Raw genomic sequence first — 55,507 nt, forward strand, 5'->3', positions numbered from 1 at the left:
GCCCTCTTCCCCTGGCTGACCGCGGGCAAGAACATCGAACTCGCCCTGCGCCTGCGCGGCGTCCCCAAGGCCGACCGCAAGCCCGAAGCCGAACGCCTGCTGGAACTGGTCCGCCTCGGCGGCGCCCACGGCAAGCGCGTCCACGAACTCTCCGGCGGCATGCGCCAGCGCGTCGCCCTGGCCCGGGCCCTCGCCCAGGACAGCCGCCTCCTGCTCATGGACGAGCCCTTCGCGGCCCTCGACGCCATCACCCGCGACGTCCTGCACGGCGAACTCACCCGCATCTGGGCCGAGACCGGACTCTCCGTCCTGTTCGTCACCCACAACGTCCGCGAGGCCGTCCGCCTCGCCCAGCGCGTGGTCCTGCTCTCCTCCCGCCCCGGCCGGGTCGCGAAGGAATGGACCGTGGACATCGCCCAGCCCCGCCGCATCGAAGACGCGGACGTCGCCGAGCTGTCCCTCGAGATCACTGAACACCTGCGTGGGGAGATCCGCCGCCATGGCCAGCACTGACACCACCACCAAGGCCAAGGCGGACGACCTCGCCGGACTCGAAGCCGGCCTGGACGCCCTCGACGCGGTCACCACCCACCGCACGCCGGTGCGCGAGGTCCTGCTCAAGAAGGTCCTGCCGCCGTTCCTCGCCGTCGGCCTGGTCCTGCTCGTATGGCAGGTCCTCGTCTCGCTGAAGATCACCGATGAGACGAAGCTCCCCGCGCTTTCGGCGGTGTGGGACAGCCTGTCCGACATGTGGCTCAAGGGCACCCTGCTGGACGTCATCTGGACCAGTGTGTCCCGGGGTCTGCTCGGCTTCCTCCTCGCGCTGGCCATCGGCACCCCCCTCGGCCTGCTCGTGGCCCGGGTCAAGCTCGTGCGCGCCGCGATCGGCCCGATCCTCCAGGGCCTGCAGTCGCTGCCCTCGGTGGCCTGGGTCCCGCCCGCCGTGCTCTGGTTCGGCCTCAACGACGCCATGATGTTCACGGTGATCCTGCTCGGCGCCGTCCCCTCCATCGCCAACGGCCTCGTCGCCGGCATCGACCAGATCCCGCCGCTCTACCTGCGCGCCGGCCGCACCCTGGGCGCCACCGGCCTGCGCGGCGCCCGGCACGTCATCATGCCCGGCGCACTCCCCGGCTACGTCGCCGGCCTCAAGCAGGGCTGGGCCTTCTCCTGGCGCTCCCTGATGGCCGCCGAGATCATCGCCTCCTCCCCCGACCTCGGCCTCGGCCTCGGCCAGCTCCTCGAAAACGGCCGCAACAACATCGACCTCCCCGGCGTGTTCCTCGCGATCATCCTGATCCTCACCGTCGGCATCGCCATCGACCTGCTCATCTTCAGCCCGGCCGAACGCTGGGTCCTGCGCAGCCGCGGCCTCCTGGTGAAGAGCTAGTCATGGCTCCGGCTCAGGCTCCCGCCCTGCTCGTCATAGCCCACGGCAGCCGCGATCCGCGGCACGCGGAGACCGTGCACGCCCTGACCCGGCGCGTCCGTTCGCTGCGGCCGGGGCTGCGGGTGGAGACGGCCTTCCTGGACTTCGACGGCCCCTCGGTGGCGCAGGTCCTGGCCTCGCTGTACCTCTCGGGCGTACGCGATGTGGTGGCGCTCCCGCTGCTGCTGACCCGCGCCTTCCACGCCAAGTCGGACGTCCCCGCGGTGCTGGCCGAGTCCTCGGACCGGCTGCCGGGGCTGTCCGTGCGGGTGGCCGACGTCCTCGGTCCGTCCCCGCTCCTCATCGAGGCCCTGGAGCGCCGGCTCACCGAGGCCGGCCTCACCCCGGCGGACCGCTCCACCACCGCGGTGGTGCTCGCGTCCGCCGGATCCACAGACCCGGAGGCGATCGCAGCGATCGCTGAAACCGCGCGGGAGTGGCGGCGTACCGGTTGGTGCGCCGTGCGGCCTGCGTTCGCCTCCGCTGCCCTTCCCCGTACGGAGGACGCCGTACGGGCGCTGCGCGCCGAGGGCTTCGCCCGTGTGGCCGTCGCCCCGTACGTCATCGCCCCGGGCCGGCTGCCGGACCGTATCGCGGCCGGCGCGGAGGCCGCGGGTGCCGATGTGCTCGCGGGGGTCCTGGGTGCGGCCCCGGAGCTGGCCCGCCTGCTGCTGCTCCGCTACGACGGGGCCGCCGCGGCCGCCCCGAGCCGCCTCCGGGCCCTGACCGCCTGAATCGGCGCCGCCACCGGCTGTAAACCGCCGTGGAGTTATGCCCAAAAGATCACTGTCCGCATCGTGGACAGTTCGGGTGCAATGGGCTCGGCGCCTGGTCAGGCCCGCCGACGGTCGGCGGCGATCCCAGTGCGCGCGAAAGGGAACCCCTCATGATCCGCACCCGATACGCCGCAGCTCTGGCCACGTTGGCCGTCACCGCCCTCGGGATCACCGCGAGCCCCGCCTCCGCGGCGCCCGGCGACACGCTCAACATGTGCTCCAGCACGCTCACCCCGGACGGCTGGGTGGACGTCCAGTGGTGGAACAGCGGCGGGTGCGGCTCCGGCTTCAACCCCAACACCAAGCAGATCAAGGACCTCCGGGGCTACCCGGTCGGCACCCAGGTCAACGCCTGCGCCTCCACGTGGCCCCCGGCCGGCTGGACCGTCGTCAGCTCGTACTACTCGAGCGGCTGCCGCTACTCGGCCGTCCCCAGCTTCAACGCCAACACCTGGACCCTCAAGCGCACCTCCTGACCCACGGCCGGGCGCCGCGGCCGGAGGTCAGCTCCGGGCCGCGGCCTCGTCCGCGAGGGCGGTCAGGTCCGCGATGGTCATCGCGCCCGGCGGGAGCGACTCGCGCGCGAAGATGTTGGCCGCGTGCCGCAGCACGTCGTTCACGGGAGTCGGGACCCCGTGCAGGCGGCCCAGCAGAGAGATCTCCCCGTTGAGGTAGTCCGCCTCCACCGACCCCGTGCCGCGCGCCAGGCTCTGCCAGGACGAACCGCCCCGGATGCCCGCCGGCTGGTCGACCTTGCCGTCGCGCGCGGCGGACTGCTCCGCCTCGGAGGCGTACGCGATCCCGGCCGCGGCGAAGGCGGCCTTCCCCTCCCGGACGGCCCGCAGCAACAGCGCGGCCTTCGCGGGCTCCGGCTCGGGTCCCGTCGTCGCCTGGATCGCGTTGCCGAGGTTCCCCAGCAGCTTCGCGTACTTCCACCGCATCACGTCCTCGACCACCGGCGCCTCGAAGCCCGCCTTGCCGAGGTCGGCCGAGACCGCCCGGGCCGTCGGGTCCGCGGGACCGCCCGCCGCCGGGCCCAGGTGCAGGATGCCGGTCAGCGGCGCGCACAGTGCCGAGACGACCCCCGGCTCCAGGAAAGTGGACGGCAGCCACACGCACACCCCGTACACGCGCGCGAAGCGCCGTAGCGCGAGGCGCTCGCTCTCCACGCCGTTCTGCGCGCACAGCACCGGCAGCCGCTGCGCGGCCGTGCCGCCGCCCGCGACCTCCGCGTCGCCCCACGCGTCGAGCGCGGCGATCGCGTCCTGGGTCTTCACGGTCAACAACAGCACGTCGTCGGGGCGCAGTTCGCCCAGCTCGGCCGGGGCGGTGACCACCGGAAGCCGGTGCACCCGCTCCCCGTCGGCGGTCGTGAGCCGCAGCCCGTCGGCCCGCAGGGCCTCGGCGTGGGCGCCGCGCGCGACGAGGACCACCTCGCCGCCCGCTTCCGCGAGCCGTCCGCCGATGGTGGCGCCCACCGCGCCCGCTCCGATGATGATGTAGCGCATGGGAGGAGCCTGGCACATCCGACCTCCTGGGTTACGGTCGGGGCATGGCGAACGAGACGTTCACACTCGGCGGTGACCTTCCGCTCCGCCGCCTGGGCTTCGGCACGGGCGGCCTGGTGGGCCCCGGCTACTGGGGTCCGCGCGCCGGCCGCGCCGAGGCCCACGCGCTGCTGCGCACGGCGGTCGAACGCGGGGTCACCCTCATCGACACCGCCGACAACTACGGCCCGGACCTGGCCGAGGAGCTGATCGCCGAGGCCCTCCACCCGTACGGGGAGCGGCTCGTGGTCGCCACGAAGGGCGGGGTGGTGCGCACCGGCCCCGATCAGTGGCACGTGGCGGGCAGCCCGGAGCAGTTGCGCCGGCAGTGCGAGGCGAGCCTGCGGCGGCTTCGGCTGGAACGCATCGACCTCTACCAACTGCACCGGTTCGATCCGGCCGTGCCGATGGCCGAACAGCTCGGTGCGCTGGCCGAGTTGCGGGCGGAGGGCAAGGTCCGGCACATCGGGCTGGACACCGTCACCGCGGAGGAGCTCCGCCTGGCGCTGGAGTCGGTACCGATCGCCTCGGTGCAGAACGCGTACAACCTGCTGAACCGTACGTCGGTGGAGGTCCTCGCGGTGTGCGAGGCGAACGGGATCGCCTTCCTCCCCTACTACCCGCTGGGCAGCGGCTCCCTGACCCGGGAGAGCGCGGCGGCCGTCACCTCGGTGGCCGCGGCCCACGGCGCGGGCCCGGGCCAGATCGCCCTGGCGTGGCTGCTGCACCACTCCCCCGTGCTGTGCCCGACGCCGGGCACCGGTTCGCCGGCACACCTGGCGGAGAACCTGGACGCGGCGACGGTCCACCTCACGGCGCAGGAGCTGGAGCTGCTGGACGGTCTGGGCTAGGCCGCCCCGTCGCCGTCGGCCCGGCCGGCCTTCAGGCCGTAGACGGTGCAGGGGCGGTCGAGGATCGTGTCCTCGCGCAGCGGCGTGAACCCGAGGCGTCGGGCGACGGCGGCGGAGGCGGTGTTCCCGGGATGGATCATCGCGGTGATCTGCTCCAGTCCCAGGGTCCCGAAGCCCCACGCGAGCACCGCCCGGGCCGCTTCGGTGGCATAGCCCCGACCCCAGTGCGCACGGGCGAAGGTCCAGCCGATCTCGGTCTCGTCGAACTGCTCCCACCAGTAGAGACCGGAGCGCCCGATCACCTCGCCGGTGCCGCGCAGTTCGACGGCGCACAGTCCGTGACCGCGCTCGGTCCACTGCTGCCGTATCGCCCGCAGGCGTGCCGCGGCCTGCTCCCGGGTGTAGCCGCCGACGAACCGGTTGACCTCCGCATCCGCGTGGAGGCTCACCCACCAGTCGGTGTCGGCGTCGGTGAGCGGGCGCAGCCGGAGGCGTTCCGTGGTGATCACTGTCGTTCGTTCCTTGCCGTCGACGGGGTCGCCGGGGTGCGGAAGGCTCAGCCGAACCAGACCACCAGGCGGACGTTCTCGTCACCGTACTGGGCCGCCAGCGTGCGCATCGAAGCCCATACGGGGGCCCAGGCTCCGTCCGGCGGGACGATGGTCCGGGCCGTGTGGACCAAGGGGCGGTACACGGCCCTATCCAGACGGACCTCGCCGCCCGGCGGCCATTCGTGCGGGTACAGGTCCTCGCCGAAGAGCTCCCGCGCCGCGTCGTCGACCTCGGCCGGTGTCCGGACCACGTGGTCGAGGACCGGCTCGCCGTCCGGCCCGGGGAGCCACACGCCCACGCTGTACGGATCGGCACGGTCGCAGACCGGCGCGTCCCAGTCGACCGCCGCGATCTCGGCCCACGTCGCGTAGGAGTGACTGTGGTTCAGTTCGCCGCACTCCTTCGGGACCTCCTCGCAGGCGTCCTCGGGCCGGCCCCTGCTGTCGAACAGCGGCCGGACCACCCCGAGGCCCCCGCCGTAGCCGAACAGGCACTCGCGGGCGTCCCGCGCCTTCCCGAGGTCGAAGTCGAGCAGGTCAACCTCCGTCTCCCAAGGCTCGCCCGCGGCACGTGTCTCGATCACTCCGTCGATGGATGTCCCCATGGGTGCGGATGCCAGTGCTCTGACCGGAAAGGTTTGCCGGTTCACGGCGTCCGGTGCGGTGGATCGCAAGGCGGAGGGCCACGGCTCGTACTGGACGTGCTCGCCTGGCCCGACAACGCGGCGAGGTGCCGTGCCGGGCGTCGTGAGGCGGTGAACCTTTCCGGTCAGAGCACTAGGGGCCGGTCAGTTCGACGAGTTTGACGACGGTGTTCCAGTTGCGGGTGGTGGCGTCCAGGCCCTTGAGCAGGGAGGGCTTGTGCAGGGCCACGCCGAGTTCGGATCGGCCCAGGCCGTCGGGGGCGTAGAGGTAGATGACGCGGTCGCCGAGCCGGTACTCCTCCGGGAGGTACGCGGCCTCGTCGATCGCGGCGAAGCGGTCCGCGCCCGGGTCGTCGGAGAGGAAGGTGGCGTGGAGCTGTCTCCCCTCCAGTTCGGCGGCCGGGAAGGGGCAGGCCTCGGCGACGGCGCGCAGGTAGTCGCCGTCGACGACCAGGCAGGCCACCGGGAAGCCGAAGCGCTCCTCGATGGCCTTCTCCAGCTCCCGGGCGAGCGCGGCCGGGTCCTTCTTCGCACTGCCGAAGACGGCGTTTCCGCTCTGCAGGTACGTCGCCACGTCCGTGTGGCCGAGCCCCTCCAGTACGGAGCGCAGTTCGGCCATCGGGACCTTCTTCTTCCCGCCGACATTGATGCCGCGCAGCAGCGCCGCGTATTTCTTCGCCTTCGCCATGGGGGCAGGGTAGGCCTCGGCTATGACAATGCGCCCTGCGACAGCTCGGCTTCGATGAGGTCGGCGGCCCGCCGGGTGCCGCCCTCGGCGGCCATCGCCGCGCGGACCGCTTCGGCGCGGGCCGCGACACCGGGGTCGGAGAGGAGTCCGAGCACCGCCTCCCGGAGCGTCGCCGCGTCCGCCCGTTCCATGGGGACGTGCCGGGCCACACCGAGGGCGGCCAGCATGTCGGCGTTGCCGAACTGGTCGACGGCCTGCGGGACGGCGACCATCGGGGTGGCGGTGGCGAGGCCTTCCTGGCTGCCGCCGGCGCCCGCGTGGGTGATGAAGGCGTCGGCCTGGCGCAGGATGTCCAGCTGCGGGACCCAGCGGTGCACCTCGACGTTGGCCGGGACCGGGCCCAGTTCGGCTTCGTCGGTGAACTTGCCGATCTGCAGGACGACGTGCCAGTCGGGCAGGTCCCCGAAGGCCTCCGCGCAAGCGCGGTAGAAGGCGGGCTGCTTGGTGAAGGCGGATCCCAGTGAGACCAGCAGCACCTTCTTGCCCTCGGCCGCGGCCGGCCTGTGCCACCTGCCCTGCGTGGCCGATCGGTCGCCCTGGCAGGCGCCGACGAAGGTGTACACGGACTCGTCCACGCGGTCCGCGTGGGGCTGGAGCGCCCTGGGGATGAGGACGAGGCTGCGGCGCGGGCGTCCCTGGAAGCGGTCGACCTGGTCGCCGAGGCCGTTCTCGGTCAGCCACGCGGCGAACCTGGCGTAGTACGCCTTTCCGCGCTCGGAGGCCTTCAGCTCGGCGAACATCGGCTCGGCCACCTCCTCCTCGTACCCCTCCCAGGCGACCAGGTTCGGGGAGAGGGACACGGCGGGGACGCCCCAGCGGTGGGCCAGGACGGGCGCCGGGTAGGAGGTGATGTCGTGGATGACCAGGTCCGGCTCGTCGCCCGCGAAGGCGTCGGCGAGGCGCGGGAGGGCTTGGACGGCGTCGTGGAGGAAGGGTTCGAGGTTGTCGATGAGTTCGGTGCCCCAGGCCTCGGGGTCGTCGTCGGTGGGGAGGGTGGAGGTGTAGATCACGGGCGTGGCCCCGGTCTCCGCGACCTTGTCGGCGAAGGAGGCGGGAATGGCGTAGCTGACGCGGTGGCCCCGGGCGACGAGTTCCCGGATCACCTCGATGCTCGGATTCACGTGCCCGTGGGCGGCGATCGAGAACATGGCGATGTGTGCGGGCTTGGCTGCTGAGGTCATGCCCCACACCGTAACGAGACGATACGTCTCGTGCAACCGATATGTGGGGGGGTCCTTGATCGGGATGGGAGACTTGGCGCATCGCCGACGAACCGGATGCGGAGAACGACATGGACGAGGCGCGGGCCAGGGACGTGCTGGCCGCCGCGGGCCTGGACGGTGGCGGCCGCGAGACGGCCGCGCTGCTCTCCTTCGGGGAGAACGCCGTCTTCGCGGTCGGCGACCTGGTCGTGAAGGTGGGCCGGGAGGCGGCCCTGCTGGAGCGCGCCGAGCGGGAGCTGGCGGTGGCCGGCTGGTTCGCGGAGAGCGGGGTCCCGGCGGTGCGCGCGGCCGAGCCGAAGCCCCGGCTGGTCGGCGGCCACCCGGTGACCGTGTGGCACCGGCTCCCGGACGCGGTCCGGCCGGCCGGCCCCGAGGACCTGGCGGCGCTGCTGCGGCGGGTCCACGCGCTGCCCGCGGCGCCGTTCGAACTGCCCGCGCGGGACCTGCTGGGCGGGGTCGAGCGGTGGCTGCGGCTGGCCGGCGGGGCCGTCGACCCGGCGGACGCGGCGTACCTGCGGGCGCGCCGCGACTCCTACGCCGACGAGGTCGCGGCCCTGACCCCGCACCTGCCCCGGGGTCCGATCCACGGGGACGCCCTGCCCCGCAACGTCCACGTGGGACCGGACGGTCCCGTCCTGGTCGACCTGGAGACGGTGTCGGCCGATCTGCGCGAGCACGACCTGGTGGTGATGGCCCTCCAGCGCGACCGGTACGGGCTGCCCGCCGGGGCGTACGAGACCTTCGTGGCGGGCTACGGCTGGGACGTCCGCGACTGGGAGGGCTGCGCGGTCCTGCGCGGCGCCCGGGAGACGGCCAGCTGCGCCTGGGTCTCCCAGCACGCCCCCGCCAACCCGAAGGCCCTGGCCGAATTCCGCCGCCGGGTGGCCTCGCTCCGGGCCGGCGACCGGGAAACCCGCTGGCACTCCTTCTGAGCGCCGCCTATCAAGGGATCATGGACTTTCCCGTCACCGTCCACCGTCCCCGGCTCGGCGCGCAGGAGCTCACGGTGATCCGCCCCGCCCGCCCGCCGGAGCGCGCCCTGCTCGTCGACCACGGCTGGTTCCTCAACGCGTACGTCGACCGGGACGCGGCACGGCTCATCGGCGGGCTGTGGACCCTTGCCGCCACCTCGCCCCGCGCCCTGATCCACCTGCCGCTGCGACGCCCCGGCGCCTCCGCCGAAGCCGGGGCGCGCCCGCTCGACCTGGTCCTGCTGCACCACTCGCTCCAGTTCGCGCCCTCGCGCTGGAAGGAACTGCGGGGGCGGCTCGGCCCGGGCAGGCGCCGCACCGTCACGGTCTCCACCACGCAGCCGGAGATCGACCACGAGGCCCTGCACCACGCGGAGAACCGCGACCTGTTCCACCAGCACGTCCACGCCGAGACGCTGTTCGTGACGGGCAGCGCGAAGGCGTTCCGGGAGACCGCCGGCCACTTCCACGACGTGGCCGCGCACGGTCCGGGCCGCACCGCCGACCGGCACTACTGCGCTCAGCTGCGCCACGGCGACGACAGCAGTCGGGACATCCACATCGAGTACAGCGACGCCTGGGCCGGGGAAGCCGCGTCACGGTAGCTCCGACCGGACGGGCCGTCCCGCCGGGCGCCCCGGCCCGGAACGCGGCCCCCTTACCGGCACCCCGCCGTGAGCGCGTCGCGGGTGACGTGTGACCATGACCCACCGGAATCGAAGGTTCCGGTGCGGGCCCGGGTCGTGGCCCGCCCCGCCCGCAGTTCCGCGAGAGGCCCGGCGCACCATGGACCACACTCCCCCACCCGGCCTCTGGGAAGGCGCGGCGTTCCTCGCCACGGCCGTCACCTCGTTGGCCCTGGGGGTGTGCGTCGTACGCCACTTCCGTGCCGTCCGCTCCCGCGATGCCCGGCGGATCCGCCGGTCGGAGCCCTCGTTCGAGCTGCCGGTGATCCTCGCCACGCTGCTCGGCTTCGCGGCCGGCGTACTGCTCACGGACCAGCGGGTGGGCCTCGATCGGGACACGGCACGGGCCCTGTTCATGCCGCTCTTCACCGGGGCGACGGCGCAGGTGCTGATGGGCGGATGGCGCCACGGCCGCCGGGCCGCCGCACTGGCGGCCCTGCTGGCCGCGACGGCACTCGCGGGCGTCGCCTGACGGGACGCGAGGTCCGCCCACCGCGAAGGCCTATGAAGCTCTCGCGCTCCTCTCGGCGGCGCGCCGCTGCCACTCGCGGCCGATGCCGCGGATCAGCGCCGGGTAGACCCCCAGGTAGCGGAAGGGCTTGATGCCCAGCATGTAGAGGGTGCCGAGGCGCCCGTTGGGCTTCACCAGGACGGCCATCTGACCGCGGTAGCCGCCGGATCCGTCCGGGACCCAGCCGATGTGCATCACCCCGTGCATGGTGCGGTTGGCCGTCTCCGCCGCCCACTCGTCGTGGGTGAGGTAGACGGAGGTGAAGGGAACCGGCTTGGCGTCCGGGCCCCGGGGGCCCTCGCGGAGGTCCGCCGGGAGCCGGTCGCGCAGTGTCGGGACCCGGGCTCCGAGGCCGTCGGAGGGCTTGTCCCAACCCAGCAGGGCGCCGAGCTTCCAACGGAGCGCGAAGAGCGCACGGCCCACGAGGGAGGGGACGGGATCCCCCTCGCCGTTCGCGAACTGGTCCACGAGCAGGGCCAGGTCGTCCGCTCCGCCCGGCGTCGGCAGTTCCCAGACGTCCTCGACGCGGAAGTCGCCCGCGATCTCGTGGATCCGCCAGGGGCGGGAGGTGTGCGCGGTTTTCGGGAGTCTCACGAGCAAGCTCCTGTCTATACGATGCCGTATAGAAGAAGGCTAGCACTGATCTATACGGTGCCGTATAGATCAGTGGACGTGAGGGGAGACACACCGTGGGCGTGACCCGCACACCACGCGGCAAGTGGATCGAGGAGGGCCTGCGGGCACTCTCCGCCGGCGGGCCCGAGGCCGTCCGGGTCGAGGCGCTCGCACAGGCCCTCGGAGTCAGCAAGGGCGGCTTCTACGGGTACTTCCCGAACCGGGGCGCACTGCTCGACGAGATGCTCGACACCTGGGAGCGCGCGGCCACCGAGGCCGTGATCGAACGGGTCGAGAGCGGCGGCGGGGACGCCAGGGCCCGGCTGGAGCGGCTGTTCGCGCTCGTCGCCGAGATCGGCGACCGCCCGGCGACGGGCGTGGCCCTCGACCTCGCGATCCGCGACTGGGCCCGGCGCGACGAGGCCGTCGCGGAGCGGCTGCGCCGCGTCGACAACCGACGCATGGACTACCTGCGTTCGCTGTACCGGGAGTTCTGCCCCGACGAGGACGACGTCGAGGTCCGCTGCATGCTGACCTTCTCCGTGCGGCTCGGCAGCTACGTCGTCGCCGCCGACCACGGCACCCACACCCGCGCCGAGGTCATGGCCCTGACCACGAAGTGGCTCCTGCGGTAGCGGGCCGCCGGTGGCTCAGACCCGGTACGGGACCACGGGCCAGGCCCGCTCCACGACCGCCTCGGGATCCGAGGTGCGCCGCAGGTAGCTCTGCAGCGAGGCCGCCTGCTCCGCCGCCGCACGGACCTGGAGGGCGTGCAGGTCCGCCAGCCCCACCGAGCCTATGGCGGCGTGCCGCGCCCCCATCCGCCGGGCCGCGCGGGCCGCGGCCAGCGCGTCCGCGACCGCGTCGTGCGCGGCGTCGAGGGTGACCCCGTAGTGCTCGCAGAGGGCCTGGAGGGTCCGGCGGCCCTTGCGGTAGCGGTCGGCGTGCTTGTCCAGGACGAGCGGGTCGATGACCGGCGCCGGCCGGCCCGCCAGCCGCGGGCCCAGCGGTACGAGCCCGTGTCGGCGGCACTCGCGGTCCAGCAGGGACAGGTCGTACCGCGCGTTCATCACGACGAGCGGGGTGCCCGCGGCCAGCTCCTGCGCGAGCGCCCCCGTTATCTCCTCGACCCCGGGCGCGGCCGGCACCCCGTTCGCCCGGGCGTGCTCAGTGGAGATCCCGTGGATCGCCGAGGCCTGCTCCGGGATGGGCACCCCCGGATCGAGCAGCCACGTCCGCTCCCGCGACACCCGCCCGTCCGGCTCCATCGTCACGACCGCGGCCGTGACGATCCGGTCGTTCTCGATGTCGGTCCCCGTGGTCTCCAGGTCGAAGGCCACCATCGGCCCGCTGACCCAGCTCATCCCCGATCCCCCCATGTCGCGCCCCTCCCCCGTACGCCTTCGTTCAACGGCTTTCAGCCTGCCACGCCCCACTGACAAGCCGTCTCCCGGGTCCCGGGGCGGTGGCCCCGACGGGGTCAAGACACCGGCCGGGAGTCCTCCCACACCGCTTCGAACTCCTCCCGGTACGTCGTGAACAACCCGTGGTCCGCGTCCTTGGGGACGCCCCGGCCGCCCCCGCGCAGCACCAGGACCGGGGCCTCCATGCCGCGCGCGCGGCGCAGGTAGGACTGGACGACCGCGATGCCCGAGGACTGGCCCTCCACCAGGTAGGCCGTGAAGCGGGGAGTCTCGTCGAAGACGTGGATCTCGAAGCGCGACGGGTCTGCCAGGCCCGCGCGGACGCGCCGGACGTGCAGGATGTTCATCTCCACCGAGCGGCTCAGCTCGCCCTTGCGCAGCCCCAGCTCCCTCTCGCGCCGCTTGATCGCGCTGCTCGCCGGGTTCAGGAACAGCAGCCGCACCCGGCAGCCCGCCTCGGTGAGCCGGACGAGTCTTCGGCCGGAGAAGTTCTGCACCAGCAGGTTGAGGCCTATGCCGATGGCGTCGAGCCGCCGCGCGCCCCCGAAGAGGTCCTCCGCGGGAAGCTGGCGCTGGAGGCGCACCCGGTCGGGGTGGACGGAGATCACGTCCGCGTACCGGTCGCCCACCAGGTCCTCGACCGCGTCGATCGGCAGCCGGTCCGCCCCCGGCGAGCCCGCACCGCCGCCCAGTACGTCGAGGAGCCGCGCCGAGGCCCGCTCCGCCTGCTCCAGCACGGCGCGCGACAGCGCCCGGTTGCGGGAGACCACGTTGCGGGTGACCTCCAGCTCGTCCAGGGCCAGCTCGATCTCGCGTCGGTCGTCGAAGTACGGTTCGAAGCAGGGCCAGTGCTGGACCATCAGCTCCCGCAGCTGCGGCAGGGTCAGGAAGCTCAGCACGTTGTCGTCGGCCGGGTCGAGGAGATAGCCCTTGCGCCGGCTGACCTCGCGCACGGCCACGGCCCGCTGCACCCACTCCTGCCCGGCGGGGCCCGCCGCGGCGACCACCCAGTCGTCCTCGCCGTGCACCGGCTCGTAGATCGGCCGCAGCACCGCCCCGACCACCGACCGCAGCCGCTGTTCGATCAGGTTCAACCAGATGTACGCACGGCCCGCGCGCTGCGCCCGCGTACGGACCTCGCTCCAGGCCTCCGCGCCCCAGTCCAGTTCGGCGCCGGCCCGCAGGCTCCCGGCCGCCTGCGGCGCCAGGGACACCGCCGCGGCCGCCGTCCCGCCGGGGGCCGCGCCCACGGCGTCCGCCGGGCCACCCTCGTGACCGCTGTCACCAGGGGGCAGCTCCAGACCTCCCGAGCTCACCCGTGCACCGCCTTCTGCGTCTGGACGCCCGTCTCCAGTGATCACGGAAGGGTACTCCGCGCGCGCGGCCCACTGCAGCCCGATGAGCCTTACACCGGTTGTCCGTTGACCCATTATCCGATGCGCAGACAGTCCGCTGACCCGCATATCAGGTCTGCGGGTCACCCGGTAGGACCCCTGCCAAGTCCCCGTGTGGGGCACCTCTTTCGGGGAAGATCTGCCAGTGACGTGGTCCACGCCGGATCAGCCGCTGAAGGACGGGAAGAGTCGTTATCCATGCAAGTCTGGCCTGGACAGGCGTATCCGCTCGGCGCCACTTACGACGGCGCCGGCACCAACTTCGCGGTCTACTCCGAGGCCGCCCGGCGCATCGAGCTGTGCCTCCTGCACGACGACGGTTCGGAGACGGCCGTGGAGCTGCGCGAGACGGACGCCTTCGTCCGCCACGCGTACCTGCCGGGCGTGATGCCGGGCCAGCGGTACGGATTCCGCGTGCACGGCCCGTACGAGCCCGAGCGCGGGCTGCGCTGCAACGCGGCGAAGCTGCTCCTCGACCCCTACGCGCGTGCGATCAGCGGCAGCGTGGACTGGGGCGAGCAGGTCTACGGCTACCACTTCGGCCGCCCCGACTCGCGCAACGACCTGGACTCCGCCCCGCACACCATGAGCTCGGTCGTGGTGAACCCCTACTTCGACTGGGCCAACGACCGGCCGCCGCGCCACGAGTACCACCACACCGTGCTGTACGAGGCCCACGTCAAAGGGCTGACCATGCGTCATCCCGATCTGCCGGAGGAGCTGCGCGGCACCTACGGGGCGCTCGCCCATCCTGCGGTCATCGGGCACCTGGCGAAGCTCGGGGTGACGGCCCTGGAGCTGATGCCGGTGCACCAGTTCGTCAACGACCACCGGCTGGTCGACGACGGACTGAGCAACTACTGGGGCTACAACACGATCGGCTTCTTCGCGCCGCACAACGGCTACGCCTCGGGTGACCGCGGCCAGCAGGTGCTGGAGTTCAAGTCCGCGGTGCGGGCCCTGCACGAGGCGGGGATCGAGGTGATCCTGGACGTGGTCTACAACCACACGGCCGAGGGCAACCACCTGGGCCCGACGCTGTCCTTCCGCGGGCTGGACAACGCCTCGTACTACCGGCTGACGGAGGACCCGCGGCACTACATGGACACCACGGGCACGGGGAACTCCCTGCTGATGCGCTCCCCGCACGTGCTCCAGCTGATCATGGACTCGCTGCGGTACTGGGTCACCGAGATGCACGTGGACGGATTCCGCTTCGACCTGGCGGCCACGCTGGCCCGGCAGTTCCACGAGGTGGACCGGCTGTCCTCGTTCTTCGACCTGGTCCAGCAGGATCCGGTGGTCAGCCAGGTGAAGCTGATCGCCGAGCCCTGGGACCTGGGCGAGGGCGGCTACCAGGTGGGCAACTTCCCGCCGCTGTGGACCGAGTGGAACGGCAAGTACCGGGACACCGTGCGGGACCTGTGGCGCGGACAGCCGCGCACCCTGGCCGAGTTCGCGGGACGGCTCACCGGCTCCTCGGACCTCTACCAGGACGACGGGCGGCGCCCGCTGGCCTCGATCAACTTCGCCACCTGCCACGACGGGTTCACCCTGCACGACCTGGTCTCGTACAACGAGAAGCACAACGAGGCCAACCGGGAGGGCAACCGGGACGGCGAGACCCACAACCGGTCCTGGAACTGCGGGGTGGAGGGCCCCACCGAGGATCCCGAGGTGCTGGAGCTGCGCGAGCGGCAGATGCGCAACTTCATCGCCACGCTGATGCTGTCGCAGGGCGTGCCGATGCTCAGCCACGGCGACGAGTTCGCCCGCACCCAGGGCGGCAACAACAACGCGTACTGCCAGGACAACGAACTGTCCTGGGTGGACTGGCCGGTGCCGGGCAAACCGGCGCCCGCGCTGCTGGAGTTCACCCGGCAGATGGTGTGGCTGCGGCGCGACCACCCGGTGTTCCGGCGGCGCCGGTTCTTCCACGGGCGGCCGGTGGAGGGGACGCACGACGAGCTGTCGGACATCGCCTGGTTCACCGCGCACGGCGAGGTGATGCGGGCCCGCGACTGGCAGGCGCAGAGCACCCGCGCGCTGACCGTGTTCCTCAACGGGGAGGCGATCTCCGAACCGGGCACGCGCGGCGAGCGGATCACCGACGACTCGTTCCTGCTGATGTTCAACTGCGGTGCCGACGCGCAGGAGTTCACCCTGCCGGCCGGGCACGGCGACCAGTGGCGCCTGGTGGTGGACACCGCCCGGGAGCAGGTGCCGCCACCCGGTACCGGGCCGCAGTACGCGGCCGGGGACCGGGTGACGCTGACCGGCCGGAGCCTGGTGGTGCTTCAGCGGCCGGCGTAGCCGGGGGCGGTGTCGGGGGTCGTCGCGTCACCGGACTCGCGCGGCCCGGGAGGCTCCGGCGCGCCGTCCTCGCGGTCCGGGACGGAGGCTGCCACCGTCTGGGTACGGCCTGCGGGCACCCTGGTGCACAGGGCGATCACCAGGGCGAGCGCGGTCGCCCCCACGGACACCGCGAAGGCGCCGGACGGTCCGTACCACTCGGCGAGCCGGCCCGACAGGGCCAGGGCGGTGGCCTGCCCGGCCACCAGGGCGCTGGTGGCGAAGGCCATCGACTCGGCGAGCCGGGACGGCTCCACGTGCCGCTCGGTGAGCGCGAACGCGGTGATCAGGTGGGGTGCGACGGCCGCGCCCAGGAGCGTCACGATCAGGTACAGCCCCCACAGGCTGCCGGTGAACAGCAGCGGCGCGGAGAGCAGCAGGGCCGCCGCGGTGGCCGCCCGCCAGCGCAGCCGGAGCCCGAACCGGGCGGGCAGCGCACCCAGGGAGAGGCCCACCGCGGCGCTGACCACGCCGTTGGCGGCGTACACGATGCCGGCCTGGCCGGGCACCCCCAACTCCTCGGTGAGCGAGGCGATCCCGGCCTGGAGGCCGCCGAACATGGCGCCCTGGAGGAAGAGCGAGCCGCGTACGGAGTACACGACCCCGGCGGGCCGGGCGCGGCGCTCCCCCTTCGGGCGGTCGGGCGCGGGGCCTCCGGCCACGGCCGCGGCGGTCGGGTGCAGTGCGAAGGCGGTGCCGAAGACCGCGACCAGCGCGGCCGCGCCCCCGAGGGCGACGGCGGGGTGCGCGACGAGGGCGGCCAGTCCGACGAGGGCGGGACCGATGACGAAGGAGACCTCGTCCATGGTCCCTTCGATGGAGTGGACGGCCCCGATGACGCTCTCGTCGGCCTTCGCGCGGTGCACGAGGGCGACGGAACGGGTCCTGGCGAGCGGTCCGACCAGCGGTACGGAGGCACCGGTGACGGCGCCGATCGCGGCCAGCGGGACGACGCCGAGCCCGCCGAGGGCTCCGACGACGAGCCCGGTGGTGGCGATGGCGTTGACGGCGGCCGCGGCGAGCACGACGGGCCGCTGTCCGTGGCGGTCGGCGAGCCGGCCCAGGACCGGCCCGAAGAGCACCTGCCCGGCGGAGAGCACGCCACCGACGATGCCCGCGGTGGCGAGGGAGCCGCTGGTCTCCGCGACCAGCAGGACGCTCCCGAACTGGGACATCGCGACGGGCAGCCGGGCGAAGAAGGAGAAGAACGGCAGGAGGGGCCCGGTCAGGCCGATGACTCTTCGATAGGTGTCGACGGTTGAAACCACCCGATGTACGCTAACCGGGCGCAGTCACCCGTATGCATTGGGCCATGGCACGGAATCCGGCTGGCTGGGTACGTACGTTCTCATGAGTCAGCCGCCGTCAGACATGCAACCGGAATTCGATGCTCCGAAAGCCGTCGTCACCACGCCTCCGACCTCGACCTACCGGCTCCAGCTGCGGCCCGAGTTCCCCTTCGCGGCGGCCGAGGAGGCCGTGCCGTACCTCTCCTCGCTCGGCGTGTCGCACCTGCACCTCTCCCCCGTGCTGGAGGCCGTGCCCGGCTCCGCGCACGGGTACGACGTCACCGACCACTCCCGGGTGCGGGCCGAGCTGGGGGGCGAGGCGGGGCTGCGCTCGCTGGGCGCGGCCGCCCGGGCGCACGGGCTGGGCCTGGTGCTCGACATCGTCCCGAACCACATGGCGGTACCGACGCCGCTGCGGCTGAACCGGCCCCTGTGGGAGGTGCTGCGGGAGGGCCCGCACTCCCCGTACGCGCGCTGGTTCGACATCGACTGGGAGGCGGGCGGCGGGCAGGTGCTGCTGCCGGTGCTCGCGGGACCGGCGGACTCCTGCGCGCTGGAGGCCGACGGGCAGGTGCTGCGCTGCGGGGAGCAGGAGTTCCCGCTGCGGGAGGGGACCGCCGGGCTGGCCCCGGCCGAGCTGCTGGCGGCGCAGTGGTACCGGCCGGCCTGGTGGCGGGAGGCCCGCACCTCGCTCAACTACCGCCGTTTCTTCACCATCTCCGAGCTGATCGGGGTCCGGGTCGAGGACCCGGAGGTGTTCACGGCGACCCACGCCAAGGTGCTGGAGCTGGTCCGGGACGGGGTCGTGGAGGGCCTGCGGATCGACCACGTGGACGGGCTCGCGGACCCCGAGGGCTACCTGCGCAGACTGCGGGCGGCGGCGGGCGGGGGGTGCTGGGTGGTGGTGGAGAAGATCCTGGCCCGCGACGAGCGGCTGCCCCCCGGCTGGCCGGTGGCGGGGACCACCGGGTACGACGCGCTGCACCGGGTGGACGGGGTGTTCACGGATCCGGCGGGCGCCGCGGAACTCGCCGGACGGTACCAGGAGTTGACCGAAGCCCCCGGCTGGGAACGGATGGCCGGTGCCTGCGCTCGGGAGGTGCTGACCGGTGACCTGGCCGCCGAACTGGCGGCGCTGGAACGCCGGGCGGGGCCGGAGCTGGCCGACGCGGTGCGGGAGCTGCTCATCGCCTACCCCGTGTACCGGCCCTACCCCGGGGATCCGGAGCCGGCCCCGGTCGCGCTGGAGCGGGCCGCCGCGGTGGCGGGTGCGGGCGCGGTGGAAGGCGTACGGGAGCTGCTGGCGCGGGACCCCGCCTTCGCGGCCCGCTTCGCCCAGACCTCGGCGGCGCTGCGCGCCAAGTCCCTGGAGGACCGCGCCTTCTACCGGTACGCGCCGCTGCTGTCGGCGACCGAGGTCGGCGGGGATCCGGGGCGGCCGGCGGTGCCGGTGGCGGAGTTCCACGCGTACTGCGCCGAACTGGAGCGGGACTGGCCGCGCTCGGGGACGGTGCTGTCCACGCACGACACGAAGCGCAGCGCGGACGTCCGTGCCCGGATCTCCGTACTGTCCCAGGCGCCGGCCGCGGCGGACCCGCCCGGCGGCGGAGCCGACGCCCAGCTGTCGTGGGTGGCCCGGCAGACCGCGCTGGGCCTCGGCCCGGTCCCCGATGCCGCGCCCCGGCTGGCCGGTGCCCTCCTCAAGGCGGTCCGCGAGGCCGCGCTGCACACCAGCTGGACCGAGCGGGACGAGGCCTACGAGGCGGGCGTCGCGGGATACGCCCCGGCCGACGCGGACCTCCCGCCGGAGCTGGCCGAGGCGGCCCGGGCCAATCTCCTGGGGATGACGCTGCTGCACCTGGCGATGCCGGGGGTCCCGGAGGTCTACCAGGGCGCGGAGACCGAGTACCGGGCGCTGGTCGACCCCGACAACCGGCGTCCGGCCGTGTTCCCGCGGGAGGCGCTGGCCCGGCTCGACGCGGGTGCCCCGACCATCGGGCCCGCCGAGGAGAAACTGGCCCTCACGTCCGCCCTGCTCCGGCTGCGTCGGGACCGCCCGGAGCTCTTCACCGGCTACACCCCCCTCTCCGCCCGGGGCCCCGCGGCGGAGCACTGCCTGGCCTTCGCCCGCTCGGCCGGACTGGTGGCGGTCGCCACCCGTCTCTCGCACCGGCTGGCCGGGGCGGGGGGCTGGCGCGGCACGGTGCTGCCGCTGCCGCCGGGCCGGTGGCTGCCGCTGACGGACGGGGCCCCGTACGACCCCTGCTCGGGAGAGGCCGACCTGTCCGTCCTCCTGGCCTCCCGCCCGGTGGCAGCCCTCGTCCGCACCGAGTAGACACCGCCGTCTCAGCCCCGCCGGCGTCCGAGGCCCGGGTCCCCCTCCAGCCTCGCCGGCGTTTGAGGCGCGGGGTCCGGGCAATTCCAGCCTCGCCGGCGATTGAGGCGCGGGGTCCGGGCAATTCCAGCCTCGCCGGCGATTGAGGCGCGGGGTCCGGGGCGGAGCCCCGGGGAACGGTGGAAGGGCGGGTAGGGGACGGCTCCGCGCAGCGGCACCCCACCCCGGGCCGCGACTAAGGGCCGCCGGGGCCGGGCGCGCGCCGGGGCACCTCCTCGGGCGTCGAACGTGACGAGGCAGCGGACATGTACGACGTGGTCGCGTTCGTCGCCCTGCGGGGGCGCCCCACCGCACACCCGACCCCGCCGGCGCGGGGATACGGTGGGGGCGGCCCGCCGAGCATCGGGGCCGACGCCCAGCGGGGACCCCGGCACGCACCCGACCCGGCAGGGACAGGGCCTTGGCCAGGGGTTTCACCCGGGGAAGTTCGGGGCTCGCGGAGCAGTAGCCGGGCGCCACGGCGGGCATGGCATCACTTATGACGCTCCTCCGCGACACGCGCTACCCCACACCGCACGAACTCGCCCTGACCGCCCGGGCCCTGGCCGACGAGCACCCCGGCGACGCCCTTCTCCGCCGGGCCGGTGCCTCCCGGGGCGGGGAGCCGCTCTGGGTGCTGTCCCTCGCGCCCACGGGGCACGGCACCGGCCGCAACGTGCTCGTCGTCGCCGGAGCACACGCCAACGAGCCCGTCGGCGGGGCCACCGCGCTGGCCCTGGCGCGCCGGCTGCTGCGCGAGCCCGCGCCCCGGGCCGGCTGCGGCTGGCACTTCCTGCTCTGCGCCGACCCCGACGGGGCAGGCCTGCACCGCACGCCCCGGCCCTACTCGCTCCTCGACTACCACCGCAGCTTCTACCGGCCTCCCGGGCCCGAACAGCCCGAGTGGGCGCCGTCTTTACTGCCCCCGGACCGGCTGCCGCCCGAGACCCTGGCCCTGACCGCCCTCATCGACGAACTCCGCCCCGTCCTCCAGGTCTCCCTGCACGCGACGGACCTCGGGGGTTCCTGGGTGCAGCTCACCCGGGACATCCCCGGCCTCGCCGAGCCCTTCGGCAAATCGGCCGCCGAGCTGCGCATCCCCGTGGAGAACGGGGCCTCGGACGCCGCCGGCTGGCCCTCCCCCGGGCCGGGGATCTTCGTGATCCCGGAGCCGGGGAGCGAGGCCGCCGGCGCCTTCCACCCGGAGGACACCCGGCTCAGCACCTGGTACCACGCCCACCGGTACGCGGGCACCACGGCCATCGTCGAAGTCCCCATGTGGGCCTCCGACCTGGTGGACGATCCGGCCCCGCACCCCGACCCGCGCGGCGCCCTGCGCCTGCTGGCCGGCCGGCTCACCACGGACGCCGAGCCCGTCGCCCGGGCGCGGGAGGGGGCCGCCGCCGGGCCCGATCCGATGGCCGGGGCCCTGCTGCGCGCCGTGGACTGGACCCTCGCGCTGATCCCCCGGATCGCCGCGGAGTGGACCGGCGCCGGTGCACCCGCGGAGGCCACCGCCGCGTACATCTCCAGCATCGACGCCTTCGGGCGGCGTCTGTCGCTGCGCGCCGCCGCGATGCTGCTGAGGGTGCTCCGCGCGCAGGGCCATCCGGCGGCGCCCGGGCTGGACCGGCTGGTGACGGGATGGTGCGAGGAGTTCTCGGCCCGCTTCGGGGCCCGCTGGGTCCCGGTGACCACCCAGGTGGAGCACCAGTCCCGCACGGTCCTGGCGGCGTACGAACGCCTCGTGGCGGCCGGGCGGTAGCCCGTGCTCAGGCTCCGGCGGGGTCCGTCGGCAGCGCGTACCGGCGCTTGGGCCGGCCGGTGGCGCCGAGCCGGTCGTAGAAGCGGATGGCGCCCTCGTTCCAGTCGGGGGTCTGCCACTCGACGTGGTCGAGGCCGAGCTCGCGGGCCAGGCCCCGCACCGCGTCCATCAGGGCGGCTCCGAGACCGTGCCCCCGGGCCTCCTCCGAGAGGTAGAGGCAGTCCATGTGGAGGTAGTGGCCGCCGTCCCAGAAGGCGAACTCGGTCGAACAGGCGGCGTAGCCGGCGACCTCGCCGCCGGGGGCCTCGGCCAGCAGCACCCACAGCCGGGCGCCGTCGGCGAACAGCTGCGGGGCGAGCCGCTCGGCGAGCCCCGGCGGGCGCGGCGCGGACTTCTCGTAGGCGACGTGCTCGTGGATCAGCTCGACCAGGCGGGGCAGGTCGGCGGGGCGTGCCCGGCGGATGACGGGGGTGTGTCGCGGTTCCATGGAGCCCATGCTGCCCCAGGGGTGGCCGTCGGTCGGGAGCAGGTGGCCGACGTCGAAGTACGCGGGCGACGGCGGCCCTTCGCGTCCGTATGCCCGGTCACGGCATCAGCCCGCCGAGAGCCGGAAGGCCATCTTCCCGAAGCTGATCTGGTCCCCGTCGCGCACCAGCGCGGAGCCCGTGACCCGGAGCCCGTTGACCGTGGTCCCGTTGGTCGAGCCGAGGTCCCGCACCACCCACACCCCGCCCTGCATGGTGAGCTCCGCGTGCACCCGGGACACCGTCTCGTGGCTGAGCCGCAGCCCGTTGCCCGGGTCGCGGCCGATCCGCAGCGGCATCGAGCTCGGGTGCGGGAGCAGCAGTTTGGGCAGTTTCTCCGCCGCCCAGGCACGCCGGACGCCGACGCTCACGGCGGAGGCCCGGCCGACCCAGCCGAACAGCCGACGGGTCCAACCGCTTTCGGTGCCCGTCCTGGTCTGGAGGTCGGCGGTGAGGACGGCGAGGTCCTCGGAGCGGCGTGCGACCAGGGCGAGTTCCATCCGGCGCAGGAAAGTGTCGTGGGACAGCTTCCCGAGGGCCGCGCCCTCCCGGAGCTGGCCCAGCGCCCGGTCACGCTCGGCATCGGAGAGCCGCGGCACGGGGTAGGCGGGGAACTCGAAACTCGACGTCACAGGGTGATTGTCGGCCCGTCGGGGGCGGAGTGTCCAGAACTCCCCCGCCGCGCCCGGAATGATGGGCACGATACGCATGCTGGACACCGCCGGAGACGAGGGGACCCGTCCGTGCAGTTCGAGGTGTGGGCACCACTGGCAGGTCGTGTCGCCTTGCGACTCGACGACACGACGTACGACATGACGCGCGATCCGGTCCGCGACGGCTGGTGGGCGGTGGAGGCGCCCGCCGGGGACGGCAGCCGGTACGGGTTCCTGCTGGACGCCGACACCGTCCCGCGGCCCGACCCCCGCGGCCGGCGGCTGCCGGACGGCCCCGACGGGCTGTCGGCGGTGGTCGACTTCGCGGCCCTCGCCTCCCCGGCGCCGGCCGCGCCGCCCCGCACCCGGCTCCAGGACGCCGTCCTGTACGAGCTCCACGTCGGCACCTTCACCCCCGAGGGCACCTTCGACGCCGCCGCGGCCCGCCTCGACCACCTCACCGGGCTCGGCGTCACGCACGTGGAGCTGATGCCGGTGTGTTCCTTCCCGGGGCGGCACGGCTGGGGGTACGACGGGGTCGCGCCCTGGTCGGTGCACGAGCCGTACGGCGGTCCCGCCGGGCTGGCCCGGTTCACCCGGGCCGCGCACGCCGCCGGGCTGGGCGTGGTGCTGGACGTGGTCCACAACCACCTCGGCCCCTCAGGCAACCACCTCCCCGCCTTCGGCCCGTACTTCACCGACACGCACCACACCCCGTGGGGCGCGGCCGTGAACCTGGACGCGCCCGGCTCCGACGAGGTCCGCGCGTACCTCCTGGGCAGTGCGTTGGCCTGGCTGCGCGACTACGGGATCGACGGGCTGCGGCTGGACGCCGTGCACGCCCTCGCCGACGACCGGGCGCTGACCTTCCTGGAGGAACTGGGTTCGGCGGTGGACGGGTTGGCGGCGGACACCGGGCGGCCGCTGTTCCTGATCGCCGAGTCGGACCGGTGCGACCCGCGCACCGTCACCCCGCGCGCCGACGGGGGGCTGGGACTGCACGCCCAGTGGAACGACGACTTCCACCACGCCCTGCACTGTGCGCTGACCGGCGAATCCCAGGCGTACTACGGCGACTTCGCCGAGGCTCCGCTCGCCGCTCTCGCCAAGACCATGACCCGGGTGTTCTTCCACGACGGCACCTGGTCCTCCTTCCGGGGGCGCACCCACGGGCGCCCGGTGGAGCGGCGCCGGACCCCGGCGCACCGGTTCCTCGGCTACGCGCAGACCCACGACCAGATCGGCAACCGGGCGCTCGGCGACCGGCTTTCCGCCTCCCTCTCCCCCGGTCTGCTGGCGTGCGCCGCGACGGTGGCGCTGACCGGGCCGTTCGTGCCGATGCTGTTCATGGGCGAGGAATGGGGGGCCGGGACGCCCTGGCAGTACTTCACCGACCATCCCGACCCGGAGCTCGCCGAGGCGGTACGGGCGGGCCGGCGCCGGGAGTTCGCGGCGCACGGCTGGAAGGCGGAGGAGATCCCGGACCCGCAGGACCCGGCCACCCGGGACCGCTCCTGCCTGGACTGGGCGGAGCCCGGACAGGGCGCGCACGCCCGTCTGCTGGCCTGGTACCGCACCCTCGTCGCGCTCCGCCGCACCCACCCGGACCTGCGCGACCCGGACCTGGCGGCGGTCCGGGTCGCCTACGACGAGGAGCGGCGCTGGCTCACCTTCCGGCGCGGCGACATCCGGGTCACGGTCAACCTGTCCCCGGAGCCGGTGACGATCGCGCTCGGCCGCAACGGGGTCCGGGTACTGGCCGCCTGGGAGCCGGTGGAACACCCGGGCCCGGACGGGCGGATCCACGTACCGGGCGAATCGGCGGTGGTCCTGGGCCCGTGAGGTCCGCGCCCCCTTCGCCTATTCGACGATCGCGAGTTCGCGCGGGGCGTTGTTGAGGCGGCGCCCGCCGTCCTCGGTGACGGTCACGATGTCCTCGATGCGCACGCCGAACCGGCCGGGCAGGTAGACGCCCGGCTCCACGGAGAAGCACATGCCGGGCACGAGCGGCTGCTCCTCGCCCTCGACCATGTACGGGGGTTCGTGGGTGGTGACGCCGATGCCGTGGCCGGTGCGGTGGATGAAGCGGTCGCCGTAGCCGAATTCGGTGATCACGGCGCGGGCCGCCCGGTCCACCTCCTGGCAGGAGACGCCGGGGCGGACCGCAGCGACACCGGCCTGCTGGGCCTCGCGGACGATGTCGTGCACGCGCCGCTCCTCGGGGGTCGGCTCGCCGACGTGCACGGTACGGGAGATGTCGGAGCCGTAGCCGTGGCGCAGGCCTCCGAAGTCGAGGACGACCATGTCCCCCCGCTGGATGACCCGTTCACCGGCCTCGTGGTGCGGGTTGGCCCCGTTGGGGCCGGATCCGACGACGGTGAAGTCGACCTGGGAATGGCCGTGCGCGCGCAGCAGGGCGGCCAGGTCCTCGGCGACGTCGGTCTCCCTGCGGCCCGCGAAGGGGACGTGGAGGATCTGCTCGTAGGCGGCGTCGGCGGCCTCCCCCGCCGCCGCCAGGCGCTCCAGTTCCCGTTCGTCCTTCACCGCGCGGAGCATCGGCAGGGAGTCGGTGAGCGGCACGTAGGAGGTGGCGGGCAACTCCCGCTGGAGACCGAGGAGATGCAGGGCCCAGGTGTTGTCGCTGACCCCGAAGCGGCCGGCGACCTCCAGCAGCGGGGCGGCGACGGCGTACGGGTTCTTCCCGTCGGCCCAGTCCCGCAGGGTCAGCGCGGGGGCGCCGGCGGCCTTGGCGGCGTCGGGGGCCTCCAGGGCGGGCACCACCAGGACCGGGTCCTGCCCGGCGGCCAGGACGAGGAGGGTCAGCCGTTCGGTCTCGGCGGTGGGACGGTAGCCGGTGAGGTGGGCGAGGTCGGGCCCGGGGGCGATGAGCAGCCCGGCGAGTCCCGCGTCGGCGGCGGTCTGCGCGGCGGAGGCCATCCGGGCGGCGTAGTCGTCGGCCGTGAAGGGTGCGGGTTCACGTGTCATACGGGTGATCCTGCCGTGAGGCGCCCGGCCAGCGCAGCGGCCGCGCCGGTCGGGGTGCCGGGTGAGAGGAGCTCCGTACGGTGCACCAGACGGGGTGCGGACAGGGGTACCGCGACTCCCGCGCCGGCGGCCTCTGCGACGCGGCGCGGCAGCAGCACGAGGCCGTGGCCGGCGGCTGCGAGGGCGCAGAGCCCGAGGAGGTCGGTGCCGTCGTAACGCAGGGAGGCCGAGCGGGCCGGGTGGAGCGGCGGGGTGCACAGGTCGGGGGCGTCGAGCCAGCGCGCGTCGACGAGGTCGTCCAGCCGCAGGGAGGCCCGCCCGGCGAAGGGGTGTCCGGCGGGCAGCAGCACGGCGACCTCCTCCTCGCCGACGCCGGTCACGGTGAGCGGGGCCACGTCGGGCAGCCGCAGCGGGTCGCTCGGCGCGGCGGGGCCGTCGACGAGTCCCAGGTCGCAGCCGCCGGTGGCGACGGCGGCGGGCACCTCGACCGGGGGCATGACCCGCAGGGTGACCCCGGTGGCGGGCAGGGCCGCGAGCAGCCGGGGCCCGACGGAGAGGGGGGACGCGGCGAGCGTGACCCGGCCGGGCGGGGCGGCGGCCAGCCGCAGCACGTCGGCGCGCGCGGCGTCGAGCCGCAGCAGCAGCGGCCCGGCGTGCTCCAGCAGCCGCGTCCCCGCCGGGGTCGGCGCGACGGGCCGCCGGGTGAGCAGCTCGGTCCGCAGGTCGGCTTCCAGGCCGGCGATGTGCTGGGAGACGGCGGACTGGGTGTAGCCCAGCTCCCGGGCGGCGGCGGAGAACGAACCCAGCCGGACGACGGCGACGAAGGTACGGAGCAGATGCGGATCCATCGGCCCAGCATGCCGCTCCCCTGCGGGGCGCCCACCATGCACACCCCCGCACCGCCGTGCTCGGACGTGCGGCGGCGCACCTCCTCAGGCGTCGAACGCGGGCGCCCGGCGGGCCAAGCCCGTGCTCCCGCGCCGGCGGGGTCGGGTGTGCGGCGGGACGCCCCCGCAGGGCGTCGAACACAACCACGCCGCGCATGTCCGCTGCCTCCGCAGGTTCGACGCCCGAGGAGGTGCCCCGGCGCGCGCCCGGCCCCGACGGCCCCTCGCGTGCGGGCCGCCCCGGGGGTGCCGCTGCGCGGAGCGGTCCCCTACCCGCCCTTCCACCGTTCCCCGGGGCTCCGCCCCGGACCCGTTCTGGGGCTCCGCCCCAGACCCCGCGCCTCAAACGCCGGCGAGGCTGGATGTGCCCAGGGCTCAAACGCCGGACGGGCTGGAGGGGGACCCGGGGCTCACACGCCGGCGAGGCTGGAGGGGGATCCGGGTCGGGGGTGTGTATCAGTGGTGCTTATCGAGCGTGCAGGAACCATCGTTGGCGCTGAAGTGAACCCCCGCCGCAAGATGATCCACATGACCACCGCACAGACCGCGCGGATCGCCCTCGTCGGCGACCGCTCCCCTCACGTCAAGTCCCACGTCCGCATCCCGCTCCTGCTCGACGCCCTCGCCGCTCGCGACGGCCTCGTGCTCGACGCCTACTGGATCCCCACCGGCGACGCCGGGGCCGAGGCCGCCTCCGGGGCGCTCGGCGCCTTCGACGCGATGTGGGTGCTGCCCGGCAGTCCGTACGCCAGCGAGTCCGGGGTGCTGGCCGCGATCCGGGTGGCCCGGGAGGAGGGCATCCCCTTCCTCGGGACCTGCGGCGGCTTCCAGCACACCCTGCTGGAGTACGCCCGCACCGTGTGCGGCCTCGCCGACGCCTCGCACGCCGAGAACGACCCCGGGGCCGGGGACCCGGTGATCACGCCGCTCGCCTGCTCGCTCGTCGGCCATCAGGGCCTCGTACGGGCCGAGCCCGGCTCGCTCGCCGAGTCCGCGCTCGGCGCGGAACGCTCGACGGAGCGCTACCACTGCAACTACGGCCCCGAGCCCCGCCTCCTGCCCACGCTCGCCGCGCACGGGCTGCGCCTGTCGGGGCACGACGAGGACGGGCAGGTGCGCATCGCGGAGCTGCCCGGGCACCCCTTCTTCCTGGCGACCCTGTTCCAGCCGGAGCTGCACGGCGACGGGACCGTGCCGCACCCGATCGTCCGGGCCCTCGCCGTGGCCGCTGTGACCCACGCCACGACAGCCCGCCGGGCCGCCGCCCTGGCGGAATAACGGGTCGCAGGACCACCCCGCCGATCGGCTATGCTGTGCGTGCACGTCGAACGGGTGGTCCGCCGCCCTTCGTGGTGGGTGTAGCTCAGTTGGTAGAGCACCTGGTTGTGGTCCAGGTGGCCGCGGGTTCAAGTCCCGTCACTCACCCTGTGGGTCCCGTGAGGGGTACGAGGTTTCCTCGTACCCCTCACGGGCGTTTGCGGCGGGATTCCGCGGGGCCTACGCCCGCAGGAAGGCCTCGACCTCCGTGGCGAAGGCCACCGGGGTCTCGTGAGGCGGGTAGTGACCGGAGCCCGGGATCGTGACGATCCGGCAGTTCGGGTACCAGGCCTGCCACGTGGCCCGCATCACGTCGGCGGTGAGCGCGAGGTCGTACTCCCCGACCAGGACCAGCACCGGGACGGTGTTGCCCTTCACGGCGGAGGACAGGTCGAGCGGCTGCCAGCTCGCGAGGTACCCGGCGAAGGCCTCGGGGCGGGAGATGCTCAGGGAGTGCTCGACCATGCCGTCGAGCCAGTGGCGGCTCACGCGGTTGCCGGTGACCAGGTCGAGGATGGTCCGGCGCTTGGCCGGGTCCTCGGCGGCGCCGTGGAAGAGCGCGTGGGTCGCGTCGTCCATCTCGTACGGGGCGGCCGGCACGGGCGTGAGCCCGATCAGCTTCTCCACGCGCTCCGGGGCGCGGACGAGGACCTGCTGGATCGCCTTGCCGCCCATGGAGTGGCCGAGGAGGGAGAAGGTGTCCCAGCCGAGCTCGTCGGCCAGTTCGAGCACGTCGTCGGCGATCTCGGCGAGGGTGTGGCGGCCGGACACGTCCCGGCGCTCGCCGTAGCCCCGGTAGTCGAGGAAGGCGTACGAGAACTCCTCCGGGTCGAGGTGGTCCAGTACGGAGCCCCAGTTCGCGGAGGTCCCGAACCAGTCGTGCAGCACGATGACGCGTACGGGTCCGGTACCGATCCTGCGGTGGGCGATGGCCATGCGTTCTCCCTCGGTGACGGTGGTGGGGACTGCCGACGCCGTACCTACTGCCCAGCCGGTCTACGCTCACACCGTGAAGCCGATTTCCCGCACGGTGCGCATCTCCGTCAGCCGGGTCCGGGTCGAGGCGGCCCACCCGGGCCACCCGGCCGAGTACGAGGTCCTCGACCGTGCCGAGATCGCGGAGGTGCTCGCCGCCTGGCCGCAGGAGCGGCCGCACGACGGCTTCGAGTGCATGTGCCACGGGAACGGCGGGGTCTCGCTGTACGAAGCCGGTGGCCAACTCATCAGGTCCGTGGCGCCGGCCGGGCCGCTCGGCCCGGTGTTCGACCCGTGGGACCCCAAGGGCATCCCCGCCCGCCACCGTGCCCGGTGGGCGGCGGCCGCGCCCGAGGGGTTGCGGGAGTACGCCGATGCCCTGGCCGGGGGCGCGGAGGAGCCGGAGCCTCCGCGCGGGGTGCCGGCCGCCGTGGTGTTCAGCTGGCTGGGTGCCGTACGGGAGGAGCCCCGCGACGCGGCGTGGCTGCTCGCCGAACGGGGCCCGGAGCGGCTGCTGGCCGGGGTGGCGACCGACGAGCTGGCCTGGGCGGTGCGCCGGACGGACCGGGCGGGCCTGGACGGCGCCGTGCGGTTCTTCGCGAGCGAGGAGTTCACCACCCGCCACCCCAAGCGCCGCCGCGTCCCGGACACCGCCCGCGACCTGCTGCTCCGGCACGCGCGCAGCCACCGCCCCAAGGACCTCCCGGTCCTGGAACGGCGGCTGCTGCGGGCGGCGGAGGACCGGGTCAGACGGTCTTGAGCGCCGGGTCGGAGACGCCCGGGGCGCCCGTGCGCTCTTGGCCGCGCACGTGTCACGCCACGGTGTACTCGGTGTCTCCGAAGTCGGCCACCACGCGCAGCCGCCCGCCGAGCGCCTCGACGTAGGAGCGCAGCGTCGCGACCTCGGTGCGGTCGGTCTCGCCGTTCTCGATGGCCGACACCCGTGGAGCGGAGACGCCCATCGTCTCGGCCACGTCCTTCTGGGTCAGTGCCTGCTCCTGCCGGATCTCGGCCAGCCGGTACGCACGCACCTCGGCCATGAGCCGGTCCATCGCCGCCTGCTTCTCCGCCGGAGACCGCACCGGCAGACCGGCGGCCGCCCGGCGCTCGCGCACCTGGCGCTTGGCCTCCTCCCAACCGACAGCGCTCATTCGTACTCCCTGGTGTCGAGCTCGGAGATGTGGGCCTGGTACCGCTTCTCCGCGAGCGGGACGTTGACTTCGTACCATCGCTGCCAGTTTCCGGCCTTGTCCCCGGCGACGAGCAACACGGCGCGGCGGACCGGATCGAACGCGAACAGGATCCGGATCTCACTGCCGCCCGAGGATCCCGGCCGGAGTTCCTTCATGTGGTGCTGTTCCGCACCTTTGATGCGGTCGACGAGCGGGCGTCCGAGCGTGGGCCCGAACATCCCGAGCGCGTCTACCGCGTCTTCCACCTGTTCGGCGCTGTCCCAGTCGGTCTCGGCCAGCGCCTCGAACCACTCCGCCACCTCGGCCACGAGGATCACTTCCCATTGAGCCACGCCCGCGAAGTTAACGCAAGCGTTAACTTCGCGGGCGTGGGAAGCGGGCGGATTCACCCATACGGGACCGGGTCAGACGGTCTTGAGCGCCGGGTCGGAGACGCCCGGGGCGCCCGTCTCGACGTGGCCCGCGAAGCGGCGCAGGAAGGTGGCGTCCGCGTCGGAGACGACCGTGACGTCGTACCAGCGGCCCGTCGTGCTCAGGTCCGCCGTGTACGTGGCCGTGCCGCCCGCCGCGACCCTCAGGGTCTGGGTCGCGCCGTTGTAGGAGTTGGTGACGGTGAGGTTGACCGCGGCCGAACCGGAGTTGGTCAGGGTCAGCTTCAGGTTGCCGGTGGCCCCGTCGTGGCGGGCCGTGGCCTCGGGGCCGGTCTTCTTCGCCGGACCCTTCCAGGTGCGCAGGAAGCCGTTCGGGCCCCAGACCGTGAGGTTGATCTGGTTGCCGGTGGAGCTGCTCGTGGACCAGGTGTCGGAGAGGGTCTTGCCCGCCTCGACCGTGTAGGGCCAGGGGCCGTCCGTGCGGTTGCCCGAGGTGCTGTGGAAGTGGGCGCCGAGGGTCGGGCCGGAGGAGAAGGTCAGGGTGAACTTGCCGGTGGAGGCGGTCCGGGCGCCGTCCACGTACGGGCTGTAGCCCAGCGCGCGGGTCGGCTTGGACCCGGCCTCCTGCTTCGGCAGCGTGCCCGTGGCCGGCGGGACCGGGTGGTAGGACGGGTGCGCGTTGTGGTCCGGCGGGAGGTAGGCGTCCGTCGACGGGAGCGACGCGGGGGTCGCGTCCGCCCGGGTGAAGTCGAAGGCCGAGGTCAGGTCACCGCAGACGGCGCGGCGCCACGGCGAGATGTTGGGCTCCTGCACGCCGAAGCGCTTCTCCATGAAGCGGATCACCGAGGTGTGGTCGAAGGTCTCGGAGCAGACGTAACCGCCCTTGCTCCACGGGGAGACCACGATCATCGGGACGCGCGGGCCGAGACCGTACGGGCCGGCCGCGTAGCCGCCGCCCCCGTTGTAGAGGTCGCCGGTGACGCTCGCCGTGGACAGTCCCCACGCCGAGGAGGCCGGCGGGTACGGCGGGACGACGTGGTCGAAGAAGCCGTCGTTCTCGTCGTAGGTGATGAACAGGGCCGTCTTCGCCCAGACCGCCGGGTTCGAGGTCAGCGCGTCGAGGACCTGGGAGATGTACCAGGCGCCGAAGTTGACGGGCCAGTTCGGGTGCTCGCTGAAGGCCTCCGGGGCGGCGATCCAGGAGACCTGCGGGAGGGTGCCGGCCGTGACGTCCGCGCGCAGGCGGTCGAAGTAGCCGTCGCCCGCCTTGACGTTGGTGCCCGTACGGGCCTTCTCGTACAGGGCGCTGCCGGGCTGGGCGTTGCGGTAGTTGTTGAAGTACAGCAGCGAGTTGTCGCCGTAGTTGCCGCGGAAGGCGTCGCTGATCCAGCCCCAGGAACCGGCCGCGTTCAGGCCGTCGCCGATGTCCTGGTAGACCTTCCAGGACACCCCGGCCGCCTCCAGGCGCTCCGGGTAGGTCTTCCAGCCGTAGCCGGCCTCCTGGTTGCCGAGGACCGGGCCGCCGCCGACGCCGTCGTTGCCCGTGTAACCCGACCACATGTAGTAGCGGTTGGGGTCCGTGGCGCCGATGAAGGAGCAGTGGTAGGCGTCGCACACCGTGAAGGCGTCGGCGAGGGCGTAGTGGAACGGGATGTTGTTCCGGGTCATGTACGACATGGTCGTGGCCGTCTTGGCCGGGACCCACTTGTCGTACTTGCCGTTGTTGTACGCGGCGTGGCCGCCGGCCCAGTCGTGGTTGAGGCCCTCGACGAACTGCATGCCGAGGTCGTTCACCTGCGGGTTGAAGGGGAGGATGTCCTTCGTCCCGTTGGACTGGTAGAAGACGGACTTGCCGTTGTCCTGGAGGACGGGCCGCGGGTCGCCGAAGCCTCGGACGCCCTTCATGGTCCCGAAGTACTGGTCGAAGGACCGGTTCTCCTGCATGAGGACGACGATGTGCTCGATGTCCTGGATCGTGCCCGTGGTGCCCTGCGCCGAGATGGCGGCCGCGCGGGCGATGCTCTCGTTGAGCATCGCGACGGCGGCGGTACCGCCGGCTATCTGCAGGAACCTGCGCCGATTGATTTCGGTCATGGAGTGACGTCCTCTGCGGGTGAGGGGGGTGTCGGGGGGCGCCCCAAGGACAGCGCCCCCGGGGTACCGGACGGAGATCACTTCGTGACGGTGCGCCGTACACCTGGAGAACGAAAGCTCTCCCGAACGGCCCGCGTATCTGCTGGAATGACCTCCCACACAACTGCACGGGGGGCGCAGAAACGGATGGCCGGGAACGACTTCGGGCATGCCCTCGGGCTGTCCCGCGCGCTCTCCGGTCTGCCGCTCTCGCCGCTCGTGGGAGGGTACGGGGAACTCGTCTCCGCGCAACAGACCCTCGGCTTCGGCCACTTGGGCGAACTCCTGACCCCCGGGGGTGGCCGCTTACGCGTGCTCGACGGGGTCTTCCGGGTCGAACGGCCCGGCCGGCGCGCCCATGTGAACGCGCGGGTGCTGCGCGGGATGCGCGTGCAGCGGCCCGAGGCGGCGTGGCTGCTGGACCGGCTGGCGGGGATCCAGGAGGAGGACCCGGCGGCGCTGCGGCGGATCCTGCTCTACCAGTTCGCCCGGTTGCTCCACGACCACCCGGCCGGGCACCTGCCCGCCACCGCGGCCGGCCTGGGCGTCGACCCGGCGGAGACCTCCGCGCTGGTCCATGCCGCCGCCGCACGGCCCCGGCTGGACTCGGGACAGCGGGCCGCCGCCGAGGGCCTGGAGGACGACTGGCGCGGCCGGCGGGTGCGCGCGGCCCAGCGGAAGGCCGCCCTCCTGCCCGCGGGCGGCGGGGACGGGACCCTGGAGGCCCGGCTCGCCGAGCTGGCCGACCGGGCCGGGGCCGCGGACACCGCGCTCGCCGCGGCGCGGCGCTACGAGGAGCTGGGCGATCTCGACCGGGCGTCCGTCCAGTACGAGGAGGCGGCCTGGCTCGCGGGTGACTGCCCTCGCGCGGTGCGCGGGCTGGTGCGCACCTACCGGGCGGAGCCGGGCGATCCGGGCCCGCTGGAATCCGTACTCGTCCCCGGCGGGGTCGAACTGCGGTGGCCCCCGGGGCTGTTCACGGGCCGGGCCTGGCGGGTGGTGCGGCTCACCCAGGGCGAGCCGGCGGGCGCACCCCTCGCCGAGGTGGCGGGGCGGCCCCACGACGGGGTCCTGCTGGACCGGGACACCGGGATCGGGGTGCGCGTGCGCCACGTCGCCCTGCCGCTCGGGGCCGACGGCGCGGTGGAGGGCCCGCCCCTGATCGGGGCCCCGGTGGCCGTCGCCCCGGCGGTGACCGGGCTGCGCGTCGCCGACGGCAACGGCTGGATCGAGGCCTCCTGGGCCGCCCCGGCGGGCACGGCCGTCCCCGAGGTGACCCTGGCCGGGCCCGCGGGCCGCCGCGTGGCGGACGCGACCGTGCAGAGCCTGCGCTTCGACGGCCTGGAGCCGGGCGCCTACGAGCTGACGGTCCGGGCCCGGTACACGGCGCCCGGCGGCCGCCCCGGCCACGCCGTCCTGTCCGCGCCGGTGACGACCCCGGCGACCGTCCACGCGTGGCCGGCTCCCGTGCGCACCGTGACGGCGGCCCCCGACGAGTCGCGGGGCCTGCTCTTCCACGTGACCGGAGCCGAGGGCGCCGAGGTACGCCTGCTGGAGTGGCCGACCACCCCGCCCGCGCCGGGCACGGAACTGCGGACGGCCGACCTGCCGCCCGCACCGGACTGGATCGACCCGGCCGAACCGCTCCCGACCGGGCGGCCGCCCGCCGGGGCGCTCGCGACCGTGACGGCCGTCGCCGTGCTCGGGCAGCGGGCCGTGGCCGGGCCCGGGGTGCTGGTCGAGGCGCCGCTCCCGGTGACGGGCCTCGCGGTGCGGCGGACCTCGCCCCAGGAGGTGCGGCTCACCTTCGACTGGCCCGGCGCCACCGGCACCGTCACCGCCGCCGTCACCCAGGACGGCCGGGTCACCGAGCACACCGTGGCCCGCAGCGTGTTCCTGCGCGAGGGGCTGCGGCTGCCGGTCGCGCCCTCCGCCCTGCGCGTCGACGCCTACGCGGCGCCCCGCGGCGCGCGGTCCGTGCTCGCCGCCGGCCCCGGCGACGCGCGGGCCGAGCTGCCCGCCGACGTGGCCATCGCGTACGAGGTCCTGCCGGGCGCCCGGCGCGGCCTGCGCCGCGGGCCCGCCGTCCTGCGGGTCACCGTGCGGGCACCCGACGGCGCCACGGACCTCCCCGGCTTCGTGCTCGTCGCCCGGGGCGACGGCGGCCGCAGCCCGCAGCGCCCGTCCGGCCCCGCCGGCGGCACCACCCTGTGCCGCCTGACCGGCGACGAACTCGCCGCCGCCGGGACGCTGGAGCGCGAGATCGACCCCGCTGCCGCGCCGGGACGTCCGTACGCCGTCCGCGGTTTCCTCCTCGGCGGCCGTGCCGCCTCCGTCCGGCTCGAAGAGCCCCCGATCCACTCCCTGGTGGTGCGCTGACTTGACCTCCGTCGTCTGCCCCTACTGCTTCGACCGGTCACCGGCCGCCAAGCTCCCCTACCGCTGCCAGATGTCCCCCACCGGGGTGCGGGGCGGCAAGCCCTGCACCGCCGAAGAGGAGATGCGCTCGCTGTTGGACGGCTGGGACTCGGGCGCCCTGCTGCGGCAGTTGGAGCGGGACTTCGCGCAGTTGTCGCTGTTCGGGCTGTCGGCGCTCGGCTCGCCGCCGCCCGCGCACGCGCCGGCCGACGCCCCGAAGTCGGGTCCGCAGCCGCTGCGCGTGGAGGATCCGCTGTTGTGGCTGCTGGGCCTCGGCGGGCTGCTGCCGCAGGCCTCCGGCGCCGCGCGCGCGGGCGGTCGCGGCAGTGTGGAGGGAGAGGCGTGAAGCTCGCGCAACTGCACTACACCTCGGCGCCTCCCGGCCCCGACGGCTCCGGATTCCGGTTCACGGCCGTCACCCCCGGGGTGCCGGCCGCGCTGCTGCGCGAGGCGGAGCAGCTCATCGGCTACGAGCCGCCGCGGGAGGCGCCGCCGCGGCCCGGGCCGGACGAACTGGGCGCCTTCCCCCAGGCGTTGAGCCTGAGCGTGCTGGCGGACGGGAGCCGGCTGCTGGCCCGCTCGGTGTACACGGGCGCCGACTACAGCGGCCGCTGGGGCAACTTCCACGCCCACGCGGTGCACCTGCCGCAGCAGGCCGGCTCCGGTCCGGCCGTCGGCGCGCTGCCGATCACCTCCTGGGGCTCGCCGCAGTGGGCCGTGGACACCCCGGCGGGCGGCGCGCCCGCGCTGGCGGCCGTGCCCGTCCCGGGGCCGCACGATGCGGCGGGGCTGGCCGGGTTCGTCAGCGCCCGGGGACCGTGGCTCGCGGGGTTCTTCGCCGATGTCCGCAGGCTCGGCGAGGATCCCGCGGCCCCGCAGATCGTGCTCGTGGAGGCGAACAGCGAGGCGGTGGCCCGCTGGATCATGCTCGCGTGCAGCGTGCTGCCGCACCAGCGGGGCCAGTGGCTCACCTTCACCACGTACACCCGGCGCCCGCAGTTGGCCCGGCAGCAGATCATCGGCGTGGTCCCCGAGGACGGACCGGGCCTGGCCGGGCAGGAGCACCGCTACCGGGTGTACGACGTCCCGCGCGCGGCGGCCCCCGCCGCCGGGGCACCCGACGCGTGGGCCGACACCGCTGCCCGGATCTGGCAGGCGCGGCGCCAGGAGCTGTTCGCGGAGGTCCGCCGGCTCGGCGCCGACCCGTACGACGCGGGCCCGCTGGCCGCGCTCGCCCTCGCCGCGGACGTCCCCCTGGCCTCCCCCGCCCGGGCCGCCGCCGCGGACTGGGCGGCCGCTCACCGGGACGCCCTGGACGGGGCCCGGCTGCACGCGCTGACCCTGGCGCTCGGCGCGGGAGCCCCCGACGGGGACCGGGATCCGGTCGAGGCCGCGGCGTGCGGGCGGCTGCTGGCGGCCTTGGACGGCTGGGCCCCGCCCGCCGTGTGCGAGCCGCTTGCGGAGCGGGCCCTCGCCGAGGCGGTGCGCGGCCCTGTCGTGCCCGCGACGCTGCCCTCCGCCGGGGCGCTGGGCGGGGCCGCGCGGGCCCGGCTCGCCGCCGCGCTGGAGCCGGAGCTGCGGGCCGCGCTCGCGGCCGCGGAGACCGGACCCGCCGACCGGGCCGGGCTGTTGCGGGTCGGCTCGGTGCTGGGGGCGGACACGGCCGACCTGCTGCCCGGCGCGGCCCGGCAGCTGGCGCTCGCGCTGCTCGCCGATCCGGATCGGGTGTACGGCGAGGGGGTGCGGGCCGCGCTCGCGGAGCTGCCGGCGCTGCGGGCCCTCGTACTCGATCGGCTGGACTCCCTCGCGGCGGGCGATCCGGCCGCGGGGCGACTCCTGTTCGCGCGCACCGGGCTGCGGCTGTCGGCCGCCGACGCGCGCCCGCACCTGCGGATGTGCGCCTCGGCGGCGGGGGTGGTCGCGGCTTCCGCGGACCGGGTCGGGGCGCTGCACGCGCTGCTAGCGGAGTCGGAGGTCTCGCTGTACGCGGAGCCGCTGGTGCTGCGGACCGCGATGCGGCTGGTGTGGGACGGGGAACCGCCCGGTGCCGGCGAGGCGGCGCTGGTGCTCGGGGCGACGGGGGCGAAGGTCCACCGGGAGGCCGGGACCTGGGAGTTGCTTGCCCGGGCGGCGGCCGGGGCCCCGGCCGGGGACGTGGCGGCGGCCGAGCTCGCGCCGGAGATCCTGACCCACTTCCAGGAGGAGCTCCCCGCCTCGCTGCGGCCCTCGCTGTTGATCCTGGAGCTGGCGCGGAACCTGCGGGCGGGCACGGCGGGCCCGGGCTGGGTTCGCCAGGCCCTGGACCTGGGGTCGACGGGCCCGGAGCCGGGGGCGCGGGCGCAGGCGTACGCGGCGCTGTCCGGGCGGCTGCTGCTGGACGGGGACCGTCCGGAGAACGAGCTGCGGGCGCTGATCGAGAGCGACGACGCGGAACTGCTGGCCGCGTACCGGTCGGCCGCGCGGGAGGCGGAGGTCACCGCCCGGCTGCGGCTGGTACCCGCGTTCGCCGCGGACTGCTTCATGGCGTGGTCCTCGCAGCCTCAGGCGGGCCCGGTCTGGCAGGAGGCCCGCACCGACCTTCTCGAAGGCGTGCTGCGGCCCGTCGTGCGGGGGCTGACGCAGGCGGAGCTCTCCTCGGTGGAGGAAGCCCTGGCCCTGCCGGGTGGCCGCGGGGCGGAGGACTTCCGCACCTGGCAGCGCCCGAGCGCGATGGGCCGCCTCCGGGACCGCTTCAAACGCCGGTCCGCGGGCCGCGGCGCCGAGGGCGGTTCCGGCTCGGCGGGCGAAGCGTCGCGTCCGGCCGCCACGGACGGCCGGGCGGACTCCGGCCGGGACGCCACCGGTTCCCGCCGACGCGGCGGCGCCGGCGCCTCCGGTGCCCCCGGCCACGGCGGCCCGCCGGACGAACGCCCCGATGGGTACGGCAGCCCCGGCCGACCGGCCGGGGGACCCGGCGGTCCCGGAGACCGGGGAGGCCACTGGTGAGCACCGACACCGGCACCGTCGGCACCGTCCTGCGGGTCCTCCTGTACGGCACCGGGATCGTCGCCGTCGGCGTGTGCCTGCTCTTCGGGCTGTGGCAGTTCCTCGGGCTGACCCTGGCGACGGCCTGGCGGGCCTTCGAGCCGCGGGGGCTCGGGGCTCCCGAACAGCGGGTCGTCCCGTACGCCGGCGCCGAGCCGGCCCGGCGCGCCTACTGGGCCTGGCAGATGTGGCATGACTCCAGGCACGCCGTGCTGTTCGCCTCCCGCACCGTGCGGTACCTGCTGGTCCGGCACTGGTTGGGCACGGTGGTGCGGGACCGGCTGCTGCGGGGCCGCAGCGGACGGTCCGGCGCACGGCCCGACGCGAGCCTGGCCGGGCGGCGGCGGCTCACCGCGCACTGCCCGCACTGCGACCAGCCGCTGCCCCCGGCCGTCGGCACCACCCGCGTGGTGCACCTGCCGTTGATCGGCGGCACCTCCGCCGGGAAGACCATGCTGATGGCGGCCGTACTGGAGGGCCTGCGGTCCTGGTCGCACCAGTCCTCGCTGAAGGTCGAGTTCGCCTCCCCGGACGACCTGCGCGAGGCCAACGCGCTGGGCAGGCAGCTGAAGGATTCGGGGTGGACGCTGAAGACCCAGGGCGGCCAGCCCCGCGCGCTGATGCTGCTGGTCGGATGGGGCCTGCGGCGCAGGCTGCTGTACCTGTACGACCCGATGGGCGAGTCCTTGCGCGACGCGGACAACACCCGCCTCCAGGGCTATCTGGCGCATGCCGACGGGGTCCTGTTCGTCGCCGACGTGCTCGCCTCGCCCGTCGTACGCCGCAAGCTGGGCGCGGGCGACCCCAAGCTGACGGCGGACGCCCGGCCGGCCGACCTCGGGCCCGTGGAGACGTACGCGGCGCTGGCCGGGGAACTGCAGGGGCTCAGCGGCCGCCGGGGACGCCTCGCGGTGGCCGCGGTGGTGACCAAGCGGGACACCCTCGACCGACTGACCTCCCTGCCGCGGCCCGCGGAACCCGTCGACGCCTGGCTGGACGACATCGGCCTCGACGACCTGGTGCGCAGCTTCCGCAATGATTTCGCGGCGGCCCGCTACTGGGCGGTGAGCGCCCGCGCGGCGACCGGGGCGGGAGCACTGGATTCCGAGCACGCCCAGCCTCGGGGCGAGGAGAGGCCGCTGAGCCTGGCTCGGCCTGGCCTGGCTGATGCGGTACGCCGAGTACGCCTTCCCGCGCCAGTTCGTCAGTGCCTGGCGGGAGAAGGTGCTGGGGAACTGGGAGCGCAGCAGCACGCCCGGGGAACCGCCGATGTCCGACGCCGAGAAGCTGCTGCCGTACGAGAGCACGTTCGTCGTCGCCGTGCTGACGCCCCGGGTCTCCGCGGCCCGGCAGCTCGGCGACGGCGAGCTGACGCTGGTCGGCGAGAGCGGGCGGGTAAGCGTACCGCTCGCGCCGAAGGAAGCCGATCTGGGCGACGAGACGGAGTCGCTGTGCACCCCGGAGGCATGGCTGCGGGGTGCGGACCCACTGGGCGCCGGTGACAGCGCCCTCACGGGCGCCCCGGCTGGTCGCGCTGTCCGCGGTCCCGGGCAACTGCTGGGCCTGCAACGCCACGCTGGTGCTGCCGCCCCGGCTGGTGCTGACCACGCCCCCGCCGCGCACCGAGCACCACATCCTGCTGCACCGCACCTCGCGGGTGCAGGCCCACCACCTGGCGCCGGAGCCGGCCCGGCACGACTACGGCGACGCCACGCTGGTGGCGCTGCTGACCGAGCACCCCCAGCGGCCGGGCAGGTTCGGGCTGGCCAACCGGTCCGGGAGCTCGTGGACGGGCACCCGGGCGGACGGCACCACGCAGGAGATCGCCCCGGGGCAGACGGTGCCCCTGCGCTCGGGCCTTGAGCTGGACTTCGGCGGGGCGCGGGCCGTCGTACGGTCCAAGTGAGACGGGCCGCGCCGGCCACGGCCCGGGGGGACGGCCCGGCAGGCGGGTGATCTCCTGGGCCGGGGCCGGGGCCGGTGACCGGCGGGCCGTCATGGCCGCCCCTCGCCCCGTGGTTCCGGCCGCCCCACCCAACGTACTCAGGCGGCTGGTACGGGAGCCGGTGGCGAACTGAGCATCCGTACTCAGGCCCGGCCCAGGGCGAGTTGTCATCGTGGGGCCATGTTCATTCAGCCGTGCGATCCGCCGCCGCGTGCCGGGATAACCGCCGTGGCCTGCCTGTTGCCCGAGGACGCGGTGTCCTCAGACGACCTCCAGCGGGAGGTGGCGCTGCGCTCCGGCCTGCCGCTCCCGCCGAGGCTGCTGACGCAGGCCACCGGGATCCGCTCCCGCCGGGTCGCGGGCGACGGGGTGTACGCCTCCACCCTCGCGGTGGGCGCGGCCCGCCGGGCGCTGGCCTCCGCCGGGCTCGGTCCGCTCGACGTGGACCTGCTGCTCTTCGCCTCGGCCTCCAGGGACCTGGTCGAGCCGGCCACCGCGCACATCGTGCAGGCGGAACTCGGCTCGCGGGCGCACGCCCTCGACGTCACCAACGCGTGCAACAGCTTCGTGGGCGGCATCGACCTGGCCCGGTCCATGGTCCTGGCGGGACGGGCCCGGCGGGCGCTGGTGGTGACCGGGGAGACCCCGTCGCGTGCGGTGCGCAGGGACCCCTCCTCGCTCGCGGAGTTGCGCGAGTGCTTCGCCGGCTACACCTTCGGCGACGCGGGTGCGGCGGTGGTCGTGGAGGCGGTGGAGCGGGGCGGGATCCTCGACGTGGACACCGAGACCCACTCGGAGCACTGGGAGGTCGGGGGCATCCCGGGCGGCGGGTCACGGCACCCGCGCGGGGACTCGTACACCTATTTCCGCGGTGACGGGCACGAACTGCGGGGCGTCTTCGAGAAGGTGGGCACGGCCGTCATCGACCGGACCCTGCACCGCAGCGGCATGGACTGGGACGGGTTCGCCAAGGTGCTCGTGCACCAGGTGACCGTGCCGTACCTGGAGCGGTTCGCGGAGATCACGGGGGTGCCGGCCGGGAAGCTGGTGGTGACCGTGCCCGAGATCGGCAATGTGGCAAGCGCGAGCATCGGGGTCCAGCTCGATCGGGTCTTCGATGAACTGGACCCGGGCGAACGGGTGTTGTTCGTCGGACTGGGCGGCGGCATCAGCATCATGACCATGGTCTGGGAGAAATCGTGAACCGCATGTGGGTGGTGGTGCCCGCGCACGACGAGGCGGCCCGGTTGGCGGACACCCTGCGGGCGCTGGCCGCCCAGCGGGACCGCGACTTCACCCTGCTGGTCGTCGACAACGCCTCCGCGGACGACACCGGGGCCATCGCACGGGAGTTCGCGGCGGGCGCGCCGTTCCCGGTGGAGGTGATCGAGGAGCCGGAGAAGGGCGTCGGCTCCGCCGTGGACACCGGGTTCCGGCACGCCATCGGGCGGGGCGCGACGATGCTCGCCCGCACCGACGCCGACTGCCTGCCCCGGCCGGGCTGGACGCGCGCCGCACGGGCCGCGCTCACGGACGCCCCGGGGCTGGTGTGCGGGCGGATCACGGCCCGGCGCGACGAGCACGGGCCGCTCGGCCGGGCCGGGTTCGGGGTGCTCGTCCGCCTCGCGGCGCTCTTCGGGCGGCTGCGGCCGGAGCACGCCCGCCGCAAGGGCTACCGGGCCCCATACCGGATGCACGCCGGGAACAACATGGCGATCACCTCCGAGCTGTACCTGGCGGTCGGCGGCATGCCCCGGCGGCCCTCGCCCACCGACCGGCTCTTCCTCAACGCCGTACGCCGCCACACCGACCGGATCTCGCACTGCCGGGCCATGGTCGTGGAGAACTCGACGCGCCGCCTGCGGGCCTACGGGATCGCGGGCACCGCCCGCTGGTACCTCGACCAGGGCAGCGGCCGCCACGGAACGGACCCCCGCTGATGCTCGACCGACTCGACCACGCGCTGCGCACCCGCCCCGAGGCGCCCGCGATACTCACCGCCTCGCGTACGGGCGCGCCCCGGGTACGCGCCACCCGCGGCGAACTCGCCGACCTGTCCGACGCGTTCGCCGCCGCCCTGCACGCCCGCGGACTGCGCGCCGGGGACACCGTCGGCGTGGCCGTGCGGCCCGGACCCCGGGCGCTGGCGGTCCTGCTGGCGCTGTGGCGGCTCGGGCTGCGCGGGGCCGTCCTCGACCCGGGCGCGGGGCCCGACGTACTGCGGGCCCGTCTCGCCCTGGCCCGGCCCGCGCTGGTGCTCGCCGACGCGGCCGCGCAGGCGGTGGCGGGCTGGGCCCGGCCGCTGGCCCGGCGGGCGGGGCTGGAGCTGCCGGAGCTGGCCGCGCTGGGGCCGGTGGCGACGGTGGGGCCCCGGCCGCCGGGGTGCGCGCCGGCGCTGGAGCGGGGGGCGGCGCGGGCGGGCGTGCCCGTGCGCGGTGACGCCGGCGGGGACTGCGACGCGGTGATCGTGTTCACCTCCGGCACCACCTCCGCGCCCCGGGCGGTGGTGCACACGCGGTCGAGCCTGGCCGCCGGGATGGCCACGGTCTCCTCCCTCTTCGAGGTTGCCCCCGGGGTACCCGTGCTGGGCGGCACGTTCTTCGTCCTCGTGCCCTCCCTCACGCGCGGCGCACCCGTCGCCCTGCCGGCCCGCGATCCGCGGGTACTGGCCCGGCAGTCGCACCGGCTGCGGCCCCAGCACACCTATCTGACCCCGCCGCAGCTGCGGGACGCTCTGGCGGCGGGCGCCCGCTTCCACGGCCGGGTGTGGACGGGCTCCGCGCCCGCGGGCGCCGGACTGCTGGAGCGGGTCCGCGCGGCGGGCGCGGCGCAGGCCTGGGGCGTGTACGCGCTGACCGAACTGTTCCCGGCCGCGGCGGTGGAGGCGCGGGAGAAGGCCGCCTTCGAGGGCCCCGGCGACCTGGTGGGCGCCCCGCTGCCCGGGGTCGCGGCCGAGGTGGATCCGGACGGCCAGCTGCTGCTCTCCGGGGCCGCGGCCCGCCACCGCTACCTCGGGGAGGAGCCCGACGCGTGGGTGCGTACGGGCGACCGGGCGCGGCGGGACGGCGCGGGCCGGATCGTCCTGGAGGGACGGAGCAAGGACATGGTGCTGCGCGGGGCCGAGAACATCTACCCGGGTCTGTACGAACCCTCCCTGCACGTGCCGGGGGTGGAGCTGGCCGTGCTCGTCGGGGTCCCGGCGGGCGACGGCGACGAGCGGCTGGTGGCCGTGGTCCAGCCGCGACCCGGCACGCCCGAGGCCGGCCTGCGCGCGGCGCTGGCGGAGCCGGTGCGCCGGATGGGCTCCGCCCGACCGGACGCGCTCCTCTTCGCCCGGATCCCCCTGTCGGGCCGCTCCCGCAAACCGGACCGGCCGGCCACGTCCGCACTGGCGGCCCGGCGTCTGGGGGTGGCGGCATGACCCGCGCACCCGTTCACCCCGGAGCCCGGCCCGTACACCCCGGAGCGGCCCGGCCGGGCCGCCCCGGGGCCCGCCCGGAGCCCCTCACCCCGGTCCGCGCCCGCCGCACGGCCGCTCCTGAGGCCGGCCGGGCGCTCCGGCCATCCGTCCCTGCGGCCCCCGACTCCACGGAGGTGGACGCCCGATGAGCACCGGCCCCTCGCAGGCGGCGGCCCGGCGGCGGGACCGCCGGGTCTACCTGCGTGGTCACCCGCTCCTCTTCGCCCTGCTCGCCGCCACGCGCGGGCGGCCCGTGCGCCGGTTCGGCAGGACCCTCCTCGTGCACGACGCGGCCGCCTATCGGGAGGCACTGACCCGGCTGCCGCTGGACCGTACGGCGGCCGGGACCACGGGCGGAGCCGCGCGGGCCGCGGGCGCCGCCGGCGTGCTGTTCGACCAGGAGGGCGGGGCGCACCGGTCCGAGCGGCGGGGGCTCGTGGTGGGACTCGGCGCGGCCGGGGTGGAGGAACTGCGCGCGGTGTGGCGGCCGTTGCTCGTACGCCGTCTCGCGCCGCTGGCGCAGGGCGGCGAGGTGGACCTCGTCGACCTGGCGCGGGAGCTCTCCGGGTCGGTGGTGTGCGCCCTGCTCGGTTCGCAGGCCGAGCCCCGGGCCGTGGCGGAGGCCGCCGCGGCGGCCGCGGCCGCCTCCGTACGCAGCCACCTGCCGGGCGCCCACGGGCCGCGCGCGGAGTCGGCCGCGGTCCGAACCGCGGAGCGCCTGCGTCTGCTGCTGACCCCCGCCCCGCGCTTGTGCCCGCACCTCGGCCCGAGCCCCACCCCCGGCTGCCCCGCCTCGGGCTCGGCCTCGGGCTCGGCCTCGGGCTCGGGCTGCGGCTCCGGTTCGGAGTCGGACTGTCCCAGCCCCGGCCCGGACTCCGGCTGCGGTCCCGGCCTCGGCGATCAGTCGGCGTTGCGGGCGATGCTGGCCGTGGCCGCCGTGAACACCACCGTCGCCGCCCTGCCCCGGGCCGTGGCCTGGTGCGCCGACGCGGGGTTGTGGCAGGACGCCGCCGACGCGCGGCTGCGCCCGGTGCTGGCCGGGGAGCTGCTGCGGGTCACCGCCGCCTCGCCGCTGCTGCCCCGGGTGGCGGCGGCGGACGGGGCCGTTGCCGGCTGCCCCGTGCGCGGTGGCGACCGGCTGCTGCTGGTGGCCCGGCACGCCGCCGAGGCACACCGGCGCGACCCGGACGCCCACCGGCCCGCCGGTCCGGATGCCGCGCAACTGGTGTTCGGGGCCGGGCCGCACGCCTGCCCCGGGGCCCGGCTGGCGCGCGCCCAACTGGTCGACGTACTGGAGGAGCTGGCTCCGTACCGGCCCGTGGTGACGCGGGCCCGGGTGGACCGGCGGGCCGCCCTGCCCGGCTGGCGTTCGCTGACGGTGAGGGCGGGCGCATGAGCATCCGTATCGCGGTCACCGGGGCGAGCGGCTTCTGCGGCGGGCACGTGGCCCGGGCGGCCGCCGCGAGCGGCGCGGAGGTGGTGTGCGTGGGCCGCCGGCCGGGACCGGTGGGGGAACACCGGTTCTGGGACGCCTCCCTGGACACCCCGGACCTCGCGGGCGCGGACGTGATCGTGCACTGTGCGGCGGCGGTCGGCGATCCGGCCCCCGGCTCCCCGGCCGAGGCACTGATGCGCGCGGTCAACGTGGACGGCACGGAGCGGCTGCTGCGGGCCGCGGCCGGGCGGCCCGTGGTGTGGGTGAGCAGCGCCAGCGTGTACGACCCGCGCCCGGACCGGACCCTGGTCACCGAGGACCATCCGCGCACCGGCCACCTCAACGCCTACGGACGCACCAAGGCGGCCGGTGAGGCCCTCGCCCTGGCGGCGGGCGCGGTGGCGCTGCGCCCGCGTGCCGTCTACGGCCCCGGGGACACGCAGCTGCTGCCCCGGCTGATCTCCCGGGTCCGGGCGGGCACCCTGCTGCTTCCGGGGCCGGACGTGCGGCTGAGCCTGACGGCGGTGGAGAACCTGGCGGACGCCTGCCTCGCGGCCGCCGCCTGGCCCTCCGGTGCGTACAACATCGCCGACGGCGAGCCGTACCCCCGCGACGAGGCCGTGCGCCAGGTCCTGCGGGCGCACGGCGTCCACGCGCGGATCCGTCACCTCCCGCTCGGGGTTGCCCGTACGGCGGCCAGGCTCGTGGAGGCCGTGGCGAGCGCCGAACCGGCCCTCAGCCGCTACGCGGTGGACCAGCTCGCCCACCCGGTGGTGCTGGACCTGACCCGGGCCCGCGCCCGGGGCTGGACACCGCGCCGGACGCTCGCCGACTACACGGCCGGGGTCAGCCCACGGCCGCCGGGGCCTGCGCGCCCGCGATGAGCACGTCGAGGAGGGCGAGCAGGGCCGCGCGGACGTCCGTACGGGAGCGGGCGTCCAGCATGAGGACGGGGGTGTTCGGGTCGCGCAGGTGCAGGGCCGCCGCGATCTCCTCGGCGGTGTAGGGCTGTTCGCCGTGGAAGCAGTTCGCGCCGACCACGAACGGCAGTCCGCGGCTCTCGAAGAAGTCGACGGCCGGGAAGCTGCGGTCGAGGCGTCGCGTGTCGACCAGCACGATCGCCCCGAGCGCCCCGGCCAGCAGGTCGTCCCACATGAACCAGAAGCGTTCCTGGCCCGGTGTGCCGAACAGGTAGAGGACGACTCCGGCGTCGGTGAGGGTGATCCGGCCGAAGTCCATGGCGACGGTGGTGACCGCCTTGGACTCGATGCCGTCGAGGTCGTCGACGCCGACGCCCGCGGCCGTCAGCCGTTCCTCCGTGCGCAGCGGCTCGATCTCGGAGATCGTCTCCACCAAGGTGGTCTTGCCCACTCCGAACCCACCGGCGATGAGGATCTTGACCGGGGCGGATTCCCGGGGGGCGGGCATGTCATATCCGGGCAAGGCTGTCCCTGATTCTCATGAGCAGGTCGACGTCGGTGGTCTCGGTCGCCGCCAGCGGCGGCCGGTGGTGGATCAGCCCGCGATCGGCGAGTTCACCGAGGAGCAGCGTCATGGGCGTGAGACGCATGTGCGTCCGCGCCGCCAGCTCGGCGACCGCGAGACCGCCCGGAGCCGCGCACATGGCGAGGATCTCCTGCCACTCGCTGGGCAGTCCGGCCTGGGCGGCCGTGGTCACCGCCGCCGTGATCGTGGTGTCCATGGTGAGGACGGTGTGCGCGGCGGCCGTACGTCCGTCGGTGAGGGCGTACAGCCGCGTCCGGCGGCGGCTCGCTGGCTGGGGCTCGTCCTGCGGCATTACGCGGTCGGCACCTGGCCGCGCTCGGGTGTGCCCAGCCATTCGCCGAGCGCCTGGGCGGTCCGTACGGCCTCGCCGCCGAGCTCGCCGAGACGGGCCTTGCGGTTGGTGACCACGATGAGCGTGCTGCCGTCGCCGCATCCGACGATGCAGAGGTACCGGTCGTCCATCTCGACCAGCTGGCGGATGACGCGGCCCCCGTCGATCTCCCGGGATATCGCCTTCATCGTGGCCGCGACGCCGGAGGCCGCGGCCGCCATGCGTTCGGCCTGGGCCTCGTCGAGCATGTAGGCGCTGAGCTTGATGCCGTCGTTGGACAGGAGCACGGCTCCCTGGATGCCGGCGATCCTGTTCAGGTTGTTGTCCAGGACGCTGTAGATCGCGCCGTTGGAGGTCGCGGTGTTGGGTGAGGTAGTCATGGCCGATCCCGTCGGAGCTCTTCTTCCACTGTCTGGGTCCCGTGTTCGTAGTCCGCCCAGGCGTCGGCCACCTCTTCGGGTGTCGCCGCGTCCTGCCGGACGGTCGTTTCCGCGGCGCGGGGCTCGCGCAGCTGCTGTGCGATGTGCGTCTGCGGGACGCGCTCGGGGAGGGCGGGCCGGGCCCCGGGCACGGTCACGGGTACCGGCGCCTTCTCGTCCGCCTTCTCGTCCGCCTTCGTGTCCGCCTTCCTGGTGCGGCTCGGCAGCCCGGCGGCCGTGCGCACGACGGGCTCGGACCTCCGTTCCCCGGACAGGCGGGGCGCCGGGGCGGCGGTGGCCGGCGCGGGGGGCGCGGGCTCAGGGGCAGGGGCAGGGGCAGGGGCCGGTACGGGCTTGGACACGGGCTGCTCGCGCCGCGGTTCCGCCGCGGGGGTGGCCACCAGCAGTGCCGCGGGGAGGATCACCACGGCGGAGGTCCCTCCGTACACCGAGCGGCGCAGGGTGACACCGGCCTGGAGCTGGTCGGCGAGGTGTCCGACCACGAAGAGGCCGAGCCGGTGCGCGTTCTGCGCCAGGACGGAGTACGGCGGGGCCTCGTGCAGGCGCCCGTTCATCTCCTCGTACCGCTCGGGGGTCACCCGGGGCCCTCGGTCCTCGATCTCGACCGACAGCCCGTCCGCGACGAGTTCCGCGCGGATGACCACCTTGGACCTCGGCGGGGAGAAGCGGGTGGCGTTGTCGAGCAGCTCCGCGAGCAGGTGGCTGATCTGGCTGATCGCGCCCGGTTCCACGCTGGTCTCGTCCAGGGCCTGCCGCTCGATGCGCCGGAAGTCCTCGACCTCCGCGGCGGCTTCGCGCAGCACGTCGGCGATCCGCATGGGCTCGGTGTGCGGGTCGGGGACCTCGCCGCCCGCCAGGATGAGGAGGTTCTCGATCTGCCGCCGCATGCCCACCGTCAGCTGGTCGGAGCGCATCAACCGGGCGAGCAGCGCCTCGTCGTGGCCGAAGGTGTCCTGGAGGTCCTCGGTGAGGCTCAGCTGGCGGCTGACCAGGTTCCCGGTGCGCGAGGCGATGCCCGTGGCGAACAGGCCGAACCCGTGCCGCTCGTCCGCGAGCTGCCTGTGCCCGTCGACGGACACGGCGACGGCGCGGGCGAAGGCGTCGCTGATGCGGCCGACCTCGTCCCCGTCCCCGCGCACCGTCGGCAGGACGGATTCGTCGACGGACTGCCCGCGCTGGAGCCGGGCGACGACCTCGGGGAGGGTTTCCTCGGCGACGGTCACCGTGCGGTCGTGCAGGTCGTGCAGACGGCGCAGGACCGATCGCGTGGTGAGCACGACGACGACCACGACGATCAGCAGGCCGCCGGAGCTCCCCCCGATGAGCCAGGCGACCTCGGTGTCCAGTTCCGCGGCCTTGGCCTCGCCTCGCGTGAGCACCTTCCTCGCGCGGTCGACGTTGAGCGAGGCCATCTGCACGGAGAAGTTCTCGTGCGCGGAGCGCCAGAGGGCGGTTTCCGCGGGCAGCTTGATGCCGGAGCCGGTGTCCGTGTGCTTGGAGACGACCGCGTTCTCGATGCGGATCTTCGTCTGCCAGTCCGAGGACGCGACGATCCGGTCGTAGAACCGCTTGTCGACCTCGGGGAGATAGGGAACGACCCAGGTCTCGTACAGGTGCCGGTGGGCGCCCATGGCGCTGATGAACTGGTCGAACCCGGCGGAGTCCAGCTGCCTGGACGGACCGGCGAGGGACAGGATCGTGTCCTCGCGCGCCACCATCTCGGTCGCGGTGAGCATGGCCACCACGGGCCGGCTCTCCTTGACGATCTCGGCGTCGTCCGCGTGGCTGAACTCGCGCTGGTACGCCTGGATGACCGAGGCGATCACTCCGGTGTAGTACGCGAGCGTGCCGTCGGCGGCGCCGGTACGGGCGTCCGCGCGCTGGCGGAACGCGGCCAGGCCGTCGAGCTTCTGCTCCACTTCCTCGAATGAGGCGTTCGTGCCGGACGCCACCCGGCGGAATTCGACTGCTGCCCGGTCCGTGGCCTCCCGCCGGATCCGCAACTCCTCGTCGGCCCCGGCGGTGCCCGCCCACAGGGAGGCGGTCATCGTCCGCTCTGCCTGCATGTCGACCATGAGCGTGTACAGCGGGGCGCCGACCCGCTCGGCGGCCGCGACATCGGCACGGAGGTGCTCCGCCTGCGAGAGCAACCGTCCGGCGGTCACCGCCACTTGGGTGCCCATCGCCACGGTGGGGACCACGGCCAGCCAGATGAGCATGGTGCGCAGGCGCACCCTGCGGCGTCGGCGGGCCGTCGACTGCCCGCGTACGCCTTCGGGTTCTATGACAGACATCGGACCTCGGGAACGGGGCGGCAGGGGCAGCCGGACAACCGGAACGGAATCAACCGCTCCGCCTGTGGCGGAATGTGAGGGTGCCGATCATAACCAGCCACCACGAGGAAACAGACAGGTGTCTTCCAAGGCCAAAGCGTGCTATCGGCGCCGGATCACCGTAGACGAGAGACCTGATCGGAACCCAAACGCGACGCCCTCGACACAAAGGCGGGACCTACCGACCAGTATGTGGTCGGCAGGGCCCGCCGGGTCCGGAAGTCCGACCCGTGCCTCGCGAGGTGTCGGCCCGTCAGCCGCTCAGGACCTGCCCCACCAGGACCGCCCCTGGCCCCTGCGGATGTCGGTCACCTTCGCGAGGCCCCCGACGCCCCCGGGCCCGCTGTGGGGCTGCAGGTCCTTCAGACGGGCCCGCCAGGGCCCGTCCGCCATCTCCAGCTGCACGACGACCGGGCCCTCGGGCAGGGGCACGGTCTCACGCCGCTTGCCGATCTCGTTGACGGCGTTGTCGTCCGTCGGGAGCTCGGCCGGGTCGTCGTGCCCCTCCAGCTCGTAGAGGTTGACGATGAGGTTGTCGTCACCGCGGTAGTGCAGGTGGAGGTCGGCCGTTCCGCCGGTGTGCAGCAGGACGTCGGGGCCGCCGCCCTCCAGCTCCTCCTCCGTCAGGAGCGTCGCCGCGGCCAGCGGCAGCACCCGGAGCTGCCAACGCCCTTCCGCCTTCAGTTGCAGCCGCAGCCGCCCGTTCGAGGGAACCAGGGTGAGCACCCTGCCCCGGAAGTTCTCCTCGCAGCTGTTGATGAGGCTGTCGCCCTCCTTGTTGAACCGGGTGAGGGGCCATAGACCCGTGTACCCGTCGCCGCGGACGGCGAGTTCGACGATGACCGGCCCGGGCGGCAGCCCGTTCACCGTGATCACGTCGTTGTCCCGGCCGCTCTGCGCGTACGGCTCGAAGCCTGCACCGTAAGGCCAGTGGACCCCCGGCCCGGCCGGCACGGCCTGCGGAGCCACCCCGGCGGGCCCCGGATCCGGGACCTGCCCGTAGGCCGGAGCGGGCACCTGACCGGCGGGCGGCACCTGACCGTGGGCCGGAGCCGGCACCTGACCGTGAGGCGGAGCCTGACCATGGGCCGGGGGCGGCACCTGACCGTAGGCCGGAGCCGGCACCTGACCGTGAGGCGGAGCCTGACCATGGGCCGGGGGCGGCACCTGACCGTAGGCCGGGGGCGGCACCTGACCGTAGGCCGGAGGCGGAACCTGACCGTGGGCCGGAGCCGGAACCTGACCGTAGGCCGGAGGCGGAACCTGACCGTGAGGCGGAACCTGACCGTGGGCCGGAGGCGGGACCTGACCGGAGGGCGGGGCCGGGACCTGGAACGGAACCGGAGCCGGGGCTGGAGCCGGGGCCTGGAACGCGGCCGGAGCCGCGGCCTGTGCCGCGACCGGTGCCGGGACCTGGAACGCGACCGGGGCCGGAGCCTGGGCCTTGGCCGGAGCAGGGGCCTGGGGCGGGAGCTGCGCCGGAACCTGGGGCGGGGCCTGGAATGGCACCGGTGTGCCGACCGGCGGCGGCGCCGGTGCCGGGTCCGCCACGTCCACGCCGTGGTCCGTCACCAGGCCCGCGAGGCCGTCGACGTACCCCTGGCCCACCGCACGGAACTTCCAGCCCCCTGCCCGCCGGTACAGCTCGGCGAGCACCATCGCCGTCTCCGCCCCGGCATCGGTCACGTCGTACCGCGCGACCGGCGTACCGTCCGGCGCGAACGCCTCCACCGACAGCCCGTGCACGTCCCGCATCGCCCCGCTCTCCGTCGACCCGACGACGATGACGCGGACGATCTCCTCCTCCACCGCGGCGAGTGCGACGTCCAGCCAGGCCGTGCCGTTCTCGTCCCCGAGCAGCCGCACGGTGCCCGACGGATGGACCGGCGCACCGTGGAACACGATGTCCCCGTCCCCCCTGACCCTGCCCTGCCCCGTCAGCAGCAGCACCGCCACGTCCAGCCCGTTCCGCACGGCGATCCGCAGCGGCACGGTCGGCACGAAGGCATTGCCCCCCTTGATCATGTCCCCTCCTGAATCGATCATCCAATGATCTTCAGCCTTCCGGTCCGGCGGGACAAGGCACGCGGCGCCGCGGCGCCGACGGGCCGGGGCGCGCCCGTCCGGGCGTCCCCGGTGGCTGCGGCGGCGCCGGGAGCCGACGATGGCGTCCAGGCCCCGACCGCGCACCGGCAAGGGAGTTCCCGTGGGCACATCGGACGGCTCGGGATCGGGCGGCTCCGGCGCGGTGACCGGCGAGCGGACCGCGACGGGTCCGCGTTGGCGGTGGGCTCTGGCCGTGCTGCTCGCCGCCGCCTTCATGGGCATCCTGGACGTCCTGATCGTCAACGTCGCCGCGCCGTCCATCCAACGGGACCTCCACGCGAGCTTCGCCGACATCCAGCTGGTGATCAGCGGCTACGTACTGGCCTACGCCGCCGCGCTGACCACCGGTGGGCGCCTCGGCGACTCGTACGGCCCCAAGCGCGTCTTCATGACCGGCCTGATCGCGTTCGCCGTCCTGTCCGCGGGCTGCGCGGCCGCGCCGTCGGTGCGCGCGCTCATCGTCCTGCGGATCGCCCAGGGGCTGGCCGCCGCGCTGATGCTGCCGCAGGTGCTCGCCCTGATCCAGGTGATCGTGCCGGCCCGGGAGCGGGGACGGGCCCTGGCCGGGTACGCGGCCACCCTGGGCCTCGGAGCGGTGGTGGGGCAGCTCGTCGGGGGCGTGCTGATCCGCGCGGACGTCCTCGGGCTCGGTTGGAGGTCGGTGTTCCTGGTGAACGTGCCCATCGGCCTGCTCGCGGCCGCCTGCGTGCCCGCCCTGATCCCCGCGACGCCGGCCACTCACCAACGCGTCGACCTGCCCGGACTGGCGCTGACCGCCGCCGCCATGACCCTGCTCGTCTACCCGCTGATCCGGGGCGGCGACAGCGGTTGGCCGGCGTGGGTGTGGGCGGCGTTCGCCGGATCGGCGCTGTCACTGGCCGCCCTGTGGCGGGTCGAACGGCGCCGGGAGGCGGCCGGCCGTGTCGTCCTGATGCCGCCGGCGCTCTTCCGTGACCGCGGCTTTCTGACCGGTCTCGGGGCGGCGCTGGTCTTCTACGCGGGCAATTACGGGCTGTTCCTGCTGCTCGCCTACGTCTTCCAGGAGGGCCTGGGGCTGACCCCGCTCGCTTCGGGCATCGCCTTCCTGCCGCTGGGGATCGGATTCGCCACCGCCTCCCTGGCAGGCCGGCGCCTGGTCGACCGGTACGGGCGGCGGGTGCTGCTCGCCGGGGCGGGGACGATGGTGGCCGGTTATCTGGTCCTGGTCGCCACCCTGCTGTCGGACCCGATCTCCTCCAACGCCGAGCAGGCCCTGGCCATGGAACCCGCGTTGGCCATCGGCGGGATCGGTCAAGGGCTCGTCTCGGCCCCGCTCATCGGCACGATCCTGGCCGCGGTCCGGCCCGAGCAGGCCGGTGCGGGCTCCGGCATCGTCCTGACCGTCAACCAACTCGCCGGCTCCCTCGGCGTCGCGGTGGTCGGCGCGCTGTTCGTCGCGCTGCTCGGCGCGGACCCCCAGGACCCGGCCGCGCACCTGTCGGCGCACGACTACACCGCTGCCCTCGTGGGCTGCTCCTGGCTGCTGCTGGGCCTGGCCCTCGTCACCGGCCTGCTCCTGTGGCGGCTCCCCCGCCCGCCCGGATGACGGAACCGGTTCCCGGCGGGACGTGGGCCCGACGGGAACCGGTGGGGGTTCGTCAGCTCGCCCCGTCGGCCGGGGTCAGCCGCAGGGAGATGCTGTTGATGCAGTAACGCTGGTCGGTGGGGGTGGGATAGCCCTCGCCCTCGAAGACGTGGCCCAGGTGGGACCCGCACTTCGCGCAGCGGACCTCCGTGCGGACCATGCCGTGGGAGGTGTCGGCGAGGAGTTCGACGGCCTCGCTGTCCTTCGGGTCGAAGAACGACGGCCAGCCGCAGTGCGATTCGAACTTCTCCGAGGAACGGAACAGTTCGGCGCCGCAGCCGCGACAGGAGTAGACGCCCTCCGTCTTGGTGTCGGTGTACTCACCGCGGAAGGCCGGCTCGGTGCCCGCGAGGCGGAGCACCTGGTACTCGGACGGGGTCAGCTCGGCCTGCCACTGCTCGTCCGTCTTCTGGACCTCGTACGACATGACGTTCCCGCTCCCTCAGCTCGACAGGCGGGCGAGGATCTGCGGTCCCAGATCCGTGACGTCGCCCGCGCCCATGGTGAGAACGAGATCGCCGGGCTTGGCCATTCCCGCGATGACGTCGGCGACGGCTTCCTTGGAGTGCTCGGCCGTGACGTCGCCGCCGGCGGCGCGGGCGGCGGCGATGATGATCTCGCTGGTGACGCCCGGGATCGGGTCCTCGCGGGCCGGGTAGATGTCCAGGACCACGGAGGCGTCGGCCAGGGAGAGGGACTGGCCCATCTCCTTGCCCAGCTCCTGGGTGCGGGAGAAGAGGTGGGGCTGGAAGACGACCAGGATCCGGGAGTCCCCGGCGGCGCCGCGGATGGCCTCCAGGTCGGCGGTCATCTCCGTCGGGTGGTGCGCGTACGAGTCGATGACCTGCACGCCGGCCGCCTCGCCCTTGAGCTGGAGGCGGCGCTTGACGCCGGTGTACTTGCCGAGCGCGGAGGCCAGGTTGTGCGCGGGGATGCCGAGGGCGACACCGGCGGCGAGGGCCGCGACGGCGTTGTGCGCGTAGTGCCGGCCGGGCACGGACACGGTGAAGGTGAGCATGCGGCCGTCGATGACGACGGTGACCTCGCTGGTCAGGCCGCGCGGGGTGATCTTGGTGATGCGTACGTCGGCCTCGGGCTCCTCGCCGTACGTGACGACGGTGAGACCCTCGCGGCCGGCGACGCGGCGGGCGATCTCGGCGGCGCCCTCCTGGCCGTGGGCGACGACGAGGGTGCCGCCGGGCACGACCTTGCCGACGAAGGTCTCGAACGACTCGTGGATCTCGTCCATCGACGCGTAGTTCGCGTGGTGGTCGAGTTCCGCGTTGAGGATGATCGCGACCTGCGGGGCGTACTTGTGGAAGCTGCGGTCGCTCTCGTCCGCCTCGGCGACGAAGATGTCGCCCTCGCCGTGGTGGGCGTTGGAGCCGGGGGCGTCCAGGTCGCCGCCGATGGCGTACGAGGGGTCCAGGCCCAGTGCGGACAGGGAGACCGCCAGCATCGAGGTCGTGGTGGTCTTGCCGTGGGTGCCGGCGACCGCGATCGGGCGCAGCCCGTCCATCAGCCCGGCGAGGGCGTCGGAGCGGTGCACGACGGGGATGCCGAGCTCGGCGGCGCGGGCCAGCTCGGGGTTGTCGGCTCGGATGGCGCTGGAGACGACCACGCAGGTGGAGTCCTCGGCGAGGTGGCCGGCGGCGTGCCCGATGTGGACCGTGGCGCCGTGGGCGCGCAGCGCCTGGGCGGTCTCGGAGTCACGGGAGTCGCTGCCGGCCACCTTGGCGCCGCGCTGGGCGAGGATCTTCGCGATGCCGGACATGCCGGCGCCGCCGATGCCGATGAAGTGGGGCCGTTCCATGGCGGTCGGCAGGCCGGGCTTCATTCAGGTCGCTCCAGGATCGAGTGCTGGGTGTGGTGCTGTGCGGTGGGCGCTTCGGACTGGGCCCTGCGGACCCAAGCCTATTCGTTGTGGGCGAAGAGCTTGAGCACCGGAACGCCCACCTTGTGACGGGCCCGGGACGCCCAGTCCCGGTGGAAGAACTCCTCCACGAAGTGCGGGGCGGTCAGGACGATCACCTCGTCGGCTCCGGTTTCATCGACCACGGACTTCAGTTTGTCGAGCGGGTGGTCCTCGATGATCTGGCCGATGACGTTGGCGCCCTTCTTGCGCAGGGCTTCCATGGAGTACGCCAGCGCCTGCTCGGCGGGGCCCCGCGCGGCCTCGCCCTCGGGCTCGTCGCCCTCGTGAATGGCCTCGGGAAGCTCACCGAGCGCTACGTCGTCGATGGCGCGCAGCAGTCGGTCCTGGTCGCCGCGCGGTTGCATGAGGACGACGAAGGAGACCGAGTCGTCTCCGTGCAGGGTGGTGACGAAGTCCACGTCCACCGTGGTCAGGGGCTGCTCGATCATCAATACGCTCGTGAACACGGACGCCCTCTCCTTCATGGGCCGAGGCCGGCCGGCCGGCCCCCTGCGGAAACCATCCTGCCCCGCTCCCACGCGGGGCCATACGCAGATATACGTGCCCAGGTACGTGCCCTGCGGAAGCTAAGCGGAACCAGAAATTCCGCCTTTGTCAGATCCGACGGTAACGCGTGAACAGGAACCCGGCCTCTTCCAGTACGCAGGCGGGCGCGAGCCGGTGCGGAACCGTGACGGAAGGCCCTCCGGCGATGCGCTGGGCGTCACCGGCGGTGAGCATCGGGGAGATCGTCAGGCACAGTTCGTCGAGGGCGTCGGCGG

General features: G+C 74.3%; 51 protein-coding genes, 1 tRNA gene and 2 pseudogenes (1 of these 54 cut by a window edge). 28 read left to right on the forward strand and 26 right to left on the reverse strand.

Features of this window, described 5'->3' with window-relative positions; all coding sequences use genetic code 11:
* From ACIQ5Y_RS11455 to ACIQ5Y_RS11470, 4 genes are all read left to right on the forward strand, one after another.
* A partial coding sequence (locus ACIQ5Y_RS11455) for an ABC transporter ATP-binding protein (RefSeq protein WP_403878236.1) occupies window positions 1–513 on the forward strand: 513 nt, incomplete at its 5' end.
* On the forward strand, window positions 500–1,390 hold the full coding sequence (locus ACIQ5Y_RS11460; RefSeq protein ID WP_403878239.1) for an ABC transporter permease: 891 nt from the start codon (window positions 500–502) through the stop codon (window positions 1,388–1,390). The genes ACIQ5Y_RS11455 and ACIQ5Y_RS11460, both read left to right, overlap by 14 nt.
* A 2-nt stretch (window positions 1,391–1,392) precedes the next feature.
* On the forward strand, window positions 1,393–2,163 hold the full coding sequence (locus ACIQ5Y_RS11465; RefSeq protein WP_403878242.1) for a sirohydrochlorin chelatase: 771 nt from the start codon (window positions 1,393–1,395) through the stop codon (window positions 2,161–2,163).
* Between the two features lie 152 nt (window positions 2,164–2,315).
* Entirely contained in the window at window positions 2,316–2,681 is a 366-nt protein-coding gene (locus ACIQ5Y_RS11470) for a hypothetical protein (RefSeq protein WP_403878245.1), read from the forward strand.
* A 27-nt stretch (window positions 2,682–2,708) separates the two neighbouring features.
* On the opposite strand, the gene ACIQ5Y_RS11475 is transcribed toward ACIQ5Y_RS11470, so the two are convergent.
* Window positions 2,709–3,713 carry a ketopantoate reductase family protein gene (locus ACIQ5Y_RS11475; RefSeq protein WP_403878248.1) on the reverse strand — a complete coding sequence of 335 codons (1,005 nt, stop codon included), beginning with the start codon at window positions 3,711–3,713 and terminating at the stop codon, window positions 2,709–2,711.
* Between the two features lie 44 nt (window positions 3,714–3,757).
* On the opposite strand from ACIQ5Y_RS11475, the gene ACIQ5Y_RS11480 reads away from it, so the two are divergent.
* On the forward strand, window positions 3,758–4,603 hold the full coding sequence (locus tag ACIQ5Y_RS11480) for an aldo/keto reductase (protein WP_403878251.1): 846 nt from the start codon (window positions 3,758–3,760) through the stop codon (window positions 4,601–4,603).
* Here the strand turns inward: ACIQ5Y_RS11480 and ACIQ5Y_RS11485 are convergent.
* The 4 genes from ACIQ5Y_RS11485 to mgt form a co-directional block, all read right to left on the reverse strand.
* Window positions 4,600–5,112 carry a GNAT family N-acetyltransferase gene (locus tag ACIQ5Y_RS11485; protein ID WP_403878254.1) on the reverse strand — a complete coding sequence of 171 codons (513 nt, stop codon included), beginning with the start codon at window positions 5,110–5,112 and terminating at the stop codon, window positions 4,600–4,602. The two genes, ACIQ5Y_RS11480 and ACIQ5Y_RS11485, sit on opposite strands and share 4 nt — an antisense overlap.
* Window positions 5,113–5,159: 47 nt before the next feature.
* Window positions 5,160–5,738 (reverse strand): hypothetical protein, encoded by a 579-nt coding sequence (locus ACIQ5Y_RS11490; RefSeq protein WP_403878257.1) that lies wholly within the window; start codon window positions 5,736–5,738, stop codon window positions 5,160–5,162.
* A gap of 193 nt (window positions 5,739–5,931) precedes the next feature.
* Entirely contained in the window at window positions 5,932–6,486 is a 555-nt protein-coding gene (locus ACIQ5Y_RS11495; protein ID WP_403878260.1) for a DUF1697 domain-containing protein, read from the reverse strand.
* A 20-nt stretch (window positions 6,487–6,506) separates the two neighbouring features.
* Window positions 6,507–7,727 (reverse strand): macrolide-inactivating glycosyltransferase, encoded by a 1,221-nt coding sequence (gene mgt / locus ACIQ5Y_RS11500; protein WP_403878263.1) that lies wholly within the window; start codon window positions 7,725–7,727, stop codon window positions 6,507–6,509.
* A 110-nt stretch (window positions 7,728–7,837) separates the two neighbouring features.
* Between mgt and ACIQ5Y_RS11505 the strand changes: the two genes are divergently transcribed.
* The 3 genes from ACIQ5Y_RS11505 (at window position 7,838) to ACIQ5Y_RS11515 (ending at window position 9,898) form a co-directional block, all read left to right on the forward strand.
* Window positions 7,838–8,701, forward strand: a complete 864-nt coding sequence (locus ACIQ5Y_RS11505) for a phosphotransferase enzyme family protein (RefSeq protein ID WP_403878266.1) — start codon at window positions 7,838–7,840, stop codon at window positions 8,699–8,701.
* A 20-nt stretch (window positions 8,702–8,721) separates the two neighbouring features.
* On the forward strand, window positions 8,722–9,345 hold the full coding sequence (locus ACIQ5Y_RS11510) for a hypothetical protein (protein WP_403878269.1): 624 nt from the start codon (window positions 8,722–8,724) through the stop codon (window positions 9,343–9,345).
* Window positions 9,346–9,526: 181 nt separating this feature from the next.
* Window positions 9,527–9,898, forward strand: coding sequence for a hypothetical protein (locus ACIQ5Y_RS11515; RefSeq protein ID WP_403878272.1), 372 nt, complete (start codon window positions 9,527–9,529; stop codon window positions 9,896–9,898).
* Window positions 9,899–9,928: 30 nt separating this feature from the next.
* Here ACIQ5Y_RS11515 and ACIQ5Y_RS11520 read toward each other — a convergent pair whose 3' ends face one another.
* Window positions 9,929–10,531, reverse strand: a complete 603-nt coding sequence (locus ACIQ5Y_RS11520) for a DUF2867 domain-containing protein (protein ID WP_403878274.1) — start codon at window positions 10,529–10,531, stop codon at window positions 9,929–9,931.
* Between the two features lie 95 nt (window positions 10,532–10,626).
* Between ACIQ5Y_RS11520 and ACIQ5Y_RS11525 the strand changes: the two genes are divergently transcribed.
* Window positions 10,627–11,187 carry a TetR/AcrR family transcriptional regulator gene (locus tag ACIQ5Y_RS11525; RefSeq protein WP_403878277.1) on the forward strand — a complete coding sequence of 187 codons (561 nt, stop codon included), beginning with the start codon at window positions 10,627–10,629 and terminating at the stop codon, window positions 11,185–11,187.
* A 15-nt stretch (window positions 11,188–11,202) separates the two neighbouring features.
* On the opposite strand, the gene ACIQ5Y_RS11530 is transcribed toward ACIQ5Y_RS11525, so the two are convergent.
* Both ACIQ5Y_RS11530 and ACIQ5Y_RS11535 read right to left on the reverse strand, forming a co-directional pair.
* A complete protein-coding gene (locus ACIQ5Y_RS11530) occupies window positions 11,203–11,916 on the reverse strand; it encodes an exonuclease domain-containing protein (RefSeq protein WP_403878279.1) in 714 nt (237 codons plus the stop codon).
* Between the two features lie 116 nt (window positions 11,917–12,032).
* Window positions 12,033–13,292, reverse strand: coding sequence for an SAV2148 family HEPN domain-containing protein (locus ACIQ5Y_RS11535; RefSeq protein WP_403878281.1), 1,260 nt, complete (start codon window positions 13,290–13,292; stop codon window positions 12,033–12,035).
* A gap of 276 nt (window positions 13,293–13,568) precedes the next feature.
* Here ACIQ5Y_RS11535 and glgX point away from each other — a divergent pair, with 276 nt between their 5' ends.
* A complete protein-coding gene (glgX, locus tag ACIQ5Y_RS11540; RefSeq protein ID WP_403878284.1) occupies window positions 13,569–15,683 on the forward strand; it encodes a glycogen debranching protein GlgX in 2,115 nt (704 codons plus the stop codon).
* Here the strand turns inward: glgX and ACIQ5Y_RS11545 are convergent.
* The gene (locus ACIQ5Y_RS11545; protein ID WP_403878287.1) at window positions 15,668–16,990 is read right to left on the reverse strand and encodes an MFS transporter; all 1,323 of its coding nucleotides are present in this window, start codon (window positions 16,988–16,990) and stop codon (window positions 15,668–15,670) included. The two genes, glgX and ACIQ5Y_RS11545, sit on opposite strands and share 16 nt — an antisense overlap.
* Before the next feature lie 103 nt (window positions 16,991–17,093).
* Here ACIQ5Y_RS11545 and treY point away from each other — a divergent pair, with 103 nt between their 5' ends.
* Complete coding sequence (gene treY / locus ACIQ5Y_RS11550; RefSeq protein WP_403878767.1) at window positions 17,094–19,346, forward strand: malto-oligosyltrehalose synthase; 2,253 nt, start codon at window positions 17,094–17,096, stop codon at window positions 19,344–19,346.
* 538 nt (window positions 19,347–19,884) lie between these two features.
* A complete protein-coding gene (locus ACIQ5Y_RS11555) occupies window positions 19,885–21,150 on the forward strand; it encodes a M14 family zinc carboxypeptidase (RefSeq protein WP_403878289.1) in 1,266 nt (421 codons plus the stop codon).
* 7 nt (window positions 21,151–21,157) lie between these two features.
* Here the strand turns inward: ACIQ5Y_RS11555 and ACIQ5Y_RS11560 are convergent, their stop codons facing one another.
* Together ACIQ5Y_RS11560 and ACIQ5Y_RS11565 are read right to left on the reverse strand one after the other, a co-directional pair.
* Entirely contained in the window at window positions 21,158–21,637 is a 480-nt protein-coding gene (locus tag ACIQ5Y_RS11560; RefSeq protein WP_403878292.1) for a GNAT family N-acetyltransferase, read from the reverse strand.
* A gap of 105 nt (window positions 21,638–21,742) precedes the next feature.
* Window positions 21,743–22,306, reverse strand: a complete 564-nt coding sequence (locus tag ACIQ5Y_RS11565) for an FHA domain-containing protein (RefSeq protein ID WP_403878295.1) — start codon at window positions 22,304–22,306, stop codon at window positions 21,743–21,745.
* A 111-nt stretch (window positions 22,307–22,417) separates the two neighbouring features.
* On the opposite strand from ACIQ5Y_RS11565, the gene treZ reads away from it, so the two are divergent.
* Window positions 22,418–24,169: a malto-oligosyltrehalose trehalohydrolase gene (treZ, locus tag ACIQ5Y_RS11570; protein ID WP_403878297.1), complete on the forward strand. Its 1,752-nt coding sequence runs from the start codon at window positions 22,418–22,420 to the stop codon at window positions 24,167–24,169.
* An 18-nt stretch (window positions 24,170–24,187) separates the two neighbouring features.
* Here the strand turns inward: treZ and ACIQ5Y_RS11575 are convergent, their stop codons facing one another.
* Window positions 24,188–25,312, reverse strand: a complete 1,125-nt coding sequence (locus ACIQ5Y_RS11575; RefSeq protein ID WP_403878300.1) for a M24 family metallopeptidase — start codon at window positions 25,310–25,312, stop codon at window positions 24,188–24,190.
* A complete protein-coding gene (locus ACIQ5Y_RS11580) occupies window positions 25,309–26,160 on the reverse strand; it encodes a LysR family transcriptional regulator (protein WP_403878303.1) in 852 nt (283 codons plus the stop codon). The genes ACIQ5Y_RS11575 and ACIQ5Y_RS11580 overlap by 4 nt, the downstream gene beginning before the upstream one ends.
* A 567-nt stretch (window positions 26,161–26,727) precedes the next feature.
* Between ACIQ5Y_RS11580 and ACIQ5Y_RS11585 the strand changes: the two genes are divergently transcribed.
* Together ACIQ5Y_RS11585 and ACIQ5Y_RS11590 are read left to right on the forward strand one after the other, a co-directional pair.
* On the forward strand, window positions 26,728–27,477 hold the full coding sequence (locus tag ACIQ5Y_RS11585) for a hypothetical protein (protein ID WP_403878306.1): 750 nt from the start codon (window positions 26,728–26,730) through the stop codon (window positions 27,475–27,477).
* 74 nt (window positions 27,478–27,551) lie between these two features.
* Window positions 27,552–27,624: transfer RNA gene (locus tag ACIQ5Y_RS11590), tRNA-His, on the forward strand.
* Window positions 27,625–27,696: 72 nt separating this feature from the next.
* Here the strand turns inward: ACIQ5Y_RS11590 and ACIQ5Y_RS11595 are convergent.
* Complete coding sequence (locus ACIQ5Y_RS11595; protein WP_403878308.1) at window positions 27,697–28,452, reverse strand: alpha/beta fold hydrolase; 756 nt, start codon at window positions 28,450–28,452, stop codon at window positions 27,697–27,699.
* 73 nt (window positions 28,453–28,525) lie between these two features.
* Here ACIQ5Y_RS11595 and ACIQ5Y_RS11600 point away from each other — a divergent pair, with 73 nt between their 5' ends.
* Window positions 28,526–29,251, forward strand: coding sequence for a hypothetical protein (locus tag ACIQ5Y_RS11600; RefSeq protein ID WP_403878311.1), 726 nt, complete (start codon window positions 28,526–28,528; stop codon window positions 29,249–29,251).
* A gap of 52 nt (window positions 29,252–29,303) precedes the next feature.
* Here the strand turns inward: ACIQ5Y_RS11600 and ACIQ5Y_RS11605 are convergent, their stop codons facing one another.
* From ACIQ5Y_RS11605 to ACIQ5Y_RS11615, 3 genes are all read right to left on the reverse strand, one after another.
* A complete protein-coding gene (locus ACIQ5Y_RS11605; protein WP_403878314.1) occupies window positions 29,304–29,642 on the reverse strand; it encodes an XRE family transcriptional regulator in 339 nt (112 codons plus the stop codon).
* Window positions 29,639–30,016: a type II toxin-antitoxin system RelE/ParE family toxin gene (locus ACIQ5Y_RS11610; RefSeq protein ID WP_403878317.1), complete on the reverse strand. Its 378-nt coding sequence runs from the start codon at window positions 30,014–30,016 to the stop codon at window positions 29,639–29,641. Before ACIQ5Y_RS11610 ends, ACIQ5Y_RS11605 begins: the two co-directional genes overlap by 4 nt.
* Window positions 30,017–30,088: 72 nt before the next feature.
* Window positions 30,089–32,149, reverse strand: coding sequence for a phosphocholine-specific phospholipase C (locus tag ACIQ5Y_RS11615; RefSeq protein WP_403878320.1), 2,061 nt, complete (start codon window positions 32,147–32,149; stop codon window positions 30,089–30,091).
* 186 nt (window positions 32,150–32,335) lie between these two features.
* Here ACIQ5Y_RS11615 and ACIQ5Y_RS11620 point away from each other — a divergent pair, with 186 nt between their 5' ends.
* From ACIQ5Y_RS11620 to ACIQ5Y_RS11670, 11 genes and pseudogenes are all read left to right on the forward strand, one after another.
* Window positions 32,336–34,567, forward strand: coding sequence for a hypothetical protein (locus ACIQ5Y_RS11620; protein WP_403878323.1), 2,232 nt, complete (start codon window positions 32,336–32,338; stop codon window positions 34,565–34,567).
* A 1-nt stretch (window position 34,568) separates the two neighbouring features.
* Window positions 34,569–34,952: a hypothetical protein gene (locus ACIQ5Y_RS11625; RefSeq protein ID WP_403878326.1), complete on the forward strand. Its 384-nt coding sequence runs from the start codon at window positions 34,569–34,571 to the stop codon at window positions 34,950–34,952.
* A complete protein-coding gene (locus tag ACIQ5Y_RS11630; RefSeq protein WP_403878329.1) occupies window positions 34,949–37,591 on the forward strand; it encodes a GTPase-associated protein 1-related protein in 2,643 nt (880 codons plus the stop codon). Before ACIQ5Y_RS11625 ends, ACIQ5Y_RS11630 begins: the two co-directional genes overlap by 4 nt.
* Before the next feature lie 224 nt (window positions 37,592–37,815).
* Window positions 37,816–38,637: pseudogene (locus ACIQ5Y_RS11635) on the forward strand (hypothetical protein); the annotation flags it as partial.
* A gap of 160 nt (window positions 38,638–38,797) precedes the next feature.
* Window positions 38,798–39,040: pseudogene (locus ACIQ5Y_RS11640) on the forward strand (protein phosphatase 2C domain-containing protein); the annotation flags it as partial.
* 88 nt (window positions 39,041–39,128) lie between these two features.
* Complete coding sequence (locus tag ACIQ5Y_RS11645; RefSeq protein WP_403878332.1) at window positions 39,129–39,536, forward strand: hypothetical protein; 408 nt, start codon at window positions 39,129–39,131, stop codon at window positions 39,534–39,536.
* A 219-nt stretch (window positions 39,537–39,755) separates the two neighbouring features.
* A complete protein-coding gene (locus ACIQ5Y_RS11650) occupies window positions 39,756–40,778 on the forward strand; it encodes a 3-oxoacyl-ACP synthase III family protein (RefSeq protein ID WP_403878335.1) in 1,023 nt (340 codons plus the stop codon).
* 5 nt (window positions 40,779–40,783) lie between these two features.
* Window positions 40,784–41,515, forward strand: coding sequence for a glycosyltransferase (locus tag ACIQ5Y_RS11655; RefSeq protein ID WP_403878770.1), 732 nt, complete (start codon window positions 40,784–40,786; stop codon window positions 41,513–41,515).
* Window positions 41,515–42,996 (forward strand): class I adenylate-forming enzyme family protein, encoded by a 1,482-nt coding sequence (locus ACIQ5Y_RS11660; RefSeq protein ID WP_403878338.1) that lies wholly within the window; start codon window positions 41,515–41,517, stop codon window positions 42,994–42,996. Before ACIQ5Y_RS11655 ends, ACIQ5Y_RS11660 begins: the two co-directional genes overlap by 1 nt.
* Window positions 42,997–43,180: 184 nt before the next feature.
* Window positions 43,181–44,431 (forward strand): cytochrome P450, encoded by a 1,251-nt coding sequence (locus tag ACIQ5Y_RS11665; protein WP_403878341.1) that lies wholly within the window; start codon window positions 43,181–43,183, stop codon window positions 44,429–44,431.
* The gene (locus ACIQ5Y_RS11670) at window positions 44,428–45,354 is read left to right on the forward strand and encodes an NAD-dependent epimerase/dehydratase family protein (RefSeq protein WP_403878344.1); all 927 of its coding nucleotides are present in this window, start codon (window positions 44,428–44,430) and stop codon (window positions 45,352–45,354) included. The genes ACIQ5Y_RS11665 and ACIQ5Y_RS11670 overlap by 4 nt, the downstream gene beginning before the upstream one ends.
* On the opposite strand, the gene ACIQ5Y_RS11675 is transcribed toward ACIQ5Y_RS11670, so the two are convergent.
* From ACIQ5Y_RS11675 to ACIQ5Y_RS11695, 5 genes are all read right to left on the reverse strand, one after another.
* Window positions 45,317–45,898, reverse strand: a complete 582-nt coding sequence (locus tag ACIQ5Y_RS11675) for a GTP-binding protein (RefSeq protein WP_403878347.1) — start codon at window positions 45,896–45,898, stop codon at window positions 45,317–45,319. The two genes, ACIQ5Y_RS11670 and ACIQ5Y_RS11675, sit on opposite strands and share 38 nt — an antisense overlap.
* Before the next feature lies 1 nt (window position 45,899).
* Entirely contained in the window at window positions 45,900–46,268 is a 369-nt protein-coding gene (locus ACIQ5Y_RS11680; RefSeq protein WP_403878350.1) for a DUF742 domain-containing protein, read from the reverse strand.
* Window positions 46,268–46,687 (reverse strand): roadblock/LC7 domain-containing protein, encoded by a 420-nt coding sequence (locus tag ACIQ5Y_RS11685; RefSeq protein WP_403878353.1) that lies wholly within the window; start codon window positions 46,685–46,687, stop codon window positions 46,268–46,270. Before ACIQ5Y_RS11685 ends, ACIQ5Y_RS11680 begins: the two co-directional genes overlap by 1 nt.
* Window positions 46,684–49,041 (reverse strand): nitrate- and nitrite sensing domain-containing protein, encoded by a 2,358-nt coding sequence (locus ACIQ5Y_RS11690; RefSeq protein ID WP_403878356.1) that lies wholly within the window; start codon window positions 49,039–49,041, stop codon window positions 46,684–46,686. Before ACIQ5Y_RS11690 ends, ACIQ5Y_RS11685 begins: the two co-directional genes overlap by 4 nt.
* A 300-nt stretch (window positions 49,042–49,341) precedes the next feature.
* The gene (locus ACIQ5Y_RS11695; protein WP_403878359.1) at window positions 49,342–51,126 is read right to left on the reverse strand and encodes a TerD family protein; all 1,785 of its coding nucleotides are present in this window, start codon (window positions 51,124–51,126) and stop codon (window positions 49,342–49,344) included.
* Window positions 51,127–51,286: 160 nt separating this feature from the next.
* Between ACIQ5Y_RS11695 and ACIQ5Y_RS11700 the strand changes: the two genes are divergently transcribed.
* Window positions 51,287–52,771 carry an MFS transporter gene (locus ACIQ5Y_RS11700; RefSeq protein ID WP_403878362.1) on the forward strand — a complete coding sequence of 495 codons (1,485 nt, stop codon included), beginning with the start codon at window positions 51,287–51,289 and terminating at the stop codon, window positions 52,769–52,771.
* A 52-nt stretch (window positions 52,772–52,823) separates the two neighbouring features.
* Here the strand turns inward: ACIQ5Y_RS11700 and msrB are convergent, their stop codons facing one another.
* The 4 genes from msrB to ACIQ5Y_RS11720 all read right to left on the reverse strand — a co-directional run.
* A complete protein-coding gene (msrB, locus tag ACIQ5Y_RS11705) occupies window positions 52,824–53,237 on the reverse strand; it encodes a peptide-methionine (R)-S-oxide reductase MsrB (RefSeq protein ID WP_403878365.1) in 414 nt (137 codons plus the stop codon).
* A 15-nt stretch (window positions 53,238–53,252) separates the two neighbouring features.
* The gene (murC, locus tag ACIQ5Y_RS11710; protein WP_403878368.1) at window positions 53,253–54,647 is read right to left on the reverse strand and encodes a UDP-N-acetylmuramate--L-alanine ligase; all 1,395 of its coding nucleotides are present in this window, start codon (window positions 54,645–54,647) and stop codon (window positions 53,253–53,255) included.
* A gap of 77 nt (window positions 54,648–54,724) precedes the next feature.
* Window positions 54,725–55,192: an indole-3-glycerol phosphate synthase gene (locus ACIQ5Y_RS11715; protein WP_403878371.1), complete on the reverse strand. Its 468-nt coding sequence runs from the start codon at window positions 55,190–55,192 to the stop codon at window positions 54,725–54,727.
* A gap of 148 nt (window positions 55,193–55,340) precedes the next feature.
* Window positions 55,341–55,507 carry the 3' end of a pyrimidine reductase family protein gene (locus ACIQ5Y_RS11720; protein ID WP_403878374.1) on the reverse strand. 616 nt of this gene lie beyond the right edge of the window, so only the last 167 of its 783 coding nucleotides appear in the window; its start codon lies beyond the right edge, outside the window; it ends in the stop codon at window positions 55,341–55,343.

Source organism: Streptomyces sp. NPDC096339, assembly GCF_044762985.1.
Lineage (GTDB): Bacteria > Actinomycetota > Actinomycetes > Streptomycetales > Streptomycetaceae > Streptomyces.

Coding starts and splice junctions, on each gene's coding strand:
- ACIQ5Y_RS11460 (WP_403878239.1), top strand. CDS start 500: ATGGCCAGCACTGACACCACCACCAAGGCCAAGGCGGACGACCTCGCC.
- ACIQ5Y_RS11465 (WP_403878242.1), top strand. CDS start 1,393: ATGGCTCCGGCTCAGGCTCCCGCCCTGCTCGTCATAGCCCACGGCAGC.
- ACIQ5Y_RS11470 (WP_403878245.1), top strand. CDS start 2,316: ATGATCCGCACCCGATACGCCGCAGCTCTGGCCACGTTGGCCGTCACC.
- ACIQ5Y_RS11475 (WP_403878248.1), bottom strand. CDS start 3,713: ATGCGCTACATCATCATCGGAGCGGGCGCGGTGGGCGCCACCATCGGC.
- ACIQ5Y_RS11480 (WP_403878251.1), top strand. CDS start 3,758: ATGGCGAACGAGACGTTCACACTCGGCGGTGACCTTCCGCTCCGCCGC.
- ACIQ5Y_RS11495 (WP_403878260.1), bottom strand. CDS start 6,486: ATGGCGAAGGCGAAGAAATACGCGGCGCTGCTGCGCGGCATCAATGTC.
- mgt (WP_403878263.1), bottom strand. CDS start 7,727: ATGACCTCAGCAGCCAAGCCCGCACACATCGCCATGTTCTCGATCGCC.
- ACIQ5Y_RS11505 (WP_403878266.1), top strand. CDS start 7,838: ATGGACGAGGCGCGGGCCAGGGACGTGCTGGCCGCCGCGGGCCTGGAC.
- ACIQ5Y_RS11510 (WP_403878269.1), top strand. CDS start 8,722: ATGGACTTTCCCGTCACCGTCCACCGTCCCCGGCTCGGCGCGCAGGAG.
- ACIQ5Y_RS11515 (WP_403878272.1), top strand. CDS start 9,527: ATGGACCACACTCCCCCACCCGGCCTCTGGGAAGGCGCGGCGTTCCTC.
- ACIQ5Y_RS11530 (WP_403878279.1), bottom strand. CDS start 11,916: ATGAGCTGGGTCAGCGGGCCGATGGTGGCCTTCGACCTGGAGACCACG.
- glgX (WP_403878284.1), top strand. CDS start 13,569: ATGCAAGTCTGGCCTGGACAGGCGTATCCGCTCGGCGCCACTTACGAC.
- treY (WP_403878767.1), top strand. CDS start 17,094: ATGCAACCGGAATTCGATGCTCCGAAAGCCGTCGTCACCACGCCTCCG.
- ACIQ5Y_RS11555 (WP_403878289.1), top strand. CDS start 19,885: ATGACGCTCCTCCGCGACACGCGCTACCCCACACCGCACGAACTCGCC.
- ACIQ5Y_RS11560 (WP_403878292.1), bottom strand. CDS start 21,637: ATGGAACCGCGACACACCCCCGTCATCCGCCGGGCACGCCCCGCCGAC.
- ACIQ5Y_RS11575 (WP_403878300.1), bottom strand. CDS start 25,312: ATGACACGTGAACCCGCACCCTTCACGGCCGACGACTACGCCGCCCGG.
- ACIQ5Y_RS11580 (WP_403878303.1), bottom strand. CDS start 26,160: ATGGATCCGCATCTGCTCCGTACCTTCGTCGCCGTCGTCCGGCTGGGT.
- ACIQ5Y_RS11585 (WP_403878306.1), top strand. CDS start 26,728: ATGACCACCGCACAGACCGCGCGGATCGCCCTCGTCGGCGACCGCTCC.
- ACIQ5Y_RS11595 (WP_403878308.1), bottom strand. CDS start 28,452: ATGGCCATCGCCCACCGCAGGATCGGTACCGGACCCGTACGCGTCATC.
- ACIQ5Y_RS11605 (WP_403878314.1), bottom strand. CDS start 29,642: ATGAGCGCTGTCGGTTGGGAGGAGGCCAAGCGCCAGGTGCGCGAGCGC.
- ACIQ5Y_RS11615 (WP_403878320.1), bottom strand. CDS start 32,149: ATGACCGAAATCAATCGGCGCAGGTTCCTGCAGATAGCCGGCGGTACC.
- ACIQ5Y_RS11620 (WP_403878323.1), top strand. CDS start 32,336: ATGGCCGGGAACGACTTCGGGCATGCCCTCGGGCTGTCCCGCGCGCTC.
- ACIQ5Y_RS11650 (WP_403878335.1), top strand. CDS start 39,756: ATGTTCATTCAGCCGTGCGATCCGCCGCCGCGTGCCGGGATAACCGCC.
- ACIQ5Y_RS11655 (WP_403878770.1), top strand. CDS start 40,784: ATGTGGGTGGTGGTGCCCGCGCACGACGAGGCGGCCCGGTTGGCGGAC.
- ACIQ5Y_RS11660 (WP_403878338.1), top strand. CDS start 41,515: ATGCTCGACCGACTCGACCACGCGCTGCGCACCCGCCCCGAGGCGCCC.
- ACIQ5Y_RS11665 (WP_403878341.1), top strand. CDS start 43,181: ATGAGCACCGGCCCCTCGCAGGCGGCGGCCCGGCGGCGGGACCGCCGG.
- ACIQ5Y_RS11670 (WP_403878344.1), top strand. CDS start 44,428: ATGAGCATCCGTATCGCGGTCACCGGGGCGAGCGGCTTCTGCGGCGGG.
- ACIQ5Y_RS11675 (WP_403878347.1), bottom strand. CDS start 45,898: ATGCCCGCCCCCCGGGAATCCGCCCCGGTCAAGATCCTCATCGCCGGT.
- ACIQ5Y_RS11680 (WP_403878350.1), bottom strand. CDS start 46,268: ATGCCGCAGGACGAGCCCCAGCCAGCGAGCCGCCGCCGGACGCGGCTG.
- ACIQ5Y_RS11685 (WP_403878353.1), bottom strand. CDS start 46,687: ATGACTACCTCACCCAACACCGCGACCTCCAACGGCGCGATCTACAGC.
- ACIQ5Y_RS11690 (WP_403878356.1), bottom strand. CDS start 49,041: ATGTCTGTCATAGAACCCGAAGGCGTACGCGGGCAGTCGACGGCCCGC.
- ACIQ5Y_RS11695 (WP_403878359.1), bottom strand. CDS start 51,126: ATGATCGATTCAGGAGGGGACATGATCAAGGGGGGCAATGCCTTCGTG.
- msrB (WP_403878365.1), bottom strand. CDS start 53,237: ATGTCGTACGAGGTCCAGAAGACGGACGAGCAGTGGCAGGCCGAGCTG.
- murC (WP_403878368.1), bottom strand. CDS start 54,647: ATGAAGCCCGGCCTGCCGACCGCCATGGAACGGCCCCACTTCATCGGC.